This window comes from Baekduia sp., from assembly GCF_035318805.1.
GTDB lineage: Bacteria > Actinomycetota > Thermoleophilia > Solirubrobacterales > Solirubrobacteraceae > Baekduia.
This window is the reverse complement of sequence record NZ_DATHDY010000009.1, coordinates 1-45,023: the sequence shown is the minus strand read 5'-3', so window position 1 is coordinate 45,023 and position 45,023 is coordinate 1. Positions and strand designations below refer to the sequence as shown.

33 protein-coding genes are annotated in these 45,023 nt (G+C 72.8%); 26 read left to right on the top strand and 7 right to left on the bottom strand.

What is annotated here, in order from left to right; all coding sequences use genetic code 11:
* Window positions 1-721, bottom strand: a 721-nt coding sequence (locus tag VK501_RS01005) for an ATP-binding protein (protein ID WP_324333723.1), incomplete at its 3' end; no start/stop codon positions are given.
* Between the two features lie 115 nt (window positions 722-836).
* Here VK501_RS01005 and rpmI point away from each other — a divergent pair.
* The 13 genes from rpmI to dnaE all read left to right on the top strand — a co-directional run bounded on the left by rpmI (window position 837) and on the right by dnaE (window position 17,521).
* Window positions 837-1,040 (top strand): 50S ribosomal protein L35, encoded by a 204-nt coding sequence (rpmI, locus tag VK501_RS01000; protein ID WP_349258945.1) that lies wholly within the window; start codon window positions 837-839, stop codon window positions 1,038-1,040.
* On the top strand, window positions 1,037-1,402 hold the full coding sequence (gene rplT, locus VK501_RS00995) for a 50S ribosomal protein L20 (RefSeq protein ID WP_324333719.1): 366 nt from the start codon (window positions 1,037-1,039) through the stop codon (window positions 1,400-1,402). Before rpmI ends, rplT begins: the two co-directional genes overlap by 4 nt.
* Window positions 1,403-1,484: 82 nt before the next feature.
* The gene (locus VK501_RS00990; RefSeq protein ID WP_324333717.1) at window positions 1,485-2,165 is read left to right on the top strand and encodes a TrmH family RNA methyltransferase; all 681 of its coding nucleotides are present in this window, start codon (window positions 1,485-1,487) and stop codon (window positions 2,163-2,165) included.
* Window positions 2,165-3,214 (top strand): phenylalanine--tRNA ligase subunit alpha, encoded by a 1,050-nt coding sequence (gene pheS, locus VK501_RS00985; protein WP_324333715.1) that lies wholly within the window; start codon window positions 2,165-2,167, stop codon window positions 3,212-3,214. Before VK501_RS00990 ends, pheS begins: the two co-directional genes overlap by 1 nt.
* Entirely contained in the window at window positions 3,211-5,652 is a 2,442-nt protein-coding gene (pheT, locus tag VK501_RS00980) for a phenylalanine--tRNA ligase subunit beta (RefSeq protein WP_324333713.1), read from the top strand. Before pheS ends, pheT begins: the two co-directional genes overlap by 4 nt.
* Window positions 5,645-6,646: an N-acetyl-gamma-glutamyl-phosphate reductase gene (gene argC, locus VK501_RS00975; protein WP_324333711.1), complete on the top strand. Its 1,002-nt coding sequence runs from the start codon at window positions 5,645-5,647 to the stop codon at window positions 6,644-6,646. Before pheT ends, argC begins: the two co-directional genes overlap by 8 nt.
* On the top strand, window positions 6,643-7,911 hold the full coding sequence (gene argJ, locus VK501_RS00970) for a bifunctional glutamate N-acetyltransferase/amino-acid acetyltransferase ArgJ (RefSeq protein WP_324333709.1): 1,269 nt from the start codon (window positions 6,643-6,645) through the stop codon (window positions 7,909-7,911). The genes argC and argJ overlap by 4 nt, the downstream gene beginning before the upstream one ends.
* Before the next feature lie 16 nt (window positions 7,912-7,927).
* Window positions 7,928-8,776 (top strand): acetylglutamate kinase, encoded by an 849-nt coding sequence (gene argB, locus VK501_RS00965; protein WP_324333707.1) that lies wholly within the window; start codon window positions 7,928-7,930, stop codon window positions 8,774-8,776.
* Between the two features lie 52 nt (window positions 8,777-8,828).
* The gene (locus tag VK501_RS00960) at window positions 8,829-10,001 is read left to right on the top strand and encodes an acetylornithine/succinylornithine family transaminase (protein WP_324333704.1); all 1,173 of its coding nucleotides are present in this window, start codon (window positions 8,829-8,831) and stop codon (window positions 9,999-10,001) included.
* On the top strand, window positions 9,998-11,269 hold the full coding sequence (locus tag VK501_RS00955) for an argininosuccinate synthase (protein ID WP_324333703.1): 1,272 nt from the start codon (window positions 9,998-10,000) through the stop codon (window positions 11,267-11,269). The genes VK501_RS00960 and VK501_RS00955 overlap by 4 nt, the downstream gene beginning before the upstream one ends.
* A gap of 12 nt (window positions 11,270-11,281) precedes the next feature.
* Window positions 11,282-11,440, top strand: a complete 159-nt coding sequence (locus VK501_RS00950) for a hypothetical protein (protein WP_324333701.1) — start codon at window positions 11,282-11,284, stop codon at window positions 11,438-11,440.
* A gap of 66 nt (window positions 11,441-11,506) precedes the next feature.
* Window positions 11,507-13,873 (top strand): hypothetical protein, encoded by a 2,367-nt coding sequence (locus VK501_RS00945; RefSeq protein ID WP_324333699.1) that lies wholly within the window; start codon window positions 11,507-11,509, stop codon window positions 13,871-13,873.
* A 105-nt stretch (window positions 13,874-13,978) separates the two neighbouring features.
* Window positions 13,979-17,521: a DNA polymerase III subunit alpha gene (gene dnaE / locus VK501_RS00940; RefSeq protein ID WP_324333697.1), complete on the top strand. Its 3,543-nt coding sequence runs from the start codon at window positions 13,979-13,981 to the stop codon at window positions 17,519-17,521.
* A gap of 392 nt (window positions 17,522-17,913) precedes the next feature.
* Here the strand turns inward: dnaE and VK501_RS00935 are convergent, their stop codons facing one another.
* On the bottom strand, window positions 17,914-18,774 hold the full coding sequence (locus tag VK501_RS00935) for a deoxyribonuclease IV (protein WP_324333695.1): 861 nt from the start codon (window positions 18,772-18,774) through the stop codon (window positions 17,914-17,916).
* Between the two features lie 51 nt (window positions 18,775-18,825).
* Between VK501_RS00935 and gltX the strand changes: the two genes are divergently transcribed.
* From gltX to VK501_RS00920, 3 genes are all read left to right on the top strand, one after another.
* On the top strand, window positions 18,826-20,148 hold the full coding sequence (gene gltX, locus VK501_RS00930; RefSeq protein ID WP_324333693.1) for a glutamate--tRNA ligase: 1,323 nt from the start codon (window positions 18,826-18,828) through the stop codon (window positions 20,146-20,148).
* 140 nt (window positions 20,149-20,288) lie between these two features.
* Window positions 20,289-21,374, top strand: coding sequence for an HDOD domain-containing protein (locus VK501_RS00925; RefSeq protein ID WP_324333691.1), 1,086 nt, complete (start codon window positions 20,289-20,291; stop codon window positions 21,372-21,374).
* 153 nt (window positions 21,375-21,527) lie between these two features.
* The gene (locus tag VK501_RS00920) at window positions 21,528-21,920 is read left to right on the top strand and encodes an Rrf2 family transcriptional regulator (protein ID WP_324333689.1); all 393 of its coding nucleotides are present in this window, start codon (window positions 21,528-21,530) and stop codon (window positions 21,918-21,920) included.
* 86 nt (window positions 21,921-22,006) lie between these two features.
* Here the strand turns inward: VK501_RS00920 and VK501_RS00915 are convergent, their stop codons facing one another.
* Together VK501_RS00915 and VK501_RS00910 are read right to left on the bottom strand one after the other, a co-directional pair.
* Complete coding sequence (locus tag VK501_RS00915) at window positions 22,007-22,585, bottom strand: nuclear transport factor 2 family protein (RefSeq protein ID WP_324333687.1); 579 nt, start codon at window positions 22,583-22,585, stop codon at window positions 22,007-22,009.
* A gap of 74 nt (window positions 22,586-22,659) precedes the next feature.
* A complete protein-coding gene (locus tag VK501_RS00910) occupies window positions 22,660-24,984 on the bottom strand; it encodes a PAS domain S-box protein (protein WP_324333685.1) in 2,325 nt (774 codons plus the stop codon).
* 200 nt (window positions 24,985-25,184) lie between these two features.
* Between VK501_RS00910 and VK501_RS00905 the strand changes: the two genes are divergently transcribed.
* On the top strand, window positions 25,185-26,810 hold the full coding sequence (locus VK501_RS00905) for an ABC transporter substrate-binding protein (RefSeq protein ID WP_324333684.1): 1,626 nt from the start codon (window positions 25,185-25,187) through the stop codon (window positions 26,808-26,810).
* A 259-nt stretch (window positions 26,811-27,069) separates the two neighbouring features.
* A complete protein-coding gene (locus VK501_RS00900; RefSeq protein WP_324333681.1) occupies window positions 27,070-27,996 on the top strand; it encodes an HAD family hydrolase in 927 nt (308 codons plus the stop codon).
* Window positions 27,997-28,168: 172 nt separating this feature from the next.
* Here the strand turns inward: VK501_RS00900 and VK501_RS00895 are convergent, their stop codons facing one another.
* On the bottom strand, window positions 28,169-28,681 hold the full coding sequence (locus VK501_RS00895; RefSeq protein WP_324333679.1) for an SHOCT domain-containing protein: 513 nt from the start codon (window positions 28,679-28,681) through the stop codon (window positions 28,169-28,171).
* A 196-nt stretch (window positions 28,682-28,877) separates the two neighbouring features.
* On the bottom strand, window positions 28,878-31,406 hold the full coding sequence (locus VK501_RS00890) for an anti-sigma factor antagonist (protein ID WP_324333677.1): 2,529 nt from the start codon (window positions 31,404-31,406) through the stop codon (window positions 28,878-28,880).
* Window positions 31,407-31,580: 174 nt separating this feature from the next.
* Here VK501_RS00890 and VK501_RS00885 point away from each other — a divergent pair, with 174 nt between their 5' ends.
* A complete protein-coding gene (locus tag VK501_RS00885; RefSeq protein ID WP_324333675.1) occupies window positions 31,581-31,943 on the top strand; it encodes a hypothetical protein in 363 nt (120 codons plus the stop codon).
* A 68-nt stretch (window positions 31,944-32,011) separates the two neighbouring features.
* Window positions 32,012-32,236, top strand: coding sequence for a hypothetical protein (locus VK501_RS00880; protein WP_324333673.1), 225 nt, complete (start codon window positions 32,012-32,014; stop codon window positions 32,234-32,236).
* A 13-nt stretch (window positions 32,237-32,249) separates the two neighbouring features.
* On the opposite strand, the gene glnA is transcribed toward VK501_RS00880, so the two are convergent.
* Window positions 32,250-33,704 carry a type I glutamate--ammonia ligase gene (gene glnA / locus VK501_RS00875; RefSeq protein ID WP_414641034.1) on the bottom strand — a complete coding sequence of 485 codons (1,455 nt, stop codon included), beginning with the start codon at window positions 33,702-33,704 and terminating at the stop codon, window positions 32,250-32,252.
* A gap of 222 nt (window positions 33,705-33,926) precedes the next feature.
* Here glnA and VK501_RS00870 point away from each other — a divergent pair, with 222 nt between their 5' ends.
* From VK501_RS00870 to VK501_RS00845, 6 genes are all read left to right on the top strand, one after another.
* Complete coding sequence (locus tag VK501_RS00870; RefSeq protein ID WP_324333725.1) at window positions 33,927-34,532, top strand: helix-turn-helix domain-containing protein; 606 nt, start codon at window positions 33,927-33,929, stop codon at window positions 34,530-34,532.
* A gap of 2 nt (window positions 34,533-34,534) precedes the next feature.
* Window positions 34,535-35,842 carry an MFS transporter gene (locus tag VK501_RS00865; RefSeq protein ID WP_324333669.1) on the top strand — a complete coding sequence of 436 codons (1,308 nt, stop codon included), beginning with the start codon at window positions 34,535-34,537 and terminating at the stop codon, window positions 35,840-35,842.
* Window positions 35,793-36,140 carry a PfkB family carbohydrate kinase gene (locus VK501_RS00860; protein WP_324333667.1) on the top strand — a complete coding sequence of 116 codons (348 nt, stop codon included), beginning with the start codon at window positions 35,793-35,795 and terminating at the stop codon, window positions 36,138-36,140. Before VK501_RS00865 ends, VK501_RS00860 begins: the two co-directional genes overlap by 50 nt.
* A 328-nt stretch (window positions 36,141-36,468) precedes the next feature.
* Window positions 36,469-40,956: a PKD domain-containing protein gene (locus VK501_RS00855; RefSeq protein WP_324333665.1), complete on the top strand. Its 4,488-nt coding sequence runs from the start codon at window positions 36,469-36,471 to the stop codon at window positions 40,954-40,956.
* 62 nt (window positions 40,957-41,018) lie between these two features.
* A complete protein-coding gene (locus VK501_RS00850) occupies window positions 41,019-43,913 on the top strand; it encodes a helix-turn-helix transcriptional regulator (protein WP_324333664.1) in 2,895 nt (964 codons plus the stop codon).
* A 150-nt stretch (window positions 43,914-44,063) separates the two neighbouring features.
* On the top strand, window positions 44,064-44,621 hold the full coding sequence (locus tag VK501_RS00845) for a general stress protein (RefSeq protein ID WP_324333662.1): 558 nt from the start codon (window positions 44,064-44,066) through the stop codon (window positions 44,619-44,621).
* The last annotated feature ends 402 nt before the right edge of the window (window positions 44,622-45,023 follow it).

Genomic DNA, 45,023 nt, shown 5'->3' with positions numbered 1-45,023 from the left:
TGCCGTGCAGCTCGCGCGCCAGCTCGGCGACATCCTGCGGGCGCAGGCCCGACAGCTCGATGCGGCGCGCCGTCGGGGTGCGCTCCAGCGCCGCGAGCAGCGGACGCAGGGGATGGCGGCGGTGCAGCTCGTCGGGGCGGTAGCTGAGGGCGACCAGGACCCGCTCGTCGGCGAGGTTGCGTCCGAGGAACGACAGGAAGTCGCGGGTCGAGCGGTCGGCCCAGTGGATGTCCTCGATGACCAGCAGGACGGGCTGCTCGCGCCCGATGCGGTCCAGCGCGGCCAGCAGCGCCTCGAACAGCCGGCCCTGGGCCTGGCCGACGCGGTCCGACTCCGTGGCCCGCGGGCCGGGCGCGTCGCCGTCGCCGTCGGGCTCGGCCAGGCCCGGCAGCAGCGCGGCCAGCTCCCGGCGCGCTGCGGCGGGCAGCCCGAGCAGCCCGGGGTCGCCGGTGCGCACCAGCGGACGCAGCGCGCCGACCAGCGGCGCGTAGGGCAGCTCGCCGTCGCCCAGCTCGACGCACTCGCCGGTCAGCACCCGGGCGCCGAGCTGCTCGGCGCCGCCGATCAACTCGTTGAGCAGGCGCGTCTTGCCCACGCCGGACTCCCCGGAGACGAAGGCCAGCGAGGGGCGTCCTTCGCACGCGTCGCGCAGGGCCGAGCGGAGCGCTTCGAGCTCCCGTTCACGGCCGATGAGGCGGCGGCTGGTCGTGATCAAGGCCACCGCGCTAGCCTACGGCCCAGGCCAGACCGCGCAACAGCGCACCTCCTGCCATACTGGCCGGGGCCAGTGCCGTGCGATCGCGCACGTCGTTTCCTATACTGGCCCGCCTCCGCTTATGCCGAAGATGAAGACCCATTCGGGCGCCAAGAAGCGCTTCAAGTTGACCGCCAAGGGCAAGGTCAAGGCTCGCCACGCCTTCACGAGCCACATCCTCGAGAAGAAGTCGCCGAAGCACAAGCGACACCTCGGGAAGGACTTCGTCCTGTCGCCCCATGACCAGCCGCGGGTCAAGACCCTGTTGGGAGCGAAGAAGAAGTGACCCGCGTCAAGCGCTCAGTCAACGCCAAGAAGAAGCGTCGCAAGACGCTGGAGCTCACCAAGGGCTTCCGTGGCGAGGCCAACTCGAACTACAAGCGCGCGAAGGAGGCCTTGACCAAGGCCGACTCCTACGCGTACCGCGACCGCCGCAACCGCAAGCGCGACTTCCGCCGCCTGTGGATCACGCGCATCAACGCGGCCGCCCGCCTCAACGGCCTGTCCTACGGCGAGTTCATCCACGGCCTGAAGCTGGCCGAGATCGACCTCGACCGCAAGGTCCTGGCCGACATCGCCGTGCGCGACCCCGAGACGTTCCGCCGATTTGCCGAGGCCGCCCGTGAGGCGTCGGCAGCCGCTGCGTAGCGCGACTCACCGACATCAAGCTCTCAAGGGCGCCGCTTCCTCACCGGGACGGCGCCCTTCTTTTTGCCCTGATCCGCATCCCATGATCACCTCCCACACCAACCCGCTGCTCAAGGACATCCGGCGTCTGCAGACGCGGCGCGAGCGCGGGCGCTTCGTGGCCGAGGGCGAGGACCTGCTGGCCGCCGCCCAGCAGGCGGGCTGGCAGCCGGTGCACCTGCTGCGCTCCGGCGTCGACGTGTCCGAGGAGGCGCTGGCCAAGGTCTCCTCGCTGGGCTCGGGCACGCGCGCGCTGGGCGTCTTCGAGGAGCGCTGGGCGCAGCCCGCCGGGCCGCTGTGCGTCGCCCTGTGGGGCGTCAAGGACCCCGGCAACGTCGGGACCGTCCTGCGCGCCGCGCTGGCGTTCGGCGCCGGATCGGTCGTCCTGGGCCCGGGCACGGCCGACCCGTACGGGCCCAAGGCGGTCCGCGCGTCGATGGGCGCGATCTTCGAGGTGCCGGTGGCGAGGGTGGCCGCGATCGACGAGCTGCCCGGGGTCCGCGTCGCGCTTGACGCCCGTCGCGGCGACGTGCTGCGCGGCGACGCCTGGGACCGCACCGGCGACCTGACGCTGGTGATCGGCGCCGAGCGCGCCGGGCTGCCGCCGGAGGTGCTCGCCGCGTGCGATCGCGCCGCCCACATCCCCATCGCCAACGAGTCGCTGAACGCCGCGATGGCCGCCACGCTGGCGGTCTACGAACTGACTAGGGTCCCGGAGGCCTGATGCTCGACCGCATCGAAGAGATCCATGACGAGGGCCTGGCGGCCGTTCAGGCGGCCGGCAGCACCGAGGAGCTCGAGGAGCTCCGCGTGCGCCTGCTGGGGCGCAAGGCCGAGCTGCCGAACCTCCTGCGCGGCGTCGGCGAGCTGCCGCCCGAGCAGCGCGGCCAGGTCGGCAAGCGCGCCAACGAGGTGCGCAAGGCGCTCGAGTCGCGGATGGCCGAGGCACGCGAGCGTCTCGACACCGCCGAGCTCGACAGCAGGCTGATCGCCGACCGTGTCGACATCACGCTCCCGGGCGACCCGCTTCAGCCCGTCGGGCGGCTGCACCTCATCACCCAGACCCTGCGCGAGCTCGAGGACGTCTTCCTCGGCCTCGGCTTCACGGTCATGGAGGGTCCCGAGGTCGAGACCGTCCAGTACAACTTCGACGCGCTCAACCACGAGCCGACGCACCCGGCGCGCGGCCGCACCGACACCTTCTACACGTCCGACGACACGGTCCTGCGCACGCACACCTCGCCGATGCAGGTGCGGGCGATGCAGGCGCACCCGCCGCCGCTGTACGTCGTCATCCCCGGCCGTGTCTACCGGCGCGACAACGACGCGACCCACACGCCGCAGTTCCACCAGGTCGAGGGGCTGGCCGTCGACGAGGACATCACGCTGGCCGACCTGAAGGGCACGCTGCTGGAGTTCTCCCGCGCGATCTTCGGCGACGAGCGCGACGTGCGCCTGCGCGGCCACTTCTTCCCGTTCACCGAGCCGAGCGTCGAGGTCGACGTCTCGTGCTTCAACTGCAACGACGGCTGGATGCCCGACGGCTCGCGCTGCCCGCTCTGCAAGGGCGAGGGCTGGATCGAGATCCTCGGGGCCGGCGAGGTCGACCCCAACGTGTACTCCTACGTCGACGACGAGCGCTACGACCCCGAGAAGGTCCAGGGGTTCGCGTGGGGGATGGGCATCGAGCGCATCGCCTTCCTCAAGCACGGCGTCGCCGACCTCCGGTTGTTCTATGAGAACGACCTTCGCTTCCTGGAGCAGTTCGGATGAGAGTCCCCTACACGTGGCTGCGCGAGTACTGCGCGCCGGACATCAGCCTCGAGGAGCTCGAGCAGCGCCTGACGCTGACGGGCACCAAGGTCGAGGCGATCCACCACCACGGCGTCGGATCGCCGGACGGGTTCGTCGTCGGCAAGGTGCTGACCCGCGAGAAGCATCCCGACGCCGACCGGCTGAGCGTGTGCACGGTCGACGTCGGCAACGGCGAGGAGATCCAGCAGATCGTCTGCGGCGCGCCCAACGTGGACGCGGGCCAGACGGTCGCGGTGGCGCGGCCCGGCGCGGTCATGCCCGACGGCACGACGCTCAAGAACGCCAAGCTGCGCGGCCAGTCGTCGGCCGGGATGATCCTGTCCGAGGACGAGGTCGGCATCGCCGGCGACCGCGCCGGCGGGATCATGGTCCTCGACGACGCGCTTGCCGCGGGCACGGCGCTCGACGACGTGCTGCCGGTGCGCGACGAGGTCGTCGAGTTCGAGATCACGCCGAACCGCCCCGACTGCCTCGGGATCTACGGGCTCGCCCGCGAGGTCCACGCCGCCACCGGCGCGCCGCTGGCGCCCGCGCCGTGGACCGACGACCCGGGCGAGCCGGGCTACGTCCCCGGCGCCCACGTCCGCATCGAGGCCCCGGACCTCAACCCGCGCTTCACCGCGCGTCACTTCGCGAACGTCACGATCGGCCCGTCGCCGCGCTGGCTGAAGGCGCGCCTGACCGCCGCGGGCATGCGCCCCATCAACAACGTGGTCGACATCACCAACTACGTGATGCTGCTCACCGGCCACCCGCTGCACGCGTTCGACCTCGACCGCGTCGCCGGCGGCGAGCTGACCGTGCGCCGCGCCCGCGACGGCGAGCAGATCGAGACGCTCGACGGCCAGACGCGCACGCTGGACTCCGAGATGCTCGTCATCGAAGACGCCGACGGACCGACGTCGATCGCCGGCGTCATGGGCGGCGCGCGGTCGGAGGTCTCCGAGGACACCACGCGCGTGCTGCTCGAGGTCGCGACGTGGATCGGGCCCAACATCCACCGCACCTCCAACAAGCTGCAGCTGCGCAGCGAGGCCTCGGGCCGCTTCGAGAAGGGGCTGGCGCCCGAGCAGGCGATGGAGGCCCAGGCCGTCGCGACCAGGCTGATGATCGAGCTGACCGGCGCCTCCGTGGTCGGCGGCACGATCGACGTCGGGCCCTACGCCCAGCACCCATGGCCCACGCCGACGCTCCGCCTGCGCGAGCGCCGCGTGGCGGGGCTGCTCGGCATGGCCATCCCGCTCGCGCGCCAGCGCGAGACGCTGACGCGCCTGGGCTTCACCGTCGGCGACGCCGACGACGGCCTCGACGTCACGGTGCCGGGCTTCCGGCGCGACGACGTCACGCGCGAGGTCGACCTCGTCGAGGAGGTCGGGCGCTTCGACCTCGACAAGCTCCCCGCGACGCTGCCCAAGCGCCGCGGCGCCGCGGGCCGCCTGACCAGCGAGCAGCGCCTGCGCCGGCGCGCCGTCGACGCGCTCGTCGGCCGCGGGGCCTACGAGGTCGTCGGCTGGAGCTTCACCGAGCCCGGCGTCGCCGACCGCCTGCGGCTGCCCGCCGACGATCCGCGCCGCGCGTTCGTGCCGCTGGAGAACCCGATGAGCGAGGACCACTCGGTCCTGCGCACGACGCTGCTCGGATCGCTGCTGGACGCCACGCGCCACAACGTCGCGCGCGGCAACGCCGACCTGCGGCTCTTCGAGCAGGGCGCGGTCTACTTCGGCCATCGGACCGAGCCGCCCTCGCGGCTGCCGATCGAGCGCCGCGCGGTCGGCGCGCTGCTGCACGGCCGGCTCGTGCCGCCGTCCTGGGGCACCCACGACGATCGCGCCGCCGACTTCTTCGCGGCCAAGGGCCTGCTGGCCGCGGTGCTCGACACGCTGCGCGTCGACTGGACCGTCGAGGCCGCGACCGAGCCGTTCCTGCACCCGGGCCGCAGCGCCCGGGTGATGCTGGCCCACCCACCCCACGAGGCCCTCGGCTGGGTCGGCGAGCTGCACCCGCTGGTCGCGCGCGCCTGGGACCTCGAAGGCGCCGTCGCGGGCTTCGAGCTGGACCTCGATCGCGTCGTGGTGCACGCCGTCGCCGTGCCGCGCTTCCAGGACCTCACGAGCTTCCCGCCGGTCCGGCAGGACCTCGCAGTCGTCGTCGCCGACGACGTGCCGGCCGCCGACGTGGTCGGCGCCGTCCGCGCGGCGGGCGGCAAGCTGCTGCAGGAGGTGCGCGTCTTCGACGTCTACCGTGGCGCGCAGGTGGGGGAGGGACGCAAGTCATTGGCCTTGGCGCTGACGTTCCAGGCGCCCGACCGCACGCTGACCGACGAGGACGTCGCGCCCGCGCGCCGCAAGATCGTCAAGGCGCTCACCGAGCAGCTGGGCGGTGAGCTGCGTGGCTGAGCCGCCGTCCGTGCTGGTCGCGGGGGCGTCGGGCTTCGCCGGCGCGCTCGCCGCACGGCTGGTCGACCGCCACCCGCACTTCCGGCTGGCCGCGATCACGTCGCGCAGCGACGCCGGCACGCCGCTGAACGCGCTGTACCCCCACCACCGTGTGGCGCGCGAGCTCGAGCTGCTCGACCTCGACGGCGCCCACGGCGAGGTCGACGCCGCCATCGTCGCCTACCCGCACGGCGCGTCGGCGCCGGTGGTCGCGGCGCTGCTGGCGCGCGGCGTCAAGGTGGTGGACTTGAGCGCGGACTTCCGGCTCCGCGATCTGGCGGTCTACGAGGAGTACTACGTCGAGCACCAGCACCCGGAGCTGCTGGGTGACGCGGTCTACGGGCTGCCCGAGCTCTACCGCGACGCGATCCGCGCGAGCTCGCTCGTCGCGGGCCCGGGCTGCTATCCGACCGCCGCGATCCTGACGCTGGCGCCGCTGGCGCGCGCCGGCCTGATCGACGACGTGGTCATCGACGCGAAGTCCGGCGTCTCGGGCGCGGGCCGCGCGGCCACGGCCAAGACCCACTTCGTCAGCGTGGACGAGAACGTCACGCCCTACGGCGTGGGCACGCACCGCCATGCGCCGGAGATCGACCAGGAGCTCGCCGCGCTGGGCGCCGACGTCCCCGTGACGTTCACCCCGCACCTGCTGCCGCTGGACCAGGGCGAGCTCGTGTCCTGCTACGTGACCAGCGCCGCCGAGCCCGGCGACGTCGTCGCGCTCTACGAGGAGGCCTACGCCGGCGAGCCGTTCGTCGACGTCGTCGACGGCCCGCCCGGCGTGCGCGACGTCCGCGAGACGAACATCTGCGCCATCAACGTGCAGATCGACCCGCGGACCGGCAAGGTCCTGGCCTTCGGCGCCATCGACAACCTGTGGAAGGGCACGTCGTCGCAGGCCGTGCAGTCGCTGAACCTCATGTTCGGGCGCCCCGAGGCCGAGGGCATCGCATGAGGTCCGACGCGCCCGCGATCCCGTTCTTCCGCTCGCGCTGGGTCGAGGTGCCCGAGGGCGTGCGTGAGGTTCCCGGCGCGCCGCTGCCGGCGGGGTTCCGCGCCGCGGGCGCGGCGGCCGGCATCAAGATGCCGGCCCACCCACCCGCCTTGGACGTCGGCCTGCTCGTCAGCGACTCCGACGAGACGACCAGCGCCGCGCGCTTCACCCGCTCGGGCACGGCCGCGCCGCCGGTGCTGGTCACCCGTGAGCGCGCGCGGCTGGATGCGCTGAAGGCCGTCGCGGTCAACTCCGGCAACGCCAATGCCGCCACCGGCCGGCCCGGGATGGACGAGGCCGCGCGGATGCAGGGCGCCGGCGCGATGATGGGCCGGACGACCGAGGACCGCGTCGCGGTCTGCTCGACGGGCGTGATCGGCGTCCAGCTCGACGGCCACAAGGTCGTGCGCGGGCTCCTGGAGGCCGGCAAGTCGCTGAGCCCGGAGGGCGTCGGCGCCTTCCAGCAGTCGATCATGACCACCGACCTGTTCGAGAAGCGCGCGACGGTCGAGGTCGACCTGCCCGGCGGGACCGTCCGGCTGGCCGCGCAGTGCAAGGGCGCCGGGATGATCCAGCCCTCGTTCGCGACGATGCTGTGCTTCGTGGAGACCGACGCGGTCGTCTCGGCCGAGACCGCCGACCTGCTGCTCGGGGTGTGCGTCAAGCGCTCGTTCGACCGCATCACCGTCGACGGTCAGCTCTCGACCAACGACACGGCGATCCTGCTCTGCGGGGGCGCCTCCGGCGTCGAGGTCGAGCCCGAGTCCGACGGCGAGCTGCGCTTCGGCCAGGCGCTCGACGCGCTGCTGCGCCAGCTGGCGATCGACATCGCGCGCGACGGCGAGGGCGCCAAGCGCGTCGGCCGCGTCACGGTCCGCGGGGGGCACGGGCCGAACGTCGAGCGCGTCGCGCGCGCCGTGGGCAACTCGCCGCTGGTCAAGACCGCGCTCTACGGCGGCGACCCCAACTGGGGCCGGATCGTCCAGGCCGTCGGCCTGGCGCTGCCCGACACGGCGCCGCTGCCGGTCGACGTCTCGATCGAGGGCGTGCAGGTCTGCGTCGCCGGGATGGCCGTGGAGCACGACGTGCCGGCGCTGGCCGAGCGGGTCGCCCGCGACGAGGTCGAGTACGTCATCGGCCTGCCGGGCGACGGCTTCGAGACCGAGGTCTTCTTCAGCGACCTCGGCTACGACTACATCAAGATCAACGCGGAGTACACGACCTGATGGACAGCTCCATCTGATGCGCGACGTCAGCACCCTCCTCGAAGCGCTGCCCTACATCCGCGAGTTCCACGGGCGAACCGTGGTGATCAAGTACGGCGGCGCCGCGATGGAGGACCCCGAGCTGCGCGAGGACTTCGCGCGCGACGTCGTGCTGCTCAAGTACGTGGGGATGAACCCGGTCGTCGTGCACGGCGGCGGGCCGGAGATCACCGCCTACATGGAGCGGCTGAACATCCCCGTCGAGTTCGTCGGCGGCCTGCGCGTCTCCGATCCGCAGACCGTCGAGGTCGCCAAGATGGTCCTCGTCGGCAAGGTCAACAAGGACATCGTGTTGCGCATGAACCGCCACGGCCAGTCCGCGATCGGCCTGTGCGGCGACGACGGGCGGCTGTTCCAGTGCGAGCGCACGGCGGCGCCCGACGGGGAGGACGTCGGCTTCGTCGGGCGCATCGCGCGCGTCAACATCGACGTGCTGCGCCACATCGCCACCGACTACATCCCGGTGATCGCCTCGGTCGGCTCCGACCGCGAGGGCAACTCCTACAACGTGAACGCCGACGAGGCCGCAGGTGCCGTCGCGCGGGCGCTGCGGGCCTACAAGGTGCTGTTTTTGACCGATGTCTCGGGCTGGCTGCGCGACCCGGCGAATCCGCTGTCGCGGATCTCCGAGGCGTCCTCGGACGACGTCGAGCAGGCGCTGACCGAGGTCGCCGGCGGGATGCGCCCGAAGCTCGCGGCGTGCGTCGAGGCGATCCACGGCGGCGTCACCTCCGCCCACATCGTCGACGGCCGCGTGCCCCACTCGATCATGTTGGAGCTGTTCACCGACGAGGGCATCGGGACAAAGATCCGAGCTGCGACATGATGGTGATGAGCGCAGACGCGTTGTCCTTCGGGACCAAGATCCGGGCCGCCACGTGAGCGCCGTGGCCTCCGACGCCCACCTCGTCCCCGCCTACGCGCGCCAGCCCGTCGAGTTCGTCCGCGGCGAGGGCGCGCGGCTGTGGGACGCCGCCGGCGTCGAGTACCTCGACGTCCAGACGGGCCTGGCGGTCAACTCGGTCGGCCACGCGCACCCGGCCGTCGTCGCGGCGATCCAGGAGCAGGCAGCGCGGCTGATCCACGTCGGCAACCTCTTCCACACCGCACCCGGCGAGGAGCTCGCGCGGCGGCTGGCGCAGTCGTCGCTCGGCGGCCGCGTGCACTTCGCCAACTCCGGGACCGAGGCCAACGAGGCCGCGCTGAAGATGGCCCGCAAGGCCAAGCGCGGCGGGACGATCGTCTCGGTGCACCGTGGCTTCCACGGCCGCACCTACGGATCGCTCAGCGCGACGCCGCAGGAGTCCAAGCAGGCGCCGTTCGCGCCGCTGGTGCCCGGCTTCGTGGCGGTCGCGCCGACGGCGCAGGCGCTGCGGGCGGCGGTCGACGACGGCACCGCGGCCGTGATCCTCGAGCCGGTGCAGGGGGAGAGCGGCGTCTACGAGCTGGGCGCCGACGTCCTGCGCGCGGCGCGCGAGGCGTGCGACGCGGTCGGCGCCGCCCTGATCTTCGACGAGGTCCAGTGCGGCCTGGGCCGGACCGGCACGCTGTGGGCCTACGAGCACAGCGGCGTCGTGCCCGACCTCATGACGGTCGCCAAGGCGCTGGGCGGCGGCCTGCCGATCGGCGCGCTGATCACCAACGAGCGCTTCGCCGCCGGCTTCGAGCCCGGCGACCACGGCTCGACGTTCGCCGGCGGCCCGGTGGCGTGCAGCGCCGCGCTGGCGGTCCTCGACGTCGTCGAGGACCCCGTGCTCCTCGCGCGCGTGCGCGAGACCGGTGAGCGCCTGCGCCACGTGCTCGCCGAGCTGCCCGGCGTGATCGAGGTGCGCGGCCGCGGCTTCATGCTCGCCGCCGAGCTGGACCCCGGCCGCGCCGAGCCGGCGACCGACCTCGTCGGCCGCGCGCTGCGCGAGGAGCGCCTCCTGCTCAACGCGACCGGCCCCACCACCTTGCGGCTGCTGCCGCCTTTGACCATCACGGACGCCGAGCTGGACGAGGCCCTCGCCCGGCTCGCGCGTCTCCTCGACCCCACCCAAGTGAGCCGATGACCGACGAAGTCCTCCAGCCCCACGAACCCGCCGCGTCCTACCTGGCGCGGCCCGAAGACGTCCATCGCGTGTGCCTGCTGTACTCGGGCGGCCTGGACACCAGCGTGATGCTGAAGTGGATCCAGGACCAGTACGAGTGCGAGGTCGTCGCCCTGACGATCAACCTGGGCCAGCCCGGCGAGGACTACGAGGTCGTGCGCGAGAAGGCGCTGCGCCTGGGCGCGGTGGACGCCCGCGTGATCGACGCGCGCGAGGAGTTCGCCCATGACTTCATCGTCCCGGCGATCAAGGCCAATGCCATCTACGGGCTCAACTACCCGCTGTTCACCGCGCTGGGGCGGCCGCTGATCGCCAAGCTCGCGGTCGACGTCGCGCGCGAGACCGGGTGCGACACGATCGCCCACGGCTGCACGGGCAAGGGCAACGACCAGGTGCGCATCGACGGCACGGTCGCCACGCTGGCGCCCGAGCTGAAGATCATCGCCCCGGTCCGCGACTGGAAGATGGGCCGCGACGAGGAGATCGCCTACGCGCGCGAGCACGGGATCCCGGTCAAGGGCGGCACGGAGACCGCGCCGTACTCGATCGACGACAACATCTGGGGCCGCTCCTCGGAGGGCAAGTGGATCGAGGAGCTCGACCACGCGCCCGACGACGACGTCTTCCAGCTGGTCACGCGGCCCGAGGACGCCCCCGACGAGTCCGAGACGGTGACGATCACCTTCGAGGAGGGCGTGCCGGTCGCGCTGAACGGCGAAGAGCTGGAGATCGTCGAGCTGCTGGAGCGCGTGGGCGCGCTGGGCATGAAGCACGGCGTCGGCATCGTCGACCACATCGAGGACCGGATCGTGGGCCTGAAGGTCCGCGACATCTACGAGGTCCCGGCCGCGGCGATCCTGCTGCCCGCGCACGCCGAGCTCGAGCGGCTGGTCGGCACGATCCACCAGAACCGCTTCAAGCCGACGCTGGACCAGCAGTGGGCCTACCTCGTCTACGCGGGCCTGTGGTGGGAGCCGCTGCGGACCGATCTCGACGCGTACATCGACGAGGTCAACAAGTACGTGACCGGGACGATCGGGATGAAGCTCTACAAGGGCATGGCGCGCGTGGTGACGCGCGAGTCGCCCAACGCGGTCTACGACGCGCAGCTGGCCACGTTCAGCGAGTCCGGAGGGCTGTTCAGCCAGCAGGCCTCGCCGGGCTTCATCGAGCTGTGGTCGCTGCAGTCGCGCCTGGCATGGCGTCTGCGCAACGAGGACCGTGGGTAGGACAATGAGCTAATGGGCTACAAGATCCTCGGCTACGTCGTCTGGAACGGCGGCAAGTTGTACCTGCGCGGGCGCTCCGGCGCCCTGGCGTCGCGCAAGGCGGCGGCGCTCGGCGTCGTGGGCGTGGCGATCGTCGCGCTCGCGGTCGGCGGCAAGCGCTCGTCCTCCTAACCCGGCACCCCTGCGCAATCGTTCGGGGGCGAATGCGTCCGGGTGGGGGCCTAGTCTCCCGCCCGGATGTCCCAGCCGCCTCCGACCGATTCCGGCAACGTCGTCGACCCCGACGTGCTCGCCTCCCGCCGCGCCCGGCGCGCGGAGGTCAGCGAGGACGCGTCGCTGGAGCTGCGGCTGTTCGAGGCCGAGCGCCGGCTGGGCGAGGTCGCCTCCGAGCGCGACGCGCTGAAGGAGGCCGTCGAGGCCCACGAGCGCGATCTGCGCACGACGCGGCAGCGCGAGTGGGCCGAGCAGCAGCAGCGGCTGGAGGCCCAGGGCGAGGCGGCCGCGACGCGCGAGCTGGCCGGCGGCCAGGTCGCCGAGCTGCGCGAGCGGCTCGCCGAGGCCGAGGCGGAGGTCGCCGTGCTGGTCGCCGAGCGCGACCGCGCACGACGGGCCTTGGAGGAGGCGCGCGCGGGCGAGCGCGTGGAGCGCGAGCGCCGCAGCGCCCTGGAGCGAGAGCACGCGGCGCTGCGGGACGAGCTGGAGCGGCGCGACGCGTTGACCGGTGCGGCGGCCGCCGCGGTGGCCGATGCGCGGCGGGAGTTGGAGCGCGAGCGGTCGGCGCGGGCGGATACCGCGGCCGTGGAGCAGCGCCTCGTCGTCGAGCGGCGGGAGTTCGCCGCCCGCGTGGCCGCCGTCGAGGGCGCGGTCGCGGCGGTGCGTGAGCGGCTGGGCGCCGCGGCGCGGGTGCTGCGCGAGCGACTTGACGCGGAACGCGCGGCGCGGGCAGCGGCAGAGGGCGCGCTGGCCGCCGAGCGCGAGGATGCCGCGCGGGCGCGCGTGTCGGCCGATGCTGCGCTGGCCGCCGAGCGCGACCGCGCGCTGGCCGCGGCGACGCGCGCGACGGAGCTGGAGCGCGAGCTGGCGCGGCGTGGCGCGGTCGAGGCGCAGCTGCGCGCGGCGCTCGACGCGCTGCACGGCGAGCTGGAGGCCGTGCGCGCCGGCGACGGCGCCCGGTCGGCGCGGCTGGCGGCGCGCGTGGAGTCGGTCGTGGCGATCGCGGCCGGGCTGCGCGACGGCGTACGCCGCGAGCTGGGGGCCGAGCAGGAGGCGTTCGCCGCCTCGCTGGCCGCGATGCAGGCGCGCGTGGCCGAGCTGCAGGAGGGCGTGGCCGCGGCGGCCGCGGTCCGTTCCGAGCTGGACGCCGAGCGTGCGGCACGCTGGGTCGCCGAGGCCGAGCTGGACGCCGAGCGCCGCCGCGGCGACGCCGACCGCGCCGCTCGCACCTTCGCCGAGAGCCGCCTGGCCGAGGTCGAGGCGGAGCTCGAGGACCTCCGTGCGATCGCCCGCCCGGCCGCCGGGCCCGATCCGGCGGCGCTGGCGTCCCTGCGGGACGCGCTGTCGCAGCTGCGGACGCCGGAGGCCCCGGTGGCGGGCCCCTCGTCGCTGGGCCTCGACCTGACGGCCGCCGCGGCGCGGCTGCGTTCGACGGTCGAGGCGGGGGACCGGGAGAGTGGCGACGGCGACGAGGGGCCGGAGGCGCCTGAGGTCTCCGAGGCGCCTGAGGTCTCCGAGGCGCCCGAGCTCTCCGAAGCGCCCGAGGTCTTCGAGGCGCCCGGCGCCGACCTCGCACCCGAACCCTCGCCCGCGCCGTTCGCCTACTTCGGGCCCGACTCCGCGGCGCCCGCCGCCTCCGTCGCTCCGCCCGTTCCCACGCGCTCGCCGCTGCCCAAGCGCCCGGCGATCACGAGTCCCGGCCCGTGGCTGCGCGACGCGCTGGCCGGCCTCGCGGTGGACGAGCCCGACATCGCCGAGCTGCTGCTCGTCGCGCTGCTGCCCGCACAGGGCGGGCTCGTCAAGCGACCGATCGCCTACGAGCTCGCGGTGCAGGACGGTACGACGCACCGGGTCGCCGTCGAGCCCGAGCGCGCGCGCGTCGAGCTGCCCGGCCAGGGCGTGACCGACGCGCGCGTGTCGGGGCCGCTGGCCGCGCTGGTCCCGCTCGCCGCCGGTGGCGCGGCGCGCCGCCTGCCCGGCACCGCGATCGAGGGCCGCCGCCGGCTGCGCCGCCTGCTCAAGGCGCGCCGCGCGCCGCTCGGCCTCGCGGAGCTCGCCGCGGAGGGGATCGCGCCCTCGCCCGGGCTCCTGCTCACCGTGCTCGCCCGCGCGGTACCGGCGGCCTGGACGGTCGACCGCCCGCTCAGGGTCGACGTCGCGGCCGACGGCGCCGATCGCTGGCGCGTCATCGCGTCCGGCCGCGGACCGCTGACCATCCTGCCGGCCGACGTCGACGATCCTGCCGCCGGCACGTTGCACACCTCCGCCAGCCGCCTCCCGGCGGTCCTGGCGGGCACCGCGGGACCCGACGAGGCCTGGGTCGAAGGCGACGTCCGCGCCGTGCGGACGCTGCTGTCCTGGGTCGATCGCGCCCAGCGCGGCGAGCGCTGACCGACCCGCCGCCGTGGAAAGCCGCAGCTTGCGGGATGGCCCCGATTCCAGCCGCGCCCGCCCTCTCCCGCCGTCCGATCCGACACCTATCCTCGACCTTCGCCCGTGAGCCAGTCCTCAGCCGTCCACCTGCACGTCCACTCCGAGTACTCGCTGCTGGACGGCGCGTGCAACATCAAGGCGCTCGCCAAGCGCGCCGCCGAGTTCGGGCAGCCCGCGCTGGGCCTGACCGACCACGGCGTCATGAACGGCGCCATCGAGATGTACAAGGCCTGCAAGGACGAGGGCGTCAAGCCGCTCCTGGGCTGCGAGATCTACCTGGTCGACGACCACACCAATCGCGCACCGGGCCGCGTGGAGCGCAACCACCTCACGCTGCTGGCCCAGAACGAGGAGGGCTATCGCAACCTCGTCAAGCTGTCCTCGGCCGGCTTCCTCGAGGGCCTGCACCGCGGCAAGCCGTCGCTGGACATGGCGCAGCTCGCCGCGCACAGCGACGGCGTCATCGCGCTGACCGGCTGCCTGGCCGGCCGCTTCTGCCAGCGCCTCGTCGCCGACAACGAGGCCGAGGCCCGCGCCCACGTCGACGAGCTCATCCAGGTCTTCGGCCCCGAGGACGTCTACTTCGAGGTCCAGAAGAACGGCATCGCCGACCAGGACAAGGCCAACGCGGGCATCGTGAGGATCGCCCGCGAGATGGGCGGCAAGCTCGTCGGCACCGGTGACGTGCACTACCTCAAGCGCGAGGACTACCACCACCACACGGCGCTGCTGTGCGTCCAGACGAAGTCGACGCTCGCCGCGCCGAAGATGACCTTCGACACCAACGAGTTCTACCTGCGTTCCTCCGAGGAGATGCTGGAGAAGTTCGCGGAGTGGCCCGACGCCATCCCGAACACGCTCGAGGTCGCCGAGCGCTGCGACGTCGAGATCAAGCTCGGCGAGCAGCTCATCCCGCGCTTCCTGCCCGAGGGCGAGGACGAGAAGGCCTACCTGCGCGGCCGCGTCGAGGAAGGCCTGCGCGCCCGCTACGGCGACCCGGTTCCCGCCGCTGCGCTGGAGCGGATGGAGTACGAGCTCGGCGTCATCGACAGCATGGGCTTCAACGCCTACTTCCTGATCGTCTGGGACTTCGTGAAGTGGGCCAAGGAGAACGGCATCGCCGTCGGCCCCGGCCGTGGCTCGGCCGCCGGCTCGATCATCGCCTACACGTTGCGGATCACCGACATCGATCCGCTGCGCTACGACCTGCTGTTCGAGCGCTTCCTCAACCCCGAGCGCGTGTCGATGCCGGATATCGACATCGACTTCTCCGTGCGCGGCCGCGAGCGCGTCATGCAGTACGTCGTGGAGAAGTACGGCCGCGAGTCGGTGGCGCAGATCATCACCTTCGGCAAGATGTTCCCGCGCGCGGCGACGCGCGACGCCGCCCGCGTGCTCGGCCACGAGTACGGCCAGGGCGATCGCCTCGCCAAGCTGATCCCCGACCCGATCATGGGCCGGTCGCCGAGCTTCGACGACTGCCTCAAGCCCGGCGAGCCGCTGCGCCTCGAGTACGACAAGGACCCGACGGCCAAGCAGATCGTCGACGTCGCCAAGGGCCTCGAGGGGATCGTCCGCAACAACTCGATCCACGCGGCCGCGGTCGTCATCGCAGGCATGCCGCTCACCGACGTCGTGCCGCTGCAGCTGGCCGACGCGAACGAGACCGACGCGTCGGGCAACAAGATCTACCGGCAGGTCACGCAGTTCTCCATGAAGCCCGTCGAGGAGCTCGGCCTCCTCAAGATGGACTTCCTCGGCCTGCGCAACCTCGACGTCATCGAGGACGCGCTGGACATCATCGGGCGCTCGACCGGCGAGCGGCCCGACATGACCAAGCTGCCGCTCGACGACGAGAAGACCTACGAGATGCTCGCCGCGGGCGACTCGGTCGGCGTCTTCCAGTTCGAGTCCGAGGGCATGCAGGAGGCCCTCAAGAAGGTCCGCCCGACGGAGTTCGACGACCTCGTCGCCCTGAACGCGCTCTACCGCCCGGGCGCGATGGAGCAGATCCCGACCTACGCGCGCGGCAAGCGCAACCCCGACCTGGTGTCGATCCCCGACGAGCGCCTGGAGCCGATCCTCGGCCCGACGTACGGCGTGATCCTCTACCAGGAGCAGGCCATGCTCATCTCCAAGGAGCTGGCCGGGTTCACGGGCGCGCAGGCCGACGACCTGCGCAAGGCCATCGGCAAGAAGAACCGCGCCGCCATGGCCAAGCTCGAGCCGCTGTTCCGCGAGGGCTGCGCCAAGAACGGCGTGGCGCAGTCGACGATCGACTGGCTGTGGGCGACCAACGAGAAGTCGGCCGACTACTCCTTCAACAAGTCCCACGCGGCGTGCTACGGGCTCATCTCCTACCGGACGGCCTGGCTGAAGGCCAACTACTGCGCCCAGTACATGGCCGCGCTGATCTCCTCGGTGATGGACACCAAGGACAAGGTCCCGTTCTTCGCGGCGCGCTGCGAGGAGATGGGGATCGAGATCCTGCCGCCCGACGTCAACCTCTCCGACCACGAGTTCGTCGTCGTCGACGGCAACATCCGCTTCGGCCTCGACGCCGTCAAGGGCGTCGGCTACGCGGCGGTCGAGGCGATGAAGCGCGCGCGCGAGGACGGCGGCAACTTCCGCTCGATCTGGGACTTCTGCGAGCGCGTCGACCCCAGGGCCGTCAACAAGCGCTCGATCGAGGCGCTGATCAAGTGCGGGGCGTTCGGCTCGACCGGCGCGTCGCGCAAGGGCATGCTCGCGGTGCTCGAGCAGGCGCAGGGAGCGGGCCAGAAGATCCAGCAGGACGCCGAGATCGGCCAGGGCTCGATCTTCGACCTCTTCGAGGCGCCCGCCGACGGCGGCTCCTCCACCGGTGCAGCGGCCGCCTTCGCGGGGCCGACGCACCCGCCGATCCCCGAGGAGGAGTTCGAGAAGAACGAGCTGCTGGCGCACGAGAAGGACGCCATCGGCCTGTTCCTCTCGACGCACCCGCTCAAGGAGGTCCGCGAGGCGCTGCTGGCCAAGGTCGACCGGCCGCTGAGCGAGCTGTCGGAGGTCAAGGACGGCGAGTGGATCACGGCCGGCGGCATCATCACCGCGACGCGCAAGCTCAAGACGCGCGCCGGCAACACGATGATGTTCGCCACCCTGGACGACCTCGAGGGCTCCGTCGAGATGATCTTCTTCGAGAGCACGCTGGAGGAGTACGCGCACGTCGTGCAGGTCGACGCGATCGTCACGGTTCGCGGGCGCGTCGGCAACGACGACCGCGGCCTGAGCATCAAGGTGCAGACGTGCGAGCAGTTCACGCCGTCGGCGCACGAGGTCGAGACCGCGCGCGCCACCGCCGTGCAGGTCGCCAAGGGCCCCGAGGCGCTGACGCTCGTGCTCGACGCCGCGCGGCTGCCCGCCTCGACCATCGAGGAGCTCAAGCACGTCTTCGGCAACCACACGGGGGAGGCCGACGTCGTGCTGGACGTGCGCACCTCCGCCGGCGCGCGGCTGCTCAAGCTGGGGTCGGACTTCCGCGTCGACCCGACGGCGTCGCTGCGGGCCGAGCTCGCTCGCATCCTCGGCCCCGAGGCGCTCGCGGTGCCGGTGGCCGCGACGGCCTGACGGCCGGGCGCACGACGGTCTGATCGCCGGGCGCGGGCCTGCGGGCGACGCCCGACCGCTGGACACGGCGAAGCGCACCCTCACGCTGCGGCGCTGATCCGGAGCCCGGCGCAACATCCCCCACGTGCGGGGGAGTGATCTCCCCCGCGAAAAACTTCACGAGCGGTACGGTCGCGCATGCGGCCCCCGCTCTGTCGCTGGACCGGGGGCGGGGGCCGCACGTGCTTGCTCGACGCCGAGGCGTCCGGCCCATCTTCTCCGCGCGAGCGCGGCGCGAAACCACCCTGGCCGAACGTCTGGGAGACCGTGTCGCTATCGCGACTGGGGACCCACCTCCGGCGGCGACGGCTGGCCGTCGTGGGCCTCGGCCTCGCCGGCCGCCTACGGCACCCCTAGCGTCGGGCCTTCAGCCCTCGCTCGCGCAGCGCGCGGCTGAGGGCGATCTCCTCCGGTGGCGTGCCCTTCTTGTCGGGACCGGGCGTCTCGAGGATCACCGGCAGCGTCTCGAAGCGCGGCTCGGAGAGGAACACCGCGCAGCCGTCCTCCCCGATCTCACCCTTGCCGATGTCGGCGTGGCGGTCGCGGTTCGTGCCCAGGCCGTTGACGGAGTCGTTGAGGTGCAGCGAGCCGAGACGGTCCAGGCCCACGATCCGGTCGTACTCGTCCAGGACGCCGGTCAGTCCTTGCTGCGTGCGGATGTCGTAGCCCGAGGCGAACAGGTGGCAGGAGTCCAGGCAGGTGCCCAGCCGCGGGCCGGCGCCGCCCGCCTCGATCAGCGCGGCGAGCTCCTCGAAGGAGCGCCCGAGCGTGCCGCCGGCGCCGGCGGTGTTCTCCAGGTGCAGGGCGCAGTGCTCGCTCTCGGCCAGAGCCTCCTTGATGACCGCGCCCGCGCGCTCGATCGCCGGGCCGACCTCGCCCTTCAGCGCCGAGCCGGGATGCAGCACGACCGACACCGCGCCCAGGGCGTCGCCGGCGCGCAGCGAGGCGATCAGCGACGTGAGCGTCTTCTCGCGGATCTCGGGGTCCTCGGAGCCCGCGTTGAGCAGGTAGACGGCGTGGATGAGCAGCGCGTCGACGTCGGAGCCGGCCATCGCCCCGCGGAAGTCGGCGACCTGGTCGTCGGTGTAGACGGTGGGCTTCCAGGCGCGCGGGTTCTGGTTGAAGATCTGGATCGCGTTGACGCCGCGCTCCACTCCCCGCTCGACGGCTTTGGCGGGGCCGCCGGCGGGGGAGACGTGGGTGCCGATCAGCACGGGGTGGCGAAGGAGCGGGTCGAAGAAGGCATCTCCTAGAGTCCTACCGAAATGCGCGTTCGCTTTGCTCCTTCCCCGACCGGGGCCCTCCACATCGGCGGCGCCCGCACGGCCCTCTACAACTGGCTGATGGCCCGGGGCAACGGCGGCACGCTCGTCCTGAGGATCGAGGACACCGACCGCGAGCGCTCAACGCCCGAGAACGTCGAGCAGATCCTCGACGCGCTGCAGTGGCTGGAGCTCGACTACGACGAGGGCCCGATCTCGCAGCTGTCGCGGACCGACCGCCACCAGGAGCTGCTCAACCAGCTGCTGGCCGAGGGCAAGGCGTATCGCTCGACGGCGACCGGCGACGACGTCAAGGCCTACAAGGCGCAGCACGGCGCCGACAAGGGCTTCCGCGGCGAGGCGCAGGACGAGGGCGCGGTGCGGCTGCGCGTGCCCGACGAGGGCGCCACCACCGTCCACGACGTGATCCGCGGCGACACGGTGTTTCAGCACGTGCACATGGACGATCCGGTGATCGCCCGCGCCGACGGGAGCGTCCTCTACAACTTCGCGGTCGCCGTCGACGACATGGACGCCGAGATCACGCATGTCGTGCGCGGCGAGGACCATCTCTCCAACACGCCCAAGCAGCTGCTGGTCTACGAGGCGCTGGGCGCGACCGCGCCGGAGTTCGCGCACCTCCCGCTCCTCCACGGACCCGACGGCAAGAAGCTCTCCAAGCGCCACGGCGCCGCCTCGGTGCAGGAGCTCCGCGACGCCGGCTTCCTCCCCGAGGCCGTGCGCAACTACCTCGCGCTGCTGGGCTGGGGCGCGGCCGACGACCAGACGATCCTCTCGACCGGCGAGCTCGTGCAGCAGTTCGACATCGCGCGCGTGCAGAAGAACCCGGCGCAGTTCGACGTCCAGAAGCTGCGCTGGCTCAACGGCCGCTACGTGCGCGACATGAGCGTCGACGAGCTCACCGAGCGCCTCGAGGCGTTCACCGGCCGCACCGGGCTGCGCGAGGCCGTCGCGATCTCGCAGGAGAAGATCGGGACGCTCGCCGACTTCCTGCCCCTGGCCGGGTTCCTGTTCGACGGCCCGGTCGACGACCCCAAGGCGCGGGAGAAGTGGCTCGACGAGGACCACCTCGCGCTGCTGGCCGAGGCCCGCGGGGCGCTCGCCGCGCTGGACCCGTTCGACGTCGAGCAGATCGAGGCCGCGCTGCGCCGGCTCGTCGAGTCCGGCGACCACAAGCCCAAGGACGTCTTCCAGCCGATCCGCGTCGCGCTGGCGGGCACGGCGGTCTCCCCGGGCGTGTTCGAGAGCCTCGCCGTGCTGGGTCGCGAAGCGTCGCTGCGGCGCCTCGACGCTGTGTTGAACTAACACAGCGGGCACGTCGTCGGACAATGGGGTCGGCAAGTGTTCGACCGCGCGCTCAATCATCCGTCCATGGCTGCCGATAACCGGAAGGTAAGACGGGCCGGTGACCGGCCGTGCCCTTGCCCATGGAGCCCAGAGACGACATGCCCCCAGCCGCAGCAGCCTCTTCGAGCCAGCAGCACACGCCTGCCGCCGATGTCCAGCGACGCCACAACGAAGGCCACGGCCGTCGTCTGACCGCCGCGTTCGAGGCCTTGGAGGCGTTCCCGGCCCTGGCCGAGTCGCGCAACCGCCTCCTGCGCGTCGTCCGTCAGGAGCGCGTCTCGACCGGCGAGGTGGTCGCGGCCGTCGAGTCCGACGTCGCGCTCGTGATCTCCGTTCTGCGCCTGGGCAACCAGGTGGAGGGCAAGAGCCGCGGGAAGGTCGAGTCGGTCGTCCAGGCCGTCGACCTCCTCTCGCCCGAGGCCGTGCAGGCGCTCGCCACGCGCGCCCGCACCTTCGACTTCTTCGAGCGCTCCTCGGTCTGGGACGCCGCGCCGGAGCGCTTCCGGCTGCACGGCGTCGCGACCCAGCGCGCCGCCGATCGCCTCGCCACCGAGGCCGGCTACGAGTTCCGCGACCGCCTGATGGTCACCGCGCTCCTGCACGACATCGGCAAGCTCGTGCTCATGCACGCCTATCCTGGCTATCCCGGCCAGGTGCACGGCAACGCGCGCACGCCGGAGGAGCGGATCCACCGCGAGCGCCGCGAGCTCGGCGTCGACCACGCGCTGGTCGGCGGCGTCCTCGCCCGTCGCTGGGGGCTGCCGAAGGCCGTCGCGTCGGTCATCGAACGCCACCACGCCGACGACGCGCAGGGCGAGGCCGCGTTCGTGCGCCTCGCCGACATGCTGGCTCACTACTCGCAGGGCAGCGCCGTGTCGCCGACCGAGCTGCTCAAGTGCGCCCGCACGATCGGCCTCGGGCCGAGCGAGCTGCGCAGCGTGATGTACGACTTGCCGTACCCGACGACCGGCCGCACGCGCCAGATCGATCCGTGCCCGCTGTCGGGGCGCGAGGTCGAGGTGCTCAAGCGCCTGGCCGAGGGCAAGGTCTACAAGCAGATCGCGCTGGAGCTGTCGCTGTCGACCTCCACCGTGCGCACCCATCTGCACAACATCTACGGCAAGCTCGGCGCGGTCGATCGCGCCCAGGCTGTCCTGATCGCCACGGAGCGCGGCTGGCTGTAGAGCCGCCTCCAGCAGGACCCTCGGGGGACGATCGACGTCCGGCATGCGCCGGGCCTCGCTCGTCCCCCGAACTCGTTGTCGGGCCATCTGAACGGGTATCCGGGCGGGTTTCCGGGATTTCTCGTCTTCCCGTGTCGTAGAGTCGATGGAGCGATGCTCTCGATCACGACGAAGTCGCCCTACGCGCTGAAGGCGCTCACCGAGCTGGGCCGCCAGGGCGGCGACACGCCTGTCCCGATCGGCGAGCTCGCCCGCCAGCGCGGCATCCCGGTCCAGTTCCTCGAGCAGCTCTTCGCGGTCCTGCGGCGCGCGGGCATGCTCCGCTCCCAGCGCGGCGTCAAGGGCGGCTACTGCTTCGCCCGCCCCGCCGCCGAGATCACCGTCCTGGAGATCGTCGAGCTCCTCGACGGTCCACTCGGCGCCGGCTCCGAAGGCATCTTCGCCAACGCAGCAGACGCCGCCCGCGACGTCCTCTCCAAGATGACGGTGGCCGACATCGTCGAGCAGGAGAAGAAGGACGCGGGGGTTGCGATGTACTACATCTGACATCCGCCGCGCCGACCAAACGAGGAAGCGGTCCGCCTCGCGGTCCGAACGACTGAGCGGCGCGTCACCGGCGGACGCGCCGTGGCTCATGTCAGCCAGCTGAATGCGGAGTCGTAGAGCTCGGCGACCTCGTCGGGGCGATCGTCGCCGTAGAGGTTGGCATCGACCGTGTATCCGCGCCGGGTGAAGCAATAGGACAGGAGGCGGTAGGACGGCCGCAAGCCGGCGAGCTCCTCCGTCGCGATGCTGAGCTGTGTCCCGGGAACGGACGGCACCAGCGAGTCGCGTTGGTAGATCGCGTCGATTGCCGCGATCCGCCAGCGTCCGTCGCGGGACTCGGCGCGGTAGAGCAGCCTTCCCGTCGAGGCCAGGTCCGCTTCGACGCCATCCAGTTCGATGCGGAGATCGACGGTCATCGGCAGCTCGACGATGGCGCGATCGCCGCGGGCGTGGACGACGGGCGGCCCCAGCCGATGTGTCGCCTGGTCGCCGCGCTCGCCCATCGCCTGCGACTCGGCCACGAACGCTTCAGCGGTGCCCTGGAACCAGCTGAGCCGGACCGTCGCCCCAGGGTGGAAGCAGTCGCGCATCTGCTGCCACCAGCCCCGGTCGCGGCCTTGCCGTTCGTGCAGCACGAGCTGCGTCAACTCGTCGATCTCGCCCAAGGGAGCCGCGCTTTCCGTCGTCGTCGCTTGGCTACCTCGAGCGTAGCCCCGATGAGCGGAACTTCGTACTCCATCTAGACCGGCACCGGGATGTCCGCGGCCACCAGCGTCCCGCCGTCGGTCGGGCTTTCGACGCGGAGCCGGCCGTCGAGGACGGCGAGTCGGTCCGCCAGCCCGACGAAGCCGCCGCCTTCGGGCCGGGCGCCGCCGATGCCGTCGTCGCGGACCTGGAGCTGCAGGTGGCCGTCGTCGAGGCGCGCATCGACCGTGGCGTGCCGTGCGCCGGAGTGCTTGACGACGTTGGTCAGCGCCTCGGCGACCACGAAGTAGGCGGTCGCCTCGACGGGAGGCGGGAGGCGGTCCACGGGCAAGGTGACCTCGACCGGCACCGGCATCCGGTTGGTGAGCGACTCGACTGCGGGGCGCAGCCCGCCTCGCGTGAGGACCGGGGGAAGGATGCCGTGCACGAGCTCGCGCAGCTCGACGGTGGCCTGCTCGGCGTGGGCCAGCGCCTCGCCGACGAGCCCGGGCGCGTCGTCATCGCCTGTCGCGAGCGCCCGACGCGCCATCTTGAGGGTGATCACGGTGTGGGTCAGGCGCTGCTGCGCTCCGTCGTGCAGGTCGCGCTCGATCTGCCGGCGGGTCTCGTCCGAGGCCGCGACGATCCGCGCGCGGGACGCCGCCAGGTCCAACCGCGCCTGGATGTTCGAGATCGCGGTCCCGACGAGCTCGGTGAACTCCGCCATGCGCTGCTCGGTGTCGGCCGGGAACTGCCGGCGCACCGTCCCGGCGCCCATCGAGCCCCAGAGCGACCCCCCGACCATGATCGGGACCGCCACGGAGCACCGAATCCCCGTCCGCTGCGTCACCTGGCCGAGGAACCCGGACGCGTCGCTGTAATCCTCGACGCGAGCCGACCGGCCGGTCCGTATCACCCTGGCCAGGACCATGCCCGACCCGAGCGTCAGACGGCTGCCCACCGGCATCTGGTCGCGCGCGGTCCCGGTGCTGGCGACGATGGCCATCGTCCCGTCGGGCTCGAGGCGCCCGATCATCGTGGCCTGGGCGTCGAAGAGCCGCTCCAGCTCCTCGGCGACGGCTGAGAAGACGCCCGCCGCGGGCACGCCCCTCACGACCAGCGTCGCCACGCGCCGCAGCGCCGCCTGCTCGTCCGCGAGCCGCCCCAGCTCGGCCTCGGCCTCCCGACGCTCCGTCACGTCGCGCGCCACCCCGTACATGACCCCGTCCTCGACGACGGGCGTCGCCGTCCACTCGAGCACCTTGTACGAGCCGTCCTTGCGAGCGAAGCGGTTCTCGAACGACATGGTGGTCTTTCCGTGGCCGACCGAAGCCGCCTCCGCCGCCGTCTTCTCACGGTCGTCGGGATGGACGAGATCGAGGTAGGGGCGGGCGAGGAGCTCGTCCGCCGTGTAGCCGAGAACCCGCTCGGCGGCCGGGTTGACGCGCGTGAAGTGTCCGTCGAAGTCGGCGACCGTGATCAGGTCGGAGGAGAACGTGAAGATGCGGTCGAGCTCTTCCTGCGCCCTGGCTCGCCGCTCCGCGTTGACCCCGAGCGCGCCGGCGAGGCCGGCGAGCACGAGGCCGGCGGCGAGGATGATCCACGGCAGGGCCGCCGCGGCGCCCTGGACCGATTCCTGGCGCACCGCGACGTCGAATCGCTGCCCCGCCTGCACGAAGGCGTTGCTGGCGGTTGCCGCGCCGTCAGGATGACCCTTCGCGGTGCCGCCGACCGTGAGCTGCAACGGCGCCGTGTCCGTGGCCGCCGCACGCAGCCACAGGTCCGAGAGGAACACCACCACGAACCCCGGTTCGACGACCCCGCCGGTGACCCGCGGAGCCCACGTGACGAGGAAGAGCCCCTTCGTCCCGTCTCGCAGGGTGGCCAGAGGTGTTGCCCGCGTGTCTTGAAGGGCGCTCGCGCGAGCCAGCGCCGCGGCCATCCCGGATTCGCCGCCCAGATCGATCCCGGGCACCGCCGTGGGAGGGACGCCCGAGACCAGCGTCGCCGGCAGGTAGGACGAACGCGACCCGACGGATGCGATCCGGCCTCGTCGGTCCCGCGTGACGACGGGGTGGCCGATCTGCCGCTCGTACGTCGCACGCCGGGAAGCGGGAACCTGCTCGACCCACGCGGCGGCCGGGAGGCCTGCCGGGCTGAGCCATCGCGACGCGTTGCTTTCGAACTCCTGGTTCGTGACCCCTCTCCCGGCGACGCCGACCATGAACCGGCGGAGGCTCTCGGTCAGGGAGGCCGCCTGTTCGACGCGCCCGCGGATCTGTGCGGCAGCCACCTCGGCGCGGCGCTCGGAGTCGCGTCTTGCGCCGCGCTCGCCGAGGAGCCGGGCACCGAGGAAGCACGCAATCGTGAGCGCGAGCATCAGCGCTACGGGGGTGATCTGTCGCGGCCGGAGGCCCCAATATTTCCGGGACACCAAGCTGATTGTGCTCCCTTGCGACCGCTGAGGGAAGGCGTTTGAATGTCGGCGCCCGGCTCGCTAGCGTCGCATGACCGCGAGGAAGAGGACGCTCGATGACGGACCAGTCGAATAGTCCACCTCCCGGCGGTTTGCGCCGTCCGGTGACCCGCAGGTCGTTCCTGAAGTCCGCGGCAGCGGCGGGCGTGGCGGTGCCGTTGGCGGGATCGCTGCTCGGGGCCTGCGGCGACACCGGCGCGCGGCCGAATCAGTTGGTCGTCGCGGCGGCGACGACCCCGCCGAGCCTCGACTGGGAGCTCGTGTTCGGCCGGGAGGTGTACGACCACGTCTTCAACCTGAACGACCGTCTGACCCGCTGGAAGCAGATCCCGGCGCCCGACGAGGAGGGCGGCTTCGACCTCGCTTGGCAGGCCGGGAACTTCGAGGAGATCACCGAGCCGCGCATGGCCGAGGGCTGGGAGGTCACCAACGGCGGGCGGACCTACACGTTCTCGCTGCGCAGGGGCTGGCCCAGCCACGCGGGAAACGAGTTCACCGCCGCGGACGTGAAGTGGACCTTCGAGCGGAGCTTCGCGCTTCACGGCATCACGAGCTTCTACAACAGCCTCTCCACGATCGAGCGCCCGGAGGATGTGAAGGTCCTGGACAAGCACACGGTCCGCTTCGAGCTGGCGGAGCCGGGGCCGGACCTGCTCCTCACGATGAGCACGTTCTGGCGTGTGATCGTCGACTCCGAGCTGGCGAAGACCCATGCGACCTCCGGCGATCCGTGGGCGAAGCGCTGGCTGAAGAACCACGACGCGGGCTTCGGTCCGTTCAAGCTCGACGACCTCAGCCCTGGGCGCCACGTCGTCTGGGTGGCCCACGATGAGCATCCCTTCCCGCCCATGCTCGACCAGATCACGTTCCGGGAGGTGCCGGCGTCGCCCGACCGGCTCGCCGCGCTGACGGCCGGAGACGCGCAGGTCGCCCAGTTCCTGTCGCCCACGGAGATGCAGCAGGTGCAGAACCGCGCCGGCTTGCGCCTGTGGAACTTCCAGGGCTACGTCCTCGCGCAATGCCCGATGAACCCGAAGTACCCGCCGCTCGACGACGTCCGGGTCCGGCAGGCCCTGTCGTACGCGACGCCCTACCAGGAGATCCTCGACAAGGTCTATCGCGGGTTCGCCGGGCCGGCCTCCGGCCCGCTCTCCGATCACGCCGCCGGGTTCGATCCGTACCTGCACCCGTACACCTACGACCCCGGACGGGCGCGCCGGCTGCTGCGGGAGGCCGGCCACGGCAACGGGTTCACGACGACGCTCGCCTACAACACGGCAGACCCGCTCGGAGCGCCGGTGAGCGCTCAGCTGCAGAGGGCCTACAAGGACGTCGGCGTGACGCTTGACCTCGAGGCGCTCCCCCCGTCTGAGTACCCGGACGCGCTCTTCGCCGGCGAGCGGCCGATGTTCTTCTACCAGGGCGGGGCGGACTCGCCGGACCCCGCCTATGCGCTCGGGCTCTTCTACCAATCCAAGAGCTCCAACAACTGGGTGGGATACAAGAGCGCCAAGGCCGACGCCTGCCTGGCCGCGGCCGGACGCCCCCAACTCGCCTGGGACCAGCGGGTCGAGAAGCACAAGCGCTGTGCCGAGATCATCGCCGACGATGCCCCTTGGCTCTGGATCGCGCAGCCCGGCTTCCAGGTGAGCACGCGCAGCGAGGTGACCGGGATCAACTGGTACGCCGGCGAGGCGGTCGACTGGTCCAAGGTCGGCTACACGACCTGATCGGCCTGTGAGGTCACTCCCGGGCGAGCATCGCGGCGGCCCAGCGGCCAGTTGCGCCGCGTGGCGGCCTGGTTGCGACCGGTGAGCAGGAATGATCGTGGAGTCGCGGATGTCGACGTTGACGATGCCCTTGAACGGCTTGCGCATGAGGGTCTCCTCGAGGTTCGGTCGCCGATCGACGCTAGACGCGCCGGGTGCGCGACGTCCTCATCCGCATCGGGTGATGCGCGCCCGTGACCCGCGGTTCTAGCGTGGCGGCGTGCCCTCGACCCGCCTACGCTCCCCGAACGCCGCCGCCGGCCTCTCGACGTGGCGCGACGGCGCGGCCAAGCAGGCCGTCGCCGAGTTCGTGGAGGCGGCGCGCGCCGTCCCCGCCGAGGACCGCGTGGCGGTGTTCGACAACGACGGCACGCTGTGGTGCGAGCGGCCGATGCCGATCCAGCTCGACTTCATCCTGCGCCGGCTGGTCGAGATGGCCGAGGCCGACGAGCAGCTGCGCGACCGCCAGCCGTGGAAGGCCGCCTACGAGCGCGACCGCGCCTGGCTCGGCGGGCTGATGGAACAGCACTACGCGGGCGACGACAGCAACGTGCGGGTCCTCGCCGCGGGCATCCTGAAGGCGTATGAGGGCCTCAGCATGGAGGACTTCGAGGCGCGCTCCGAGGCGTTCCTGCGCAGCGCCCGCCACCCGACGCTCGACCGCGCGTACCTCGAGTGCGCCTACACGCCGATGCAGGAGCTGCTCGCGCACCTCGCGGCGAACGGGTTCAGCAACTACATCGCCTCGGGCGGCGGACGCGACTTCATGCGCCCGATCTCCGACGAGCTGTACGGCATCCCCCGCCAGCGCGTGATCGGCAGCAGCGCCGCGTTGGACTATGCCGACGGCACGATCACGCACAAGGCCGAGGCCGACTTCCTCGACGACGGCCCGCAGAAGCCGATCCGCATCTGGAGCCGCACCGGCCGCCGGCCACTGCTGGCGGCGGGCAACTCCAACGGCGACGCCGAGATGCTCGCGTTCACCCGCCACGCCGACAAGCCGGTCCTGCGCCTGCTCGTCCTGCACGACGACGCCGAGCGTGAGTTCGACTACACGACGGGCGCCGAGCGGGCGCTCGAGCAGGCCGCCGAGGAGGGCTGGACCGTCGTCAGCATCAAGAACGACTGGGCCACTGTCTTCTGACGCGGTGCGCGATCCGAGGACGTGGGCGGCGCCGCCGCCCGATGTCCTGCATCGCTTCGTGCCGATCCTGACGCCCGGTCGTCGACCAAGCGCCGCGGAGCCGGTGGGACGGCGCTGACGGGGGCGGGTCGACTGTGCGTTCCTGGATGCTCCGATCCGCTGGCCGCGCGGATCAGCCGTCAGCCAGGATGCGGGCCTTCGCAGCGGAGAACTCGGCGTCGGTCAGCCCGCCGGAGGCATGCAGCTCGGCGAGGCGCTCCAGCTGCCCGATCGGGTCGGCGCCACCCGACGGGGCCGCGCCGGGGGTCGTCAGTGGCGAGCCGAAGCCGGCGGTGCCCTGCCCCAGCGACGCCAGCAGCGCATGCTGCATCGCCTGCCGGTCTCCGGGGTGGTCGGCCTTGGTGTCGCGGATCGTCGACATGAGGCCACCCAGGTCCAGGCCGGTCTTGGTGGACATGGTCGCCAGCACCGCCGATTCCGAGTTGTCGATCATGATGTTGTCGTGATCGTCGGGGTCGTAGCGGACCGAGACATGGGATCCGACCCCCGGCACCGCGAGCTGCGGGTACCGGAAGCGCTGATGGACCTCGAAGGCCGGCTCGCCTTCGGGCTCGACCCGCAGCCGTGTCTTGTGGGCCACCTCGGTGTTCGCGACGATCCCCTCGCTGCCGTTGGTGATGGCCATTCCCCTGTCCGAGATCTCCAGGACCACCGCAGAGGCGATGCGGCCGTGGGCCTCGAGCTTCCTGCGCGTCCGACGTGAGGGCTTTCCGAGCATTCGCAGAGTCTCGCGTACCGTCGTCCGGCGCACAGTGTCACGCCGGTCTCATCGTGAGGCCCCGCACGAGGCTCGCTTCGGGAAGCGAGCCTCGCCGCGGCGATCAGCGCCCGGTGACTTCGAGCTTGCGATCGAGCGCCGAGATGTGCAGCACCTCGGCGACCGGTGTGTCGTCGCGGCGCACGATGACCAGCCGGCGGCCCTCGCGGCGCGCGCGCTGGTGGGCGCCGAGGAGCTCGCCGACGCCGCTGGAGTCGATGAAGGTCACGCTGCGCAGGTCGACGACGACGGTCCCTCCGTCGCGCTCGGCGTCGGCCAGGCCCTCACGGAACTGCGGGGCCGTGCCGAGGTCGAGCTCTCCGCGGAACGCCAGCGCGACCTGCTCGTCGCTGCGGTCCACGTCGACCGCGAGACGGGAGGCGCCCGCCGCGACGGCGGCCGGCGAAGGCGGCGCGGCCTCCGGAGCCACGCGCGGCAGCCACTCCAGCCACGACGGCAGGTACCAGTTCCAGTCGCCCAGCAGCTTCATGCTGGCCGGCAGGAGCACCGCGCGCACGATCGTCGCGTCGATGAGGACGGCGACCGCCAGGCCCACGCCCATCTCCTTGAAGTCGATCGAGCTGAGCGTGGCGAAGATCGAGAACACGCCGACCATCACCGCCGCGGCGCTCGTCACGACGCCGGCCGTGGCGCGGATGCCGTGGGTGATCGCCTCCTCGGTGCTCATGCCGCGGTCATAGCCCTCCCGGACGCGGCTGAGGATGAACACGTGGTAGTCCATCGAGAGCCCGAACAGGATCACGAACAGGAATAGCGGCAGCCAGGACGTGATCCCGCCGATCGACTGGAACCCGAGTAGGGACTCGAAGTGGCCGTCCTGGAAGATCCACACCAACACGCCGTAGGAGGCGGCCACCGACAGCAGGTTCAAGACGATGGCCTTCGCGGGGATCACGATCGACCGGAACGTGAACAGCAGCAGCAGGAAGGCCAGCGAGAGCACGAACAGGAAGACCCAGGGCGCTCGCTCCTTCATCAGCTGGTTGAAGTCGTACGAGCCCGCGGTCAGACCGGTCACCGGTGCCTCGACGCCGGGCAGCCGCCCGACGGTGCGGGGGACGATGTCGTCGCGCAGCGTCTTCAGCGCGCGGTTGGACGTCTCGTCGGTCCCCTTGCCGGCCAGCGGCACGTTGACCGCGGCCACCCGCCCGTCCTGGCTGTTGACGATCGTGACGGGATCGCGCATCAGCCCCGTCCGCACGGCCTGGTTGCGCATCTCGCGGATGGCGGCCGTCACGGGGATCGACCGCACGTTCGCGGCCTTCACCGCCACGGTGGCGGCCAGCGGCTCCCCGGGGAAGGCCTGCTGGATGCGGTCGTAGGTCTGCATCACGGGCAGGTCGCGCGGCAGGCCCTGCACTCCCGAGTCCGCCGTGTGGAGGCGCAGCGTCGGCAGGGCGAGGACGATCAGCAGGCCACCGGCGGCCGCGACGGAGATCCATGGGTGGCGCAGCACCCGGGCGACCACGACGGCCCAGAACCCCGACTCGCCGCCCTGGCGGTGCACGCGCGAGAGGAAGGGCACGCGCCCGCGGTAGATCTTGTCGCCGAGCACGGAGAGGAGCGCGGGCAGCACGGTGAGCGAGCCGGCGACGGCGACCGCGACGACGAGGATCGTGCCGGTCGCGAACGACTGGAACGTCGCGTTGCCCGTGATGTACATGCCGGCCATGGCGATCATCACGGTGAACCCGGAGATCAGCACGGCGCGCCCGGAGGTCGCGGCGGCGATGTCGAGCGCGGCCTCCTTGCCGCGCCCAGCCGCCCGTTCGTCGCGCTCGCGGCGGATGTAGAACATCGAGTAGTCGACGCCGACGGCGAGGCCGACGAGCAGGATCACCGAGGAGATGGCCTCGTCGACCGGGAAGATCTGGCTGAGCGGCGCCAGCAGTCCGAGCGTGATCACGACGGCCGACAGACCGAGCAGCAGCGGCAGCATGGCGGCCACGAGCGCGCCGAAGGCCACGACCAGGATCACCAGCGTGATGGGGAGCGACAGGGTCTCGGCCTTGCGGAAGTCGTCCTCGAAGGCCTTGGTCAGCGCCTTGTCGGCGCTCGCGTCGCCGAACTCCTCGATCCGCAGCTGCGGGTGGCGCTGGTCGATCCGGGCGATGGCGTCGAGGATCGGGCCGACCCGGTCCTTGGCCTGCTCGGAGTCGCCGCGGATGTCGAACTGGACCAGCGCCGAGCGCTGGTCGCGCGAGATCTGGCCCTCGTTCTCGGGCGTCAGCGGCGACTTCACGTCAAGCACGGTCGGGAAGCGGCGCAGCTGCGCCACCACGTCGCGGACCGCCGCCCGGAACGCCGGATCCTGCGCCGTCAGCCCGCGCCTCTGGGCCTGGATGAGCACCTCCTCGCTGGCGCGGTCGCTGAAGCCTGCGTCGGCGAGGATCTGGTCGCCCTGACGTGACTGGCCGTTGCCGAGGTCTTCGTCGGCGATGTGCTTCGTGCCGGCAGCGTTGCCGATCAGCACGCTGGCGACCACGAGGGCGAGCCAGCCGAAGATCGCCACGCGCCGGTGCTCGGCACTCCATCTTGCTGCTCGCTGGGCGATGTTCGGACGAGCCGACATACACGCAGTCCTCGGCCGCCAGCGTACTCCTCCGACATCAGCGCTTGGGCGCCATTCCAAATCCTGATCGAGCCCCGCCGGGACCTCCGAGCGTTGCCCAGCGGGCGCGATGGTGAGACAGTCGGCAGGACGCGCCCGGCTGACCGGGCCGGGCCACGAGCTAAGGGAGTCGTCATGGCCGATCGTCTGCTGTTCATCTCCTGGGGCCAGACCGTCCGGGGGGCCGAAGAGCGGGGGCTCGAGGTGTTCAACGATGCGCTGGGCATCCTCGGCCGGATGCAGCAGGACGGCCGCATCGAGAAGTTCGACGCGGTGCTGCTGAGCCCGAACGGCGACCTCGGCGGCTACCTCGAGGTGCATGGGACCGCGCAGCAGATCGCCGCGGTCCGCGAGGACGAGGAGTTCCTCCGCAACATGCTGGACGCCGAGCTCTGCGTGGACCGGATCCGCCACATCGACGGGTACGCCAACGAGGGCGTCGCGCGCATGATGGGGCTCTACCAGGAGGCGATCTCGAAGGTGCCCCAGCGGGCGTGATGCACGGCCCCTAAGGCGCTCGGGCGGGGGCCACGTCCATCATCCGAACCGGTACAACCCGGTCGATCATGATCGACGACCCCCGCCGGCACATCGCCGCCATCGCCGGACGCACGGAATCCGAGTCGCAGCACCTGGTCGCGTTCATGCAGCGCACGTGCTGGCCGGGCGGCTCCCAGGACCGCCGGGACCCCACCGCGCTCGCGTGGGTCCGCCGCTGGCGCCCGGGCCGCGCCGGTGCCGAGATCCCGGTGTGCTCCTGCGCGCAGGGCCGTTGCGTCGTGTGCAACTGACGCGCCGGGCGGCTCACGCATCGAGGTAGAGCGCGAACTCGAACGGGTGCGGGCGCAGGTGCACCGCGTCGATCTCGTCGCGCTTGTGGGCGGCGTAGGCGTCGAGGAGGTCGGGCGTGAAGACGTCGCCGGCGAGCAGGAACCGGTGGTCGTCCTCCAGGGCGTCGAGCACGCGGTCCAGTGACGTCGGGACCTGCTGGATGCCCGCCCGCCGCTGCGGCGGGAGGTCGTAGAGGTTCTCGTCGACGGGCGGCGGCGGCTCGATGCCGCGCTGCACGCCGTCCAGGCCGGCCAGCAGGAGCGCCGCGAACGCGAGGTAGGGGTTCGCGCTCGGATCCGGCGAGCGGAACTCGACGCGCTTGGCCCTCGGCGAGCTGAAGTACACGGGCACGCGCACGGCGGCGGAGCGGTTGCGCTGCGAGTAGAGCAGGCTGACGGGCGCCTCGTAGCCCGGCACCAGGCGCTTGTAGGAGTTCGTGGTGGGCGCGCAGAACGCCAGCAGCGCGGGCGCGTGGGCGAGGAGGCCGCCGACGTAGTGGCGCGCGCTCTCCGACAGCAGCCCGTAGCCGTCGGGGTCGTGCATGATCGTCTCGCCGTCCTTCCACAGCGACATGTGGGTGTGCATGCCCGAGCCGTTCTCCTCGAAGATCGGCTTGGGCATGAAGGTCGCGACCTTCCCGGCCTGCCGCGCGACGTTGCGCGCAACGTACTTGTACAACTGCATGCTGTCGGCCATGTGCAGCAGCGGCTGGAAGCGGAGGTCGATCTCGGCCTGCCCGGGGCCGCCGACCTCGTGATGGTGGACCTCGACCTCGACGCCCAGCCGCTCCAGCGTCAGCGCCATACGGCCGCGCAGATCCGACAGCGTGTCGAGCGGCGCCGCCGGGAAGTAGCCCTGCTGGGAGCGGTTGCGATAGCCGAGGTTGGCGGCGGCGCCGCTGCCGTTGCGTCCGAATCCGAGCCCGGCGTTCCAGAAGCCCTCGGGGGAGTCGACCTCGTAGAACCCGCGGTTGGCCTCCTGGCCGTAGGCGACGTGATCGAAGATGTAGAACTCGGCCTCGGGGCCGAAGAACGCGGTGTCGGCGATGCCGGTCGACTTCAGGTACGCCTCGGCCTTGCGCGCCACGTGGCGCGGGTCGCGGCTGTAGGCGTCGCCGGTGATCGGGTCGCGTACGTCGCAGATCAGCGACAGCGTCGGGAACTCGTGGAACGGGTCCAGGCAGGCGGTCGACCGGTCGGGGACGAGCAGCATGTCGGACTCGTTGATCTCCTGGAAGCCCCGGATCGACGAGCCGTCGAACCCGGCGCCGTGCTCGAGCAGGCCTTCGTCGAGCTCGCGGGCCGCGACCGCGAAGTGCTGCCACGTGCCGAGCAGGTCCGTGAACTTGAGGTCGACGAGGTGCACACCTCGCTCGCGCGCGAAGGCGACCACCTCCGCCGTGCTCGGGGCCGCGTCGGTCTGCGGCATCGCGAGGTTGGGTCCCAACGGCGACGCGGGCTGGTCGTGGACCACCGACATCGGGGCTCCTTCGGCAAGGTGCAGGAGGGCCAACCGTACGCCGCCCGTCCGGCGGCGAGCATTGGCCCGCCGGTCCAAACCCCAGGGCCGGTCAGTCCATCCGGGCGGGCGGGCTCGGGTTCCTGAAGCGCTGGCTTGACATCCTCGGGTGCGCCTGCCTAACCTGAAGCCATCACTTCAGACCGATCCGATCTCCCGCCGCGCAGGGTCGTCGGCACCGAGGCGCTCGCGGCCCTCGCCGTCCCGGCCCGCTTCGCGATCCTCGACCATCTCCTCTCCGCGGGTCCGCGGACGGCGAGCCAGTGCGCGTCCGTGGTGGGGGAGAGCGCGTCGAACTGCTCGTGGCACCTGCGGGCACTGGCGAAGGTCGGACTGGTCGAGCCGGCGGAGGGCGCGGCCGCAGACGGGCGGACGCGGCCGTGGCAGGCGACGGCCGCCGGCTTTGACTTCTCCGGCGACGCCGGCCCGGCCGCGCGGCTCGCTCGCACGGCGGTCGAGGGCGTGTCGGCCCAGCACGCCAACGACGCCTTCCACCGCTACCTGGCCCGCCGGGATCCGCTCCCCGATGCGTGGACCGACGTCTCGGGCGCGCACGAGTACGCGCTCGACGTCACCCCGGACGAGCTGCGCGCCCTGATCGACCAGCTCGACGCGCTGATCCGCCCGTACGTGCGGCCGATCCGCAAGCGCTCGCCGGAGGGCGGCGAGATCGTCCACGTGACCTTGCGCGCGTTCCCCGACCCCGGCGTCCGCGGCGACCACGGCGACGCGGCCTGACCGTGCGCAGGGTCCTGCGCCGCCCGGGCGTCGCCGCCCTCGGGACCGCCGGCCTGCTGTCGGAGGTCGGCGACTGGATGCTGTTCATCGCGCTGCCGTTGTACGTGCTGAAGCTCACCGGTTCGCCGCTGCTCACCGCCACGGTCTTCGCGATCGAGCTCGTGCCGACCGTCGTGGTCGGGCCGCTGGCCGGCGTCGTGGTCGACCGGCTGCGGCGGTGGCGGCTGATGACCGCGGTCGCTGCGTTGCAGGCGCTGTGCCTGCTGCCGCTGCTCGCGGTCGACTCGGCCGCGGACCTGTGGCTCGTGTACGTCGTGGTGGTCGTCGAATCGGTGCTCGGCACCGTCGTCGAGCCGTGTCGCGCGGTCACGGCCGCGACGCTCGTGCCGGCGGCGGACCGGATGGCCATCAACCAGCTGATGGCGATCTTCTCCAGCGTCGCCCGGCTGCTCGGCGGGCCGATCGGTGGGCTGGTCCTCGGGGTGGGCGGGATCGATGCCGTGCTGCTGACCGACGCGGCGACCTTCGCCGCGGCCGCGGCGCTGTTCGCCGTGGGCGGACGCGGGCACACAGCCCGACCACGCCGAGACGCCGCCGCGCCCGGGCCGCGGGCTCGTGCACGCCTGGGCGACGAGTGGCGCGACGGCCTCCGCGTCGTTGCGCGCAGTCCGGTTCTGCGCCGCACGATAGGCGTCTTCGCCTGCGCGGGCCTCGCCCAGGGCGCGTTCGTGGTGCTCTTCGTGCTGTTCGTCGTGCGCGACCTCGGCGGGAGCGAGAGCGACGTGGGCATCCTCCGCGGCGTCCAGGCGGTCGGGGCGCTGGCCGGAGGCGCGCTGCTCGGCCTCGCCGCCCGGCGCCTGGAGCCCGCACGCCTCGTGGCCGTCTCGCTCGCCGCCTTCGGCGTGCTGTCGCTGATCACGTGGAACGCACCGCCGGTGACAACCGCCTTCGCGCTCTACGTCGGGCTCTTCGTCGCCGCCGGCGTGCCGGGCCTGGCCGCGATGACCGGGCTGCTGACGCTCGTGCAGAGCCAGTGCGCCGATGCCGTCCGCGGTCGGGTCATGAGCACGTTCTTCGCGGTCTTCGGCGGGGTCCAGGCTCTGGGGATGCTGCTCGCCGGCCTCGTCGGGACCGGGGCCGGACTCACCGTCGCCCTCCAGATCCAGGGCGCCCTCTACATCGCGGCGGCCGCCCTGGCCGCGCGCGGCGCGAGTCGATCCGGCCTCCGCGGCGCCGCTGCGCGCGGCGGGCGCGGAGCGCGTGCTTGGGTGGATCGGCGGCGTCGATGCGCTGCTGCCCAACGCGGATGAGGCGGCGGCGCTGACGGGCGAGGACGAGCCGGAGCGGGCGGCACGGGCGCTGGTGGCGCTGGCTGGTGCTCGTGAGGTCGCGGTGACGCTGGGCGTCACCGGTGCGGTATCGACCGACGGCGCAGCGATCGTGCGCGTTCTGTCGCCCGCCGCCGGCGGGGGCCGCGGCCGTGCCGGAGGCGTTGGAAGCCGCGTGCGCGACCGGTGCAGTGGCGGTGCCGGTGGCGGGGGCGGGGGAGCCGTGATGGCGCGCCGCTCCGGCGGCGTCGGGGTGCGGCACGTGGTCTGGGATCACTGATGAGAGCGAGCGGGAGCGGTGGCCGCCGCGCCGCGGGTCGTCCGTGGGCGGGGGCGCGGGGCGAGCGGCACCTGCACGTTAAATGTCAACGTCGATGTGCCGCTCTCGCTCGGCAGGAACGGGACCGGCGCGTCGCAGCGGCGACCGCTCCGGCGGTCCCGGCCAGGCCGGGCGGCTCCTGCTCGGCGGCCTCGGGGCTCGTCCACGTGATCTCCCGGAGGTGGCTGTCGAGGTCGCGCCCGCGGACACCCTCCGAGCCCTCGGTTCAGGGAGCGGTTCAGGGATGGAGCGGTTGTGCCGGGTCGCGCCGATGCCGACGATCGACCCAATGGCCTCGATTTCGTCCCGGCGCGCCCGCGCTGCAGTCCTGCACGCCCTGCTCACCCTCGTGGCCGGCGTGCTGCTCGCGACCGCGCCGGCCGCGAGCGCGGGGGTCTTCGACCGCGACACGACGTTCGGCACCAGCGGCCTGATCGCGAGCGCCGACGACCACGGGAGCCGGTGGAAGGTGCTGTCGGTGCTGCCCGACGGGCGCTTCCTGGCGGCCGGCCAGACCACGGGCGACCGCGCCGCGGTCGCGCGCTTCACGGCCGCCGGCCAGCTCGACCAGACCTTCGCGGCCGACGCCGCCGTTCCGGGGGTCGCGATCGTCCCCGGGCAGGCCGACGGCTCCGTGCCCGCCGGGCTGGTCGTGCTCGCCGACGGGCGCATCGTGCTCGGCGCGACGACGCGCGCGACGCCCTACGGGATCGCCTCGCTGCTCATCGCCCGCCTGACGGCCGACGGCCACCTCGACCCCGGCTTCGGCACGGGCGGCGTCTACACCACCCGCTTCGGCGGCCAGGGGACGCAGATGGGCGGGATCGCGGCCGGCCCGGGCGGGACCATCGTCGCGGTGGGCCGCGCGCCTGGCACCGTGGACTTCGGCGTCGTCCTGCGGGTCACCGCCGCCGGCGAGCCCGACGAGACCTACGGCGAGCGCGGCTCGACGGCCACGACGTTCGCCGGAGCCGGCACGGGCTTCAACAGCGTCAAGGTCGACGGCGCCGGCCGCATCTACGTGGCCGGCGGTGTGTTCGCCGGCCCGCTGCGCCAGCGCGTGCTCGTCGCCCGCTTCACCGCCGCCGGCCAGCTCGATGCCGGCTACGGCGTCAGCGGCGCGGGCTACACGGCGACCGACGTCGCCGGACCCGATCCCGCGATCACCGACGCCGAGGGCCGCCGCATGCACCTCGGCGACGACGGACGCGTGCTCGTCGCCGCGACGACCCGGAGCACGACCGGCCCGACGACCCACCTCGTGGCCCTGGTCCGGCTGACGGCCACGGGCGCGCTGGACACCACCTTCTCGCCCTCGGGCACGCCGGCCGGGACCCGGACGCAGGACATCAGCCCCTCGCACGTCACCGACCTCAACGACCTGGTGATGCAGCCCGACGGCGGGTTCGTGATCGCGGGCCGGATGGACGTCGGCTTCACGACCCAGATGGCGCTCGCGGGCTACCACGCCGACGGCAGCGCCGACACGAGCCTCAACCCGGGCAACGCGACCGGCGCGAACGCCGCCAACCTCGCAGTGGGCGACGTCGGCAGCGACCAGGCCGGCGCGGTCGCGCTGACCGCCGGCGGCAACCTGCTCGTGGCCGGAACGATCGTCTCGACCACCCCGGCCCGCGGCGCGATCCTGCGCCTGGGCGGAGACGCCAGCGCGCCGCACGGCGCGATCTCGGCCAGCTGGCCGCAGGCCGTCCCGGGGCGCGTGATCCGCCCGGGGCAGACCGTGACGTTCGACGCGAGCGCCTCCAACGACGCCGACGGCCACATCGTCAGCTACGACTGGGACCTCGACGGCGACGGGACCACCGACCACACCGGCCCGACCGCCACCAAGACCTACACCCAGGCCGGCTACGTCGGCGTCCTGCTGCGCGTCACCGACGAGGACGGGCTCGTCGGGACCAGCGGCGCGACGCTGCAGGTCCAGGCCGACCTGCCGCCGGTGGCGAGCTTCACCAACCCGGGCACGCCGCCGGTGGCCGGCAAGGCGTTCACCGTCGGTGCCGCCGCCGTCGATCCCGACGGCAGCGTCGTCAAGTACGAATGGGACCTCGACGGCAACGGCTCCTACGAGACCGGCACGGGATCGACCGCGCACGCGACGGCGACCTTCGGCCACGACGGGCCGGCGAAGATCGGCGTGCGCGTCACCGACGACGAGGGCTCCACCGGCGTCGAGCAGGAGACGCTGACCGTCGCCCAGGCGCCGTGCATCCAGAACCCCGTCATCAAGATCGGTCGCGCCCGCATCGTCACCCAGGGCACGTCGCAGGCCGGCGCCGGCTGCTTCCACGGAGTCACCACCCAGGGCGGCGGCTACCGGATCACCGAGTACACGACCGACGGGCACTTCCGCGTCAACGGCATCTACGTCGACACGGTCGGGACGTCCAAGGCCGTCCTGACGTGGAAGCGCAAGCTCACGTCCAAGAGCGGGCCCAAGGGCACCATCTACACCGAGGGCGAGACCACCGTCGCGCAGCTGATCGCCCCGAAGGTCCACGTCGAGGCCACCTCGAAGGGCGGCGTCGACCTCGCGTTCCACGACGGCGCGATCTCGTGGGGCCTCTCGGGCAACCTGATCTGGGGCTTCCACGCCGACGCCGACGCCGGCATCGCCGGCCTGCCGCTGAAGATCGTCGGCCAGCCCGAGATGCAGACCGACGGCAGCTCGACGCTCGACATCCTGCCCGGCACCCCGCCCGAGCTGCTGGGCAAGACGCCGAGCAAGCCCCAGCACCTGACGTTCGGCCCGACCGCGTCGGCCGCCGCGGCGGGCGCGTTCAGCTTCGACGTGGACAAGATCCCGCTCGGCGTCATCACGCTGGGCCCGGTCCACATCAGCTTCGACGGCGCGGGCACCTGGAACATCCAGGCCGAGGCCGAGATCCCGTACCCGATCCCGACCAAGGTCAAGGGCAAGCTCGTCATCGTCGCGGGCAAGGTCAAGAGCCTCGACCTCGAGCTGCAGGGCGCGCTGCCCACGCCGACGCCGATCATCATCACGTCGCTCGGCCTGCACCTCGACTTCGGTCCGAAGGTGGCGGCCAACCCCGACTGCATCAAGACCGTGGGCCTCGTCGAGACGACGCCGTACGACACCTACAAGGCGCTCGACTACTACCTCCCGCAGCTCCGGCCGCTCGTGCTGAGCCATCCCGAGCTCGACTGGGGCGGCCTGTTCCACAAGACCTTCCTGAACTACCCCGTGCCGAAGTTCGCGTTGTGCGGGCACATCGGGCTCAGCGTCGCCGAGCTGCTGGACGGCGACGTGAAGTTCGGCTTCGCGCGCTACGCCGACCCGTACCCCAACCTGTTCTTCTTCCAGGGCAAGGTCACGGTGGCCAAGCTGCTGGAGGCCACCGTCGCCGCGGAGTTCACCACCGAGGGCTATGTGCACCTCAGCGCGGCGGTCGAGGGCGGCTATCCGAAGGGCAACAGCCCGTGGGTGAAATGGTCGCTCGGCTTCGACTTCGAGTACTTCAAGAAGCAGTTCAACGCGCAGGCCCACGCGATGATCACCGTCGTGCCGCTGGACTTCACCACCGGCGCGAACCTCCTGGTCTCCAGCAAGGGCATCGCCGCGTGCCTGTACTTCAAGACCTTTTTGGGCACGTGGCGGCCGGGGGCGGGCGCCAAGTGGGGCCACGGACCCACGTTGTACTTCTTCGGCTGCGACGTGGCCGACTACAAGGTCGTCATCAAGCACGCCCTGTCGGGCGACGTCGTGATCGGCGACGTGACGCCCGTCGCCCACGCGGCCCGCTCGGGCGGCCTGCCGGTGGTCGACCGCGTCCCCGACAGCGGGCACGGCAACGACGCCGGGCTCATGAAGCTGGCGGGGACCAAGCCGTCGGCGGCCGCCCTGCGCAGCGTCAGGGCGCACGCCGCCCAGGCCGCGCCCGACGCGATCACCGTCCCGGCCGGCCTGCCGGGCACGGTCATGGGCTTCGTCGGCGCCGGCGCGCCGCCCCACGTCATCCTCCACGGTCCCAAGGGCGAGACCCTCGACACCGGCTCGGGCAACGCGGCCGTCGAGGGGACCGGGTTCGCCGCGCTGAAGAACGCGGCCACGTCCGTCACCGAAGTGGTCATCGCGCATCCGTCCGGCGGCCGCTGGACGGTCGAGCTCGCCGCCGACTCGTCGCGTCTGGTGCAGGCGATCCAGGCGGGCGGCACGAGGGCGCCGAAGGTGACCGGCCGCGTCGAGGGCTCCGGCCAGGACCGCCGGCTGCGCTACGCGGTCAGCGGCCTCCCGGCCGGGTCGAAGATCGCGTTCGTCGAGTCCGGGCGGGGCGGCGGCGGGAACATCGGCGCCGTCGACGCGAGCGGATCGGGCACGCTGCCCTTCCACCCGGCCGCCGGCGCACCCGGCAAGCGCGAGATCCAGGCGATCATCACCGCCCCCGACGGCTACCTGAGCGCTCGCATGGTGCTCGGCAGCTACACCGCTCCGCGCCCGCCGCGCCCGGCGCGGGCGACGAAGCTGACCGTCAAGCGCTCGGGCTCGCGGCTGACGCTGCGCTGGCGCGGCGGCCGGTTCGCGGCGCGCCAGCAGGTCGACATCCACAGCAGCACCGGGCTGGAGATCACCCGGATCGTTCGTGGATCGACCACCTGGTTCCCGCTGCCCGCGGCGGGGACCAAGTTGGTGATCAAGATCACGGGCACGTCCACCGCGCAGGTGGTCGGGACGACCGCGCGGTTCAACCGGACGGTGCCGCGGGCCAAGAAGGTCGTCAAGAAGAAGAGCCGGTGAGGCGGCGCTAGAGGCCAGGACGGTCCCATGGCGGGCGGGCGCGCGTATAGTCGCGCGCCACCGTGCCGCTCGCGCCCTCAGGTCTCGACGCGCCCCAGCTCGTCGGCCGCCGGCACGAGCTGGCGACGCTGGGCGCGGTGCTCGACGGCGCGTTCACGTCGCGGGGCCCGACGGCGGTCGAGCTGGTGGGGGAGCCCGGCATCGGCAAGACGACGCTCCTCGCGCGCCTGGCGCAGACCGCGGGCGCGCGCGGCGCCCTCGTGCTGGAGGCGCGCTGCTCGGAGTTCGAGCGCGACGTCCCGTTCGGGCTCTTCGTCGCGGCGCTGGACCCCTATCTGGAGCGCACCGGCGACGTGTCGTCCCTGGACGCCGAGCACCGCGCGTGGCTGGCGACGATCCTCCCGTCGGTTGAGCGGCACGCGGTCGCGGTCGCGGCGGGACCGGAGCGTCACCGGCTGCACCGCGCGTTCGGCGCGCTGCTGGAGCACATCGCCGCGCGGCGCGGGCTCGTGCTCGCCTTCGACGACGTGCACTGGGCCGATCCGGCCTCCGCCGCGCTGCTGGCCTCGCTCGTGCGGCGCCGGCCGGCGGCCCGCATGCTGCTGGCCGTCGCCTATCGGCCGCACCAGGTCGGGTCGGCGCTGGGCCCGCCGTTCCTGGAGGCCGCCGGCGAGGGGCTGACGAAGCGGATCGCGCTGGCGCCCCTCGCCGACGGCGAGGCCGAGCAGCTCGTGCCCCCGACGCTGCCCGAGGCGACGCGCCGCTGGATCCGGACCGAGAGCGGAGGCAACCCGTTCCATCTGCGCGAGCTGACGCGCGCGGCGGTGCCGGGCGCCGCGGTCTCCTCCGCGCACGCCGAGGCGCCGCGCGGCGACGTGCCGCTCGCCGTCCGCGAGGCGCTCGTCGGCGAGACCCGGCCGCTGACGGCGACCTCGCGGCGGCTGCTCGAGGCGGCGGCCGTGGCGGGCGATCCGTTCGACGTCGGGTTCGCCGGTGAGCTGGCCGAGCTGCCGGCGCCCGCGGCCCACGCGGCGCTCGACGAGCTGCTGTCGGCCGACCTCGTGCGCCGCACGGAGGCGCCACAGGCGTTCCGGTTCCGCCACCCGCTGGTCCGGCGCACCGTGTACGAGACGACCAGCGCGGGGCGGCAGCTGAGCGCCCACGCGCGCGCCGCCGCGCTGTTGACCGCCGGGGGCGCGGTGCCCGCCGCGCTCGCGCACCACGTCGAGCAGTCCGCGCGACCGGGCGACGGCGCGGCCGTCGACCTCCTCGTGCGCGCCGGGGCCGAGGTCCTCGGCAGCGCTCCGCAGACCGCCGCGCGCTGGCTGACCGCGGCGCGCCGGCTGCTCGGCCAGTCCGCCGATCCCGAAGGCCGCCGGCCCGCCGTCCTGTCCGCGCTGGCCGGCGCCCTGGCCGCCGCCGGGCGCTTCGCCGACAGCCGGGCGGTGCTGCTCGAGGTCCAGGCGTCGCTGCCGGCCTCCGAGGCCGCCGCCCGCCTCGCGATCACGGTGCAGTGCGCGGCGCTGGACCGCATCCTCGGCGACCACGACGGCGCGCGCGCCCGGCTGGTGATCGCCCTGGACGACCCCGCGGCGCGCGACGGCGTCATGCTGCGGCTGGAGCTGACCGCGCACGCGTCGCTGCGGTCCGACTTCCCGGCCATGCGCCTGCACGCCGTCGAGGCGCTGGAGGACGCGACGGCGCTCGGCGACACGGTCCTGTGCGCGGCCGCGACGGCCGCGCTGGCCATGGCGGACTACTCGGTCGGCGCGTTCGCGGCGGCCGGCGACTCCTGCGGGCGTGCCGCCGAGCTCGTCGCCCGCGTGGACGACGCCGCGCTGCGCGGCCGCCTGGAGATGCTGCTCTACCTCGGGTGGGCGGAGTACTTCCTGGGGTCCTGCGACGCGGCGCTCGAGCACTTCACCCGCGGGACCGAGGTGGCGCGCGCGGCGGGCAGCGCGATCCTGCTCATCGAGCTGATGGTCGGCGAGGCCCTCGCGCTCGGCGCGCGCGGGCGGCTCGCGGAGGCGCTCGACGTCGCCGACGGCGCCGTCGAGGACGCCCGCCTGCTGGGCAGCCCGCAGACGCTGGTCTGGGCGCTGTTCGCCCAGACGACCGTCCTCGAAGCGGCCGGCGACCCCGCCGCCGCGGTCCGGGCGGGGGATGAGGCGGCCGCGGCCGCGGCGGCGCTCGAGCCGTCGTCGATCGTCGCGGGGGTCGGCTCGGCCCTGGCCTCCGCGCTCGTGGCGACCGGTGAGGGGACCCGAGCGGTGGCGGTGCTCCTGGAGCTCCAGGGCGGACCCGAGCTGCCGCGGTTCTTCCCCGGCCAGCGCGCCGCCTGCTACGAGCTGCTGACGCGCGCGGAGCTGCTGCGCGGACGGCAGGACGCGGCGGCCGCGTGGGCCGGACGCGCCCGGGCCGCCGCCGGCGACCTCCCGCTCGCGCACGCCATGGCGGACCGCGCCGAGGCCGAGGTCCTGCACGCGAGCGGCGAGCCCGCGCGGGCGGCCGTCCTCGCGCTCGCCGCCGCGGACGCCACCGAGACGCTGGGCCTGCCCGTCGAGACCGCGCGCTCCCGGATCCTGGCCGGCCGCGCGCTGGCGGCGGCCGGCGATCGTGACGGCGGCGCGACGCAGCTCCGCGAGGCCGAGGCGCTGCTGCAGGCCTGCGGGTCCGAGCACCTGCGCGGCGAGGCGGTGCGCGAGCTGCGGCGCATCGGGCGGCGGGTGAACCGCGCGGGCCGGCGAGGGCGGCCGGACGCCCGCGGCGCCGCGGCGCTCACCGGCCGCGAGCTGGAGGTCGCGCGGCTCGTCGCCGCCGGCCGCACCAACCGCGCCGTCGCGGCGGCGCTCTTCCTCAGCGAGAAGACGGTGGAGAGCCATCTCGCCAACGCGTTCGTCAAGCTCGGGGTGCGCTCGCGCCGTGCGGTCGCCGCGGCGCTGGGCGACGCCCGCTGAGCACCGCCGCGCGCCGGGTTTGTCGGCCCGCTCTGCGGCCTGCCTCGCAGGGCGTCATGCCCGGGCGAGCGGCGCACGCGGATTGACGGCGTGCCTCCGCGCCCTACCTCCGATGGGGAGTCCGCCCTCGAGTACCAGGAGGCATGCATGATGAGCAGCCAGACCCCCGGCGACCGCGGCCCCGTCCGCGCGCGCCGCACCGTCGCCAGCTACGACAACTACGCCGACGCCGAACGGGCCGTCGACTACCTCGCCGACCAGAAGTTCCCGGTCGAGCGCGTCTCGATCGTGGGCCGCGACCTCAAGCTCGTCGAGCAGGTGATCGGCAGGATGACCCTGGGCCGCGCGGTGCTCAACGGCGCGCTGTCGGGTGCGCTGGCGGGCCTGCTGATCGGCTGGCTGTTCACCGTGTTCGACTGGACCGACCCCGTGGTCGCCCGCGGCTGGCTGATCCTCGACGGCTTCTGGTTCGGCGCGCTGGTCGGTGCGCTGTTCGGCCTGATCGCGCACCTGCTCACCGGTGGCCGCCGCGACTTCGCGTCGATCGGCGCGCTGCAGGCCGACCACTACGACCTGCTCGCCGACGAGGAGGTCGCCGACGAGGCCGAGCGCCTGATCGCCGGGCTCCCCGCGGCGCCGGCCCGCGACGAGACACGCTTCTCCCGCGGCTCCCGGACGCCCCCTGGCCGGCGCGTCGGGTCGGCCTAAGCCTCCGACCATGGCCACCATCGCCGTCCGCGCCACCACCCTGCCGAGATGGGTTGTTCCACGGCTGGTGATGGGCTGGCGCCGGCGTCGGTGACGTTCCGCTCGGCGCGTGCATCGCGGTGCGACGCGTGGTCTGTCGGCGACGACGGCGGGTGGGCCGCGGGCGTTGGTCGGTCTCGCCCAGGCGCCGTGTGGGCCGCCGGCGCTGGGGGGCGGGGGGTGGGCCTGTTTGGCGCGGCGGGGCCGCGGTGTTCGGGCCCACCTGGGCGTCGATGGTGCCGCGGGGCGGGGTGGGCCTGTTTGGCGCGGTGGGGCCGCGGTGTTCGGGCCCACCCGGGGCGTCGATGGTGCCGCGGGGTGGGGTGGGCCTGTTGGCGCGGTGGGGCCGCGGTGAGTGGCACA

Excerpts from the sequence above, each read along its gene's own strand:
- rpmI (WP_349258945.1), top strand. The coding sequence starts at position 837 with ATGCCGAAGATGAAGACCCATTCGGGCGCCAAGAAGCGCTTCAAGTTG.
- VK501_RS00990 (WP_324333717.1), top strand. The coding sequence starts at position 1,485 with ATGATCACCTCCCACACCAACCCGCTGCTCAAGGACATCCGGCGTCTG.
- pheS (WP_324333715.1), top strand. The coding sequence starts at position 2,165 with ATGCTCGACCGCATCGAAGAGATCCATGACGAGGGCCTGGCGGCCGTT.
- pheT (WP_324333713.1), top strand. The coding sequence starts at position 3,211 with ATGAGAGTCCCCTACACGTGGCTGCGCGAGTACTGCGCGCCGGACATC.
- argJ (WP_324333709.1), top strand. The coding sequence starts at position 6,643 with ATGAGGTCCGACGCGCCCGCGATCCCGTTCTTCCGCTCGCGCTGGGTC.
- argB (WP_324333707.1), top strand. The coding sequence starts at position 7,928 with ATGCGCGACGTCAGCACCCTCCTCGAAGCGCTGCCCTACATCCGCGAG.
- VK501_RS00955 (WP_324333703.1), top strand. The coding sequence starts at position 9,998 with ATGACCGACGAAGTCCTCCAGCCCCACGAACCCGCCGCGTCCTACCTG.
- VK501_RS00950 (WP_324333701.1), top strand. The coding sequence starts at position 11,282 with ATGGGCTACAAGATCCTCGGCTACGTCGTCTGGAACGGCGGCAAGTTG.
- VK501_RS00945 (WP_324333699.1), top strand. The coding sequence starts at position 11,507 with ATGTCCCAGCCGCCTCCGACCGATTCCGGCAACGTCGTCGACCCCGAC.
- gltX (WP_324333693.1), top strand. The coding sequence starts at position 18,826 with ATGCGCGTTCGCTTTGCTCCTTCCCCGACCGGGGCCCTCCACATCGGC.
- VK501_RS00925 (WP_324333691.1), top strand. The coding sequence starts at position 20,289 with ATGCCCCCAGCCGCAGCAGCCTCTTCGAGCCAGCAGCACACGCCTGCC.
- VK501_RS00920 (WP_324333689.1), top strand. The coding sequence starts at position 21,528 with ATGCTCTCGATCACGACGAAGTCGCCCTACGCGCTGAAGGCGCTCACC.
- VK501_RS00910 (WP_324333685.1), bottom strand. The coding sequence starts at position 24,984 with ATGCTCGCGCTCACGATTGCGTGCTTCCTCGGTGCCCGGCTCCTCGGC.
- VK501_RS00895 (WP_324333679.1), bottom strand. The coding sequence starts at position 28,681 with ATGGCCATCACCAACGGCAGCGAGGGGATCGTCGCGAACACCGAGGTG.
- VK501_RS00890 (WP_324333677.1), bottom strand. The coding sequence starts at position 31,406 with ATGTCGGCTCGTCCGAACATCGCCCAGCGAGCAGCAAGATGGAGTGCC.
- VK501_RS00885 (WP_324333675.1), top strand. The coding sequence starts at position 31,581 with ATGGCCGATCGTCTGCTGTTCATCTCCTGGGGCCAGACCGTCCGGGGG.
- VK501_RS00880 (WP_324333673.1), top strand. The coding sequence starts at position 32,012 with ATGATCGACGACCCCCGCCGGCACATCGCCGCCATCGCCGGACGCACG.
- glnA (WP_414641034.1), bottom strand. The coding sequence starts at position 33,704 with ATGCCGCAGACCGACGCGGCCCCGAGCACGGCGGAGGTGGTCGCCTTC.
- VK501_RS00855 (WP_324333665.1), top strand. The coding sequence starts at position 36,469 with ATGGCCTCGATTTCGTCCCGGCGCGCCCGCGCTGCAGTCCTGCACGCC.
- VK501_RS00845 (WP_324333662.1), top strand. The coding sequence starts at position 44,064 with ATGAGCAGCCAGACCCCCGGCGACCGCGGCCCCGTCCGCGCGCGCCGC.